A 49711-nucleotide genomic window follows, 5' to 3' on the forward strand; every position below is an offset into this window, starting at 1 on the left:
GAATCCTTTGGGTAAAAAATAATATCCCTGAAACATACAACAAAATCAAATATGTTACGATGCTGAACGACTGGATTACATATCGCTTGACCGATGTGATTTCTGTAGAGCCTTCTAATGGTTGTACGACTGGTCTTTTCAATCTAAAAAATAGAGTTTGGGATCCAAATATTTCAGAAATGGTAAATATTAAGAATGATATTTTTCCAATTGTAAATGAAAGCGGATCCATTATTGGCCATGTTACCGAGGACTTTTCGGTACTCACCGGATTAAGCACTCAAACTTTAGTTGTTGCGGGGGGCGGCGATGCCCAATTAGGATGCATCGGCATGGGGGTCATCAATGAAGGAGATGCAGCAGTTTTAGGTGGGAGTTTCTGGCAATACGAGTATACAACCAATCAGGTCGAAATCAATGATAACTGTAAAGTAAGAGTTAATTGCCACGCGATTCCAAATACATGGCAATATGAAGCCATCGCCTTCTTTCCAGGATTAATCATGCGATGGTTCAGAGATACGTTTTGTGAGCTTGAAGCCTTCCTGCAAAAGGAAAGTGGCGAAAGTATTTATGCCCAAATGGAGAAAAGAGCTCAAAGTGTACCCGCTGGATGTAATAGAATGATCTGCACTTTTTCCGATAAAATGAATTACTTTTCATGGAAACATGCGGCGCCAAGTTTCGTAGATTTTAAATTTGATAGTTCGTTTAATAAAGCAACCTTTTATAGAGCCATAATGGAAAATGCGGCTTTTGTCACAAGAGGGAATATCGAAACCGTTTCCAAATCAACAAACAAATCACCAGAAACTATTATTTTTGGTGGAGGTGCATCAAAAAGTGACTTATGGGGCCAAATTGTTGCAGATGTTCTTAATAAGAAAGTAAAAATTCCCGTTGTAAAGGAAGCGACCGCTCTTGGTGCGGCAATTTGTGCAGGCGTAGGAGCAGGTGTTTATCGAAGTTTTAATGAAGCTATCGATCAAGTGGTAAAATTTGAAAAAACCTTTGAACCTAACGAAGCGAACCGCTTCATTTATGAAGAATTATATAAAAAGTGGGAAGCTGTGTACAAGGTACAACTAGATCTAGCAGATCAAGGATACACAAACCATATGTGGATTGCCCCAGGACTATAATACATCTAAAGGAGTGAAACAAAATGACTGTTATTAACGAGAATGAGCGAGAATACCGATTTGGTAATAGTGGGCCAAAGTACCTTATGAAAGGGCCGAGAATGAATTTCGGTGTCGTTGTGCTACAACCAGGACAGGATTTTACAGCACACTATCATAACGTTATGGAGGAAAACTTCTTTATCTTAGAGGGAGAGCTAGAAATTCATATAGACGAGGAAATTTTCCAATGTAAACAAGGAGACTTTGTTCATGTTGAACCCCATAAAGTCCACTATTTAATCAACAAGGGAGATACTGTCTTTAAAGCAGCTTTTATGTTAGCGCCTTATCAAGAAAAAGATAAGGTTGAAGTTGATTACAAGCCATACGGAAATTAAAACAAGAAACCACGGATACCATGGTTGTCAAAAAGCTTATTTTATAATGAAGCAATAAAACGTACTGGCGAACAGTGATTAGAACTGTTCGTCTTATTAATTCGCTGTCCATTTACAGCGATTTGCTTTAATGCGGTTACTTTTGGCAAAAGATTGTTTAGCGCCCCTCGTGTTCATTTTCTTCATAAAACAGTACCTTCCAAGCCCCAAATTCATTTAACAACTCTTTAGGCTTCAGTTTATACTGATTGGATACACCTTGGCCCTCCTGACTTGGCGACTGATAATAAGTCTCCATAAATAAGTACCCATCTTTTTTAAGAATATCTTTTATAAGAGGAAATAGGTTTCGATCAAGGTAATAGGTCATCACAATGATGTCAAAGGATTGGTTTTGCCAGTTGAATGGATTCAATCCAGTTAGATCAGCCACCTGAGCATCAAGTGAGAGGCCCTTTTTTTCTGCTTGATCCTGAATAAACGCAATCGCAACATCTGAAAGATCCATTGCTTGTACACGATAATTCTTTTGCGCTAGAAACAAACTGTTCCCACCAAGACCGCATGCTAGGTCAAGAGCCCTACCCCCAGATAGATAATCCGATAGCTTCATTAATCTCGGATTCGGGGTGGGATCTGACATTTGTTTCATCCGTTCCCGATGTTTTGTGTTCCATTTTAATTTTATGTTCATTCCTTTACACCTCACAGTAACCAGGGGGACGGTTCTTGTGGCTTACTAATGTAGTAGATCCACTAGAACCGTCCCCCTGGCTCACCCCTGGTTCATTCCATGCTCATTTTTGGGATAAAGTCGAAGATCTCGTGTGATTCAAATGATTGGATGAGTCGGTTTAGCCAATCCAGATATTCTATGCCTGAATAGAGCTTTTTTAAGTCTTTTTCAAGTAACTCCTTTGATTCCACATCAAGATCGTCCTTATCCCTTATCTCTTGTAATTCGGAAATAAATTTTTTCAATTCATTGGTTTGCGGAACGACTGATTTTCGCCAGTGATAGCAAAAGAATTTGATAAAACTATCATAGTTATCTTCTTCCACCTGGTAAATATCCTTTCGTTCTCCTTTTTTCCAAATCTTTTTCACTAATCCCATTTCGTCCAGTTCTCTAACAGCAATACTCATACTTGCTTTACTCATGCCCAACAGTTCTGTCATATCATCTAAGGTCATCGGTTTTTCATAATAATACATCACCGACATTAAACGTTTAAGGGTATTAGGCATGGAGAATAATGTTTGATGATCAGAGTTAAAATCAATGATTTGATCTCTCACCCTCTTGAAGTTTTCATTCAATCCATTTTCACCATCTTTATCAAAATTTCAACGTGGTACTCCTATCTATTAATTTATACTAAATTTGTCAATAAATATAGGATTAGTTATTCAAAATGGCAGAAATAAACACTTTTCCGATATTCACCATCGACTTTTCATCTACATCAAATTTCGGATGATGATGGGGATAGACTGCATTTAAGTCAGGATTTCCTCCACCCACCCAGAAGAAGGTTCCAGGAACAGCGTCGACGTAATAAGCAAAATCTTCGCCTCCCATATCCGCCGGCTTTACCACGACATTTTTTTCGCCAAAAATTTCAGTGGACAGCTGTTTGATATAGTCTGTTTCTTTCGGATGATTATACAAAGCAATATACCCTTTGGTGTATTTCACCTCAATTTTTGCCCCATGCTTTTCGCCTGTATGTTCCGCCATCCAGTTAAGCGCCTTCTCCACTTGAAGTCTTACCTCTTTATCATACGTTCTCACGGTACCTTTTAAATAGGCTTTATCCGGAATGACATTATGGGCATTGCCGCTATGGAAGGCCCCAACTGTCACTACTGCCGGGTGAAGCGGATCAATTTGTCTGCTGACAATGTTTTGTAAATCGATTACGAGATGACTGCCGATCACGACTGGATCAATACAGCGATGCGGTTCTGCCCCGTGCCCGCCCTTCCCATAAATGGTAATATCATAGGCATCCGATGCCGCATGGACATAACCGTCATTTACGGCAACCGTACCGATCGGGAAATTCACTTCAACATGGGCACCATATACTTCGTCAACACCGTCTAAACATCCATCTGCAATCATGCCAACGGCCCCGCCAGGACTTAATTCTTCGGCATGCTGATGAAGGAAAACGACCGTTCCTTTGATTTCATCCTTTACTTTACTCAATGTTTTGGCGACACCGAGCAAGGCGGCAGTATGAATATCATGTCCGCATGCATGCATCACACCCGGTACTTTTGATTTATAGGGTACATCTTTTTCATCCTCAATCGGCAGGGCATCAAAATCGGCTCGTAGGGCAATCGTCTTTCCAGGCTTACCACCCCTTAAATAACCAACCACTCCATTGCCGCCCACGCCCGTGCGCACCTCTAACCCTAAATCCTTTAAGTAGTTAGCAATGAACGCAGGGGTTCTTTTTTCTTGAAACGATAATTCTGGATTCATGTGTAAGTCTCTTCGAATATCGACCAGCTCAGAATAAATACTTTCCAACTCATCAAATGCCTTCTGCTGCAACGTAACCACTTCATTTTTTAACAAAGTAAAAACTCCCTTCTATAATCAACCAACCTGCTCGTATTTATAGATTTCTATTTTTCTAGTGTTTCATTCTTGGGTCCAAGGCGTCCCGCAGTCCATCTCCCAAAAGGTTAAAACCAATTACCACCAGCATAATCGCGATACCCGGAGATACCATCGTCCAAGGGGCCTGGGTAATAAATTGCCTGGAATCAGATAACATTTTCCCCCACTCCGGATTAGGTGCTTCTGCTCCTAATCCGAGGAAGCCCAGCGCCGCTGCTTCTAAAATCGATGTTGCAATCGCCAGTGTGCCTTGAACGATGACCGGTGCCATACTATTTGGTAAGACATGATGGAATAGAATTCGAAAATCCCCCATTCCAATACTTTTTGCCGCCATAATATATTCTTCTTGCTTCACACTTAATACCTTCGAACGGATCAGTCTGCCAAAGCTTGGGATATTGATAATGGCGATGGCAATTAACGCATTGGATAAGGAGGGACCAAGAATCGTGACGATCGCAATCGCCAGCAATATGCTTGGAAAAGCAAGCAAGATATCAAATAGCCGAGAAATAATCGTATCCACCCAACGTCCATAATAACCAGCCACGATCCCTAAAATACTTCCTACTATAATGGAGCCAAGAACTGAAAACGTCCCGATCCATAAGGAAATTCTCGTCCCATATAGTATTCTCGATAATATGTCTCTTCCAAAATCATCCGTCCCTAACCAATGGTCTGCTGACGGAGATTGCAATCGATCGGCTAGCTTTTGTTCATTGATTCCTTCTGGGGCAAGGAGTGGAGCGATGATCGCGACAATCACAAAAAACGAGATAATCCCTAGACCCACCACCGCTAGCTTATTCTTTCTAAACCGACGCCATAAATCAAGCCACGGGGAATGAACCTCCTGCACCTCTTTTACTTGCTGAAATTGTTGAGTATTTAGTATCTCTTGCATGAGCATCCCTGCCATTCTAAAAGTTAATGATATTTAATTCTTGGATCAATCGCAGCATACAACAGGTCCACGACTAAATTAATCAATACAAAGAAAGCAGCGACGATTAAAATACCAGTTTGAATCACGGGGTAATCTCTAAAATTAATCGCCTCATAAATATATCGTCCGATTCCAGGCCAGCCAAATATCGTCTCTGTTAACACGGCACCGCCTAACAAAATTCCCATCTGCATCCCGATCACCGTAAGGACGGGAATTAAGGCATTTTTTAGCCCATGTTTGTAGACCACCCAGAACATGCGCATGCCTTTCGCTTGGGCTGTACGAATATAGTCTGAGCGCATTACCTCAAGCATGCTGGATCTCGTAATCCTAGCAATGATCGCCATCGAGATGGTTCCAAGTGCACACGCTGGTAATATCAAGTGTTTTACGACGACATTCAATTGACTAAAATCCCCTTGTATCAAAGTATCGATTAAATAAAAATTCGTTATCGGCGTAACCGGGTCTCGAACATTTTCTCTTCCTGTTGACGGCAGCCAGCCTAAGTCAATCGAAAAAAACCATTGATCCATTAATCCCAACCAAAAGATCGGCATCGATATCCCCACTAGCGCAATGACCATGGCAGTATAATCAAACCAGGAGTTTTGAAACCAAGCACTAATCACACCGGCATTCATGCCAATCACGATGGCGATGAGCAGGGCTACTACAGATAATTCGATGGTAGCGATGAAAAACGGCCATATCTCTTGGCTGATAGGTGCCCCCGTTCGTATCGATGTACCGATATCACCAGTAAACAGGCCCTTCATATAAGAAAAATATTGAATATACCACGGCTGATCCAACCCTAATTGGCTTGTCAAGGCTTCAAGCGATTCTTTCGTGGCTCGTTGTCCTAAAATTAATTGTGCTGGATTACCTGGTATGAGCCGTAAGATAAAAAAAACGATCAGTGTCATCCCTATCAAGACAGGAATGACCATTAACAGGCGCCGTATTGTATATGAAAGAATGGTAATCACCTCTTAACTTATTTGGAGAGTTAGGAGGGGCTGCCCCCTCCCTCCTCCATTATTTAAAATCAATTTTCGTTGTGATCACTCTTCCTGTTGGATGTGGATCAAATCCGATAAGATCCCCTCTTGCTGCTAAAACAGGTGTGGTATGAACTAACGGAATAATCGGTGCATCATCATGCATGATTTCTTGGACCTGCTGATATAGTTCGTTCCGTTTTCCTTCATCCGTAACAGATCTTGCTTCCGTTAACAGCTCGTTTACCTCGTCATTTGAATATTGCGTCGAGTTTAGACTTCCGATATTGTCCTTATGCCATAATGAATAAATGAAGTCGTCAGCATCTCCATTCGCACCTGTCCATCCTAGCAGGAATGAATCTGCTTCCCCTGCTTTCGTTTTTTCTAAATAGGTCGCCCATTCATAGGTCACAATTTTTGCCTTGACGCCAATCTTCGCAAAGCTTGACTGAAGGAAGACGGATACTTTATTAGCATCAGGCATATACGGACGTGAAACGGGCATCGCCCATAATTCCATACTGAAACCATTTGGGTAGCCTGCCTCAGCTAGCAGTTCTTTCGCCTTTTTCACATCATATGGATACGCATCGACATCATCATTGTATCCTTCAACCGCCGGTGGAATCGGGTTTTTCGCCGCAACCGCTTGACCTCCGAAAAATGCCTTAATCATTTCGTCTTTATCAATCGCATAATTTAATGCTTGGCGAACGAGCTTATTATCGAAGGGCTTTCTCGTAACGGTTAAACCTAAATAGCCGATATTAAGAGAAGGTCTCGATAAAATTTGTAAGTTTTTATCCGCTTCTATTTGTTGAATGTTTCCAGGGTCGACGCCATCCATCATGTCAATTTCTCCGCTCATTAAAGCATTTAAACGTGCCGTATTGTCACCAATCGTCCGGAAAATAACTTGATCCAACTTTGGATAACCTTCTAACCAGTATTCTTTGTTTTTATTTAAGACAATTCGATCATTTCTTTTCCACTCTTCAAACGCAAATGGTCCGGTACCAACAGGATGGCCGCTATAATCCTCACCATATTTGTCTATTGCTGCTGGACTTGAAATCGAGAATGGCGTTAAGGCGAGAGTTTTAAGGAATGTCGGCATCACATGCTTTAAAGTAAACTTCACCGTATTGGCGTCAACAGCTTCTACAGCTTGAAGATTATGTGTCTCATCCCCCTTAAATCCCCGAAAAGCGGAAGCATACACAGGGAATTTCGCAGCATCCTTTCCATTCATCCAACGCTCAAAATTATAGACGACTGCTTCTGCATTGAAATCAGTCCCATCTTGAAATTTAACACCCTCACGAAGTTTAAAGGTATAAGTCAAGCCATTATCCGCTTCTTCCCATTCTGTTGCGAGTAGTGGTGCAATCGTCGTTTTTCCTTCATCAAATGTCACTAATGTTTCTAAAATACTTTGGGAAACATTTTCAGATTCACTGTCAGTTACTTCTGATGGATCCAAAGAAACCGAATCGCCGCCCCGGGCAAAGACAAAAGATTTTTTCCCTGCCTTTGCGGTTGAATCCACTTGATCATCTTGTCCTGATTTTGAGCATCCCACTAATGCCATCGATAGTAAAAAAGCACCCAGAAGCATAAAAAGTAACCGATTCGTTTTCATTTGATCAATTCCTCTCTCCATCTTTTATAATTTATACATGCAGTTTCCCATCATGATAAAGATGACATGCAACATAATGAGCTGGTTCCACTTCCTGAAAATCAGGACTCTGTGACTGACAAATATCCATGGCTTTCGGACACCTCGTATGAAAAGGACACCCTTTAGGAGGATTAGACGGACTCGGAATATCTCCGGTTAAGATCTCTTGTTCATTTCTTGCTGCTTTTGGGTCCGCAATCGGAACGGCTGAAAGAAGCGCTTTTGTATAGGGATGGAGCGGCTGTTCATAAAGGCGTTCGCTCTCGGTCAATTCGACTAAATGCCCTAAATACATCACGCCAACCCGATCACTAATATGCCTGACAACCCCTAGGTCATGGGCAATAAACAGGTACGTCAAATCAAATTCTTTCTGCAATTCCTGTAGTAGATTTAACACCTGGGATTGGATCGAAACATCTAAGGCAGAAACGGGTTCATCTGCTACGATCAATTTGGGCCTCGTCATTAACGCTCTGGCAATGCCAATCCGCTGCCTTTGTCCACCGCTGAATTGATGAGGATACCGCTTTGCGTGATAGCTGCTGAGACCGACCACTTCAAGCATTTCTCTAACCTTCTGTTTGCGGTCTTCAGCCCTGCCCATTCCTTGAACAATTAAAGGCTCAGATAAGATTCTTTCAACCGTATGCCTAGGGTTTAACGAAGCAAACGGATCTTGAAAGATCATCTGCATTTCTCTGCGAAGACTTTTCATCTCTTTCCTTGAGAGGTTTGTAATCTCCTGATCTTCAAAATAGATTTGACCTTCTGTCGGTTCTAGCAATCTCATTAACAGCCGGCCAGTAGTGGATTTTCCACAGCCGCTTTCCCCTACTAATCCCAATGTTTCCCCTTTTTTTATAAGAAAAGAAACACCATCGACGGCTTTTACGGCTCCTACCTGTTTCCCGATGATTCCTCCCTTGATCGGAAAATGCTTCCTCAGATTCTTCACTTCTAGTAAAGTATCAGACACTGTAGCTCACATCCTCTACTGTTTCATGTAAAAAGCAGCGAACACTCTTGCCATGCCCCATATCAAGTAATGGAGGGGTTTCTGTGAAACAGCGATTCGTCGCAAATTCACAGCGTGCTGCAAAAGCACATCCTTGTTTAATCGATCCTGGCTTTGGAACATTACCCGGGATGGAATAGAGTTTGTCGATTTTCATATGGACATCGGGAACTGATTTAATTAACCCGATAGTGTAAGGATGTTTTGGGTGCTCATAAATCGATTCAACATCCCCCTCCTCGACAATTTTACCCGCATACATGACAACCACTCTTTCGCAGACTTCGGCGACGACTCCCAAATCATGGGTAATGAGCATGATGGCTGTCTGATCGTTTTCATTCAATTTCTTCATAAGCCTTAATATTTGCGCCTGTATGGTAACATCTAATGCCGTGGTTGGTTCATCCGCAATCAATAATTTCGGCTCACACACCATGGCCATCGCAATCATTACGCGTTGCCGCATGCCGCCGGACAGCTGGTGAGGATAGTCATCAATTAATTCCTCTGCTCTCGGCAGGCCAACATGCTTCATGATCTCAATTGCCCTATTTCTTGCCTGTTTCTTATCCATTTTTTGATGAAGTCGAATCGCTTCAACAAGTTGATTGCCGATCGTATAAACCGGATTCAGTGATGTCATCGGCTCTTGGAAAATCATCGCCACGTCATTACCCCGAATCTGCCGCATTCTTTTTTCAGGTAGTTTCGTCAGGTCCTCGCCATTTAATAAAATTTCCCCACTGATAATCTTTCCGGGCGGATTCGGGACCAAACCCATGATCGATAACGAGGTAACGCTTTTGCCACACCCAGATTCACCGACCACACCGAGAATTTCCCCTTTATTAATATGAAAACTGACATGATCGACAGCAGGGATGATGCCGTCATCCGTAAAAAAAGATGTTGTGAGATTTTTTACTTCCAATACAGGTTTACTCCTCAAAAGTTTCACCTCTGAATGTTCTTCTTATTTCTCAAGTAAATTTGGGGGTAAGTGCGTAAGTCGTTCACATCCATCGTCTGTTACTCTGATTGATTCACTGACGACAAAACCTGTGTCAGCCTGGAATAGGGCGGGTAAAATATGAAAGGTCATGTTTTTTTGTAAGATACTCGTATCACCGGGACGGATACTAATCGTCTGTTCACCCCAATCCGGGGGATAACCGACCCCAATTGGGTAACCTACTCGCGAATCTTTCATGATCGTAGATTTTGATAATACCTTGTTCCAGCTCCTGGCCACCTCATCACAGGTAATTCCTGCCTTTATCACATGAAGCATTTCATCCAAACCTTCTAGAACAATATTCACGGTGTCAATGTATGTTTGAGGAGGGGTACCTAAGTAAACGGTCCGCGCTAATGGTGCATGGTAACGATTCACACAACCAGATAGTTCAAGAGTCACAATATCTGCTTTCTTATATGGACGATTTGTCCAAGACAAATGTGGTGCCGAAATTTTTTCACCAGAGGACATAAGTGGGATAATGGCTGGATAATCTCCAGGCTGAGCTTCAGTACCTTTTATGAGGGACTGATACATTCGAGCAGCGACATCTGATTCTTTTACACCCTCTTGGATCGAATCAAAAGCCGTGTTCATCGCATGAACAGTAATTTCTCCTGCTTGCTTCATATAAGTGATTTCTGTTTCTGACTTAATCATTCTCACGTGATTGACTAAAAATGAAGCATCTATAAATGGACAATCAGGGAGCTTTTTTTGTAATTCCATGAATGATGTCACACTAAGCGAATCCTGGCCCCATTCAAGACCGATTCTTTGATTGGTAACCCCCTTTTCCTTTAATACATCAGCAAAAAAGTGCATCGGGTGTTTCGTGTTCGATTGAACGTAATCATCCCCATATCCGATGATATTTTCCGTCCTGAGCCACGTGGAAAAAGCAGCTCCAGGAACATCCATGTTCCGGCCAATCCAAATCGGTTCTGGTTCATCAAGCAGGACCACTACTCCCTGGATCACATAAAATGAATAGCCATCATAACCTGAAAGATAATTCATGTTTGCTGGATTCGTTGTGATCAAAATATCAATCTCTCTTTTTTGCATCGCTAATTTTGTATTATGTAACCGCTTACTAAATTCTTCCTTTTCAAAAACCATAACCATCCCTCCTCCTTGATAGGTTCTTTTAATTTGTTTAATACGTTTAAAATTTACTAAACGTTTAGACAAAAGAAAATAGCAACAACCAATGTTATCTCTTTATTTATTGTAGCAAATATTTATAAAATTTAAAACATTTAATATTTTTAAAATTTTATAAAATCAAATCACTTACCTATTTATCCATCATAATACTTACCACAAACCACTTTTGCAATTACTTTGGTAGATTATCTTACAGAGTTTCTGAGCCATGGGGACGGTTCTCATGGCTCTAAAGTTCATTTGAATAAAGAAACAACACTCTAATCTTACATTGATCGCTCTCACCCCTTTTTTGAAGAATTCCATTTAAAGACCTAAATATAGTTTTATACTAAAAAGCAGATCTTAGGAAAAGTTCAGGAATGGGAGTACTCTTCCATCACTTGTGTACTTTTATTTTCTCGGGTATCGTCTTCCAGTACATCGGGTCTTCTAAACCGAGCCGCCAAATCCCGATTCCCCGTAAGTTATATTTTTCTACAAGGTCAAGCTTAAACCTTAGGCTATAGCTATTCTCAAACCAAGCCTGATGGCTATGATGTTTTTCATCTACGTAGCTGAAATGAGGTGTTTGCGAACGTGAGTCCCATAAAACTTTAGCATTATACTTTGTTTTCCGATCCATTAACAGTGAATAAGAGCTATACAAGGCTTTGTCTGTTGTTGTATCCCAGTCCCATCCATAACCAGCGATACCGAGTAAAATTTTTGATGGTGGTACTCCATGTTTCAAAGCATAACGAATCGTTGCTTCTGTCCAATTGACTGATGCTGTTGGCCCGGGTGCTGTTCTTGGGTTGTGTTCATCGTATGTCATAATCATTAACCTATCTGAAAATTGACCAAGCTTTTCGTAATCAAACCACGGCGACCAGGGATTAGCACGAGAATCACCTGTGTTTGCCGGGACTGATACCGACACCACTTTCCCATCACGATGCAGTACAACAGACAATTCTTTTATCAGCTGACTAAAAGAATCTCGGTCAGCCAAATACAAATTTTCCATATCAATATTAATTCCATCATATTGAAACTGATTTATTTCATTTCGTACGTTCTGGATAAAAATAGTGCGGCTTTTATCGGTGTCGAGTACCTTACTCGCTACCTGTTTGCCCTTCTCCAGCTTTTCATATAAGAGATTATGTACCACCATATATACCTTCAGATGTTTTTTATGTGCACTCTGAATAACCTTTCGCTTATGATCTGCTGTAACGGAATCGATAAGACTGCCGGGACGTTTATCATCAAGCTTGTACCAAAAAGGTGCAATGATGCTTAAATTGTTGAATTGTGAGTTAACTGTTGGTTGAGACCCTGAATACGTTCCTTCCTGTTCTGTGTAGAAACCTAACACTTCTCGAGGAGTTTTAGGCTTATTGTATTCCTCTTTTGCTAGTAGCGGAATACTGGAGAACATGAGTAATAATGCCATACTAAAAAAAATAATGGTGAATGACCCATAACAATTTTTCGCCATAATACCCCTTCTTTTACTTTATATAGTACTTAAGGTGATAGAAAAGATTGCAACTTATTCACGAATTGACTTTCTAGAGGAAAAAGGTTTTTTATCATATTGCTTCATATGATTTCTTCCTATGATGGTGATAAGATGTGTTGACTACTAAATCTGTAAATGAGGGCATAAAAAAAGTATGTCGCTCTAGGGATTGTTTGGTTTGGCAATTAAACAATCCAACAAAGAGGCATACTTTTTTGTTGTTTTATAAAATAATTTTACATTGAGCTATTAGAAAAATAGATATAAGGAATAGGTTGCTACTAAATTTGCCAATCCATGGGCTAGAGCTGTTATATAAATGTTGTTCGTTCTGACAAATAGAATGCCTAACAGGATGCTGTCAATCAATACAGTTGTTAAATCCAGCCATACGACAAATGCTGATCCTGTTGAGAAATGCATGATTGCAAATAAAATGGACGTGATCAGGATCGCAGTCCAAGCAGGCATAAGTTTCGTTAAGCGAGCTTGTATCAATCCCCTAAAAACGATCTCTTCACCAAAAGCTAAGATTAGGAGCGTAAAGAGGAGCTGACTATTGACTGTGTGAATGTTAATGGGCAGACGTGTTAGTAAGTGATCCAGCACATCAGGAAAGAAGTTTGCATACATCAGCAAATAAAAACATTGCATGATAACCCCCACTATTGCAATCCATTTCCAATTCTGCTTTAGCTTGCGAGGGAATGCGGAAAAAGATAAGCCCATTTCCGCTCTTGTTCGATTCCGTATTCGTCGTTCAACTAAGAAATAAATAATCGAGACAACAACCATCATCCCTTTCAATTTTGGGAAGAACAGGACCTCGATCAGCATTAATCCCATAATGAGCAATACTTCCATATTCACTCTTTTTTGTTGAAGTAAGGTAGATTCTAATTTAGTTTGTTTGATATCTTCCATTTAGGACACCCCTTCTGATTTTTTGTGTTCTATTAAGCAAAACGAGGGCATAGATAACAAACAACACATTTAAAACGATAAAACCTATTAATATAGGATAACTAAAGTGAGTGATATGAATACCTATTTCCCCGGTCGCTAAATACTCCATACTGTCTACGAGAAAATGAAAAACGATAACTGGTAATATACTTCGATTCCGTAGTCGCATGGCTCCTAAGGCAATCCCACCTAAAAACGCCCAGCACGTTTGAAAAATGGCAAAAGAGGTGTCTGTCCCCTGAAACACATTTGGAAGATGAATCATTCCAAATAGGAGAGCGGGAATAAAAATGGCTGGAAAGACTCCTTTGTGTATAAAAGCCTTTAAAAATAGTCCTCTAAAAATTAATTCTTCATTAGCTGCTACCCCAAAAGCGGCAAGTAAAAGCATAACTAATCGCCAGATAGATGCTGGCGCTTCCACCCCTAAACTGAAGATGATAAAAGACAAGAGTAGGAATCCATATCAACCATTCTTTATTATCAGGTGGGAAATTGATTCCCGCATCCTTCTGTTGTCCAAATCCATAAATGAATAGGACTGCCATGATCATATATAACAATTGTAAAACCCAGCCTAGGTCTTCCTTCAGAGAAAGACCTGGAACTACAATCAGGATAATCTGTATGATCACTAATCCAACCAGCCTACTGCTACAAAAAACAAAAATCGTAAATAAAAGCGGATGTTGATGAAAATAAGCTTTCATCTATAGCTTCACTCCATATCAAGTAAGAATTTTTTGATGATCCTCTGTTTTTATTCTTACATGATTACTTTCCTGAAAAAATAGAAATAAAAAAGCTTTTTTTTCATCTTTTATGGATGGAACAAAAACGGTGCCACTTTTAAAAGAAAGGCCCCGATCACAGTTCCAGAAGCGAGTCCGATTGTAACCAAATATCTTTAAAGACGACCCCGCTTCTCAAGTTAAAGTGAATGCCTTTCACGGACGTATGAAAGGAGCTGCTAATAGTCTTATGCACTAGAAAAATGAGCGAGTCGTTGGCTTTGAACCCCTCTTCTATTTGTAAAAAAGCAGCCGCTCTTTCCGTTGGAGAATGCAATTGCAAAATTTGATCGATTGTCTGATCCAATCTGATTTTTTCCTCCTCATTTAGATGGGCACGGATAAAGCTAGAGGGATATTTAACTAGTTCAAGCTGCGACATTTCATTCTGACTTGCTGTTGCTTCAAATAAAATAAAGTCCGCTTGCCTTTGGTTCGATTCCAGCAGCATATCCTGCCAAGATACAATCGTCACATCTAGATAAATACCGAACTGCTCTAGCTCTTTTTTGAGCCAATAGGCATCAGGTGCATGTCTTTCATATGTAAAAAGCGCTAACCGCTCCCCGTTATAGGCACATTGAGATAAAAGAGCTTTTGCCTCTAACAAGGTATCCTGATTATTTCTTGAACCCAAATCCTTCTTCCTATACATGAATCCATCTGAAGGATAAATTCGGTACTCTCCTAATTCCTCAATTAGTTTTTGGCGATTAATAAGCAGGCTTAAAGCTTTGCGAAACAATGGATCGGATTGTGGACGGTTTTGATCCAGCAAATTGACGGTAAGCATGCTGCTCCCATGATAAAAATAGTCGATTTTATCCCAGCCCACCCCTTCTCTTGGGGTCTTCCTCTCACCCGTACTCACAAAGATTTTATCCCAGCCAGTCATTCCCTCATTCCATGCCTGCATATTGGAGGGTAGAATGATAATTTCAATTTTATCTAGGTGTGCTCGTCCTTGAAAATAAGAAGGGAACGCCTCCAAAACGCATATAGATTCTGTCTTTTTCGCGACTTTAAATGGACCTGTCCCACTAAATGGTTCGGTTTCAACATCATACGGCACAATCGAGGCAGGTGTGAAGCTAACAAATTGGGCGAATAATGTATTCGGTTTACTTAAATGGACTTCAACGATGTATTTATCTATCACAATGACCTGATCAACATTTTCCATCAACCATTGTTGTGAATGCTGCTCTTCACATTCCTTTAACCGTTTGAAAGAGTATACAACATCCTTAGCCTCCAACTCTCTTCCGTGATGAAATAAAATTCCTTTACGAAGATAGAATCTCCATTTAGTTGCTGTTTGATTGGACTCCCAGTGATGGGCTAAATGCGGCTTGATCTCACTCGTATCCAGGTCAATCGTTAGTAATGTACTGTATATTTGTTCAATCATATGCGCATCAAAATCATAAAACACATTGACTGGATCTAGTGTGTTAATGGGACGAAAAAGAGGGAATCGTAAAGAATCAATGATTCCCCTTTGGTAGCCAAAATAACGATTTAACCAATCAGAAATAATTTTTTTACCATCCAGGTCTCCTTTATACATACTAATTAAATCCAAAATGGTAGAAATACCACCGGTTGCCATGAGCTGATCTGCTTCCTTTAGTATGACCTGCTCGGGAAGCATTAAAAAAGTAATCGAAGACTTATGTCCCCTTCCTTTTCCCGAGGAAAAGATCAACCATTTTACATCAGCTAATCTAGTTAAAATGTACTTGGCATTTCGCGGTGTACAAAAAAGGATGGCCGCAATTTGCTCCATCGTTGCTTCTCTCGGCATACCCATTTCGACATCTTCAAAAGCCTGATATAACCGTATATAATCCTCCGCATTTACTTTCATCTGTCGGGCTCCTTAGGTTAAAAGTAGAATTTTTTCATCAATTTTTTACAATTTTTAAATAGAATGGTTTCCTTTATGATGATGGTAAACCATTGAAAAGGAATGATATTCATGGCGACAACCGCACGAAATGAAAAAGCAATCCCGAAAGCAGCTTTAGATAAATCCTTTTATCTCTTGCTTGGATCTGCTTTTCTTCTAACAATTGGGAATAAAGTCTACGAATTACTCCTGCCATTAATTATTTATGAATGGACTCATTCGTCTGTAGCGATGGCGTCGATGCGAACGGCAGAGCTTCTGCCTAATTTGTTCTTGGGCATCTTCATCGGGGTCATAGTCGATCGAGCTAATAAGAAAAAGTGGGTATTATCGATGATTGGCAGTCAAACCATTCTATTATTCTATATGTCCTATATTGTCCGATCAGAAAATACTAGCCTATTGTTGCTCTTCTATCTCATCGGTTTCTTGTTAATGACCTGTAATTATGGCTACTTTAACGCTCAAGTGAGTGTAACAAAATTAACGGTCCCTGCTGTTCAGTTAACTTCTGCTAATGCCAAGTTTTCCTTTATCGAAACCTTTATCGGAATCATGGGTCCCGGCTTAACAGGAATTATTTTACTTTTCTCTTATTATAATGGACTGCTGTTCACGGCGGTAGTCTACATGATTAGTTTTTTGTTAGTAACCCAGCTCCATCTTCAAAAACGGGAGAGGTCCATTCAGAACAGACATTTTCTTTCTGAACTGAAAGATGGCTGGCATGCCTTTTACAAAAATAAACCATTAGCGAAAATGTCTATCTTTATCTTACTATTAAATTCTAGTATGACAGTGGTAAGCACGACGGTGATTTTCTTTGCTAAAGACGATTTGCATCTATCTTCCTCTGTTCTGGCCTATCTATTATCGGTGGAAGGGTTTGGTGGATTAGCCGCTAGCTTACTCGTCAGCCGCTTTCGACGTCGGTTTGGCTTGGGCATCTTATTTGGACTATCCGCCATCATTAATGCCTTGTCCTATTTGGGGATGTACCTTTCTTTTCACCCGGTGCTTTTAACCTTGGCATTGTTCATTAATGGGTTCGCCACTACCATTTATAGTGTGACCGCTTATACATTTCGTCAGGAGCAAACTCCAACTGAGCTGATCGGACGAATTAGTGGAATCACCGGTAGTATCTTTCGAATCGGCATGCCGATTTCGATGGCTCTTTCCGGTTATATGATTCTATGGTGGGGAAGCAGCTCCGTCTTTCTAGCTGCATTTGTTTTTAACGTGATTATTTTTCTATTCTACCGAAAGTCTATGCTGTGGCGTGCAGAGTGATTTATCACCTATATTACTCGGGAATAAATTGTAATCTATCATCTTCGCACTTGTGTGGTGTCAGGCACCATGTTTTCTAATTAGCTGGTGCCTGACACCTTCCTTTTTTCACTTTATTTCAAAATGATCTGATGGCACTTTATTTAATAGTAATTGCGCTTGGTCTTTCGCATACATAAATAATCGATGCATCGGTCTCGTCATCGCTACGTACAACAATTTGATATCCAACTCTTCTTCCGTGTACGCTTCTTCTAAGGCTAGAATGAATACTGCATCAAACTCCAAACCTTTCGAAAGGTAGGAAGGTAAGATGACCACGCTGCCCTTTTTCATGTCTTGTTTTTCTTCTAATAGTTGAATCGGAAGCTGACTAGTTTCTAGCATGCTATATATTCTCTGGCACTCTTGGTCGGTTCTGCCAATAATCGCAATCGAGTGCAAGTCTTCCGCATGGAGTAAGTGAATTTCCTGTTCTAGTACCTGTCTAAGCCCTGGTAAATTGGCAGGGTCAATTTTTGTAAACCGCGGTTTGTCGCCATGCCGAATGACGGGTTCTACCTTTGGCAAGTCTTTATCCATAAGCGTTAGAATATCATTAGCTACATGCATGATCTCGACCGTTGTTCGATAACTCTTCTGCAGGGTTTGATAATTGGCATTCGGGAAAATTTCCGTTACCAAAGGTTCCCAGCTGTCTAATCCTCGATAGGAATGAATCCCCTGGGCTAAATCACCCACGATCGTAAACAAATCGGTTTCAAACCCTTCTTTTAGTGCGGCAAATTGAAAATAGCTGTAATCTTGTGCCTCATCAATGAAAATACTTTTCATCTTATATGGTTCTTCGATTCCTTCTAGCTTTGCCTTCATATAAAATAACGGAGCTAAATCCTCCAGCTCAAGCGCTTTTTTGGCAAAGATTTTGTGACAATACTGACTTAATCGCTTGCATTCATTTTCAGCTAGAGTTGGTGCATACTGCTGCAACAGGTCAGGTGACGTCATCAGTTCTTGATAGAGAGTAAAAATATCCCTTTTCACAAAAGAATCCATATACTTTTTTACCGCGATCTTCGACTCTTGTTGGACGGCACTCAGTCTTTTTTCTTTTGTATCCATGAGGGACACGACTATTTTTCTTCTTTTTTCCGAGTCCAAGCGGCTGCTATAAAGAGCCTTATCTAGAGCATCATCATATTTTTTATTAATTTTGGTCAGTATGATCGATTTCTTTATCCTTACATCATTGGATAATAGGTTTTTAATTTTATCTATCCTTTTATAAATCGGTAAGTATATATATTCTTTTAAAAAAAGTCTCTTGATATTTTGCCCCTTCATTAGACGTGTTTTTTCAATGATGAAGTCCTCTGAAGGTGCTAAACTTTGTTCAATTTCCCGCAAAAAGCGATCGATTACCCCCTTAAATTCCAAAGATCCTTTATAGCTTGTGACCCATTGGATCCATTTTGATTTTTCTTCCCCTTTGATTAAGGCCATTAATTTCGAATTGGGGGATAGTAATTTAATTTTCTTGCCTAAACACTTTCTCATAAAGTCGATATAGGTGGTTTGTTTGATTTTGTTTACCCCTAAATCAGGCAAAACAGCGGAAATATAGTCGATAAACAAGCGATTCGGTGCAAGAATCATTAATTTTTCTGGAGGAAAACGATACCCGGATGAGTAAAGAAAGTAAGAAATTCGGTGGAGAGCAATGGTTGTTTTTCCACTTCCAGCCGCTCCTTGAACGATAATGGGATGTTTAAGAGAGGCGCGGATCACTTCATTTTGTTCATTTTGGATTGTGGCGACAATTTCGTTTAAGCGATTGTCTGCTTTTCCTGATAGGGATTTCTGCAACAATTCATCATGTGTGGTTAAGTCGATATCTCGAATCTCTTTCAGTAAACCGTCTTCGATTTCATATTGTCGCTTAAGAGATAAATAACCACTTTGTTTTTCCCCATAGGCGTCGTACGTGACATTCCCAAGCCGACCATCGTAGTAAACATTGGCAATTGGTGAGCGCCAGTCCACGATTATCGGGATTTGATTAACTCGGTCGAACAAGGAGACTTTCCCAATATATAAAATTTCTTCATGGGCGTCACCGCTGCTGGTAAAATTGATTCTGGAAAAGTACGGTTTACCAATGACACTGGCTAACCTCTCCAATTCTGTTTCAGCCAATTCTAAATACTGCGCATTGGTGAGAAGGGTCATGTAGCTTAAACTACTCTCAGAAGTATCCAGATCCGCAAAGGCTTCCTTTAAATTCTCGACAATCTGCTCTTTATTCCCCTTCGACATTTCCAACACACTTTGAATATACTCCTTCGTAAACTCTAAATGCTCAACCTCTGTCTGGTAATCCTTATGATCACGAACTGAACTTTCCATTAGTCACCTCTCAATGAACCAGGGGGACGGTTCTTCTGGCTTTTTTTCAAATAGGACCACAAGAACCGTCCCCCTGGTCCTCCTCAACAAAAAGAAACATCTACAAATTTTTGCAGATGCCGTTTTTTATTATGAAGTTATATTTTACCATTTGATGATCGTTTATTCAATCATCATTTTCGATGAAATCTTATTTTATCAGGCAATAGTATCTCCTTTCTATCATAGGAATAGAAAAAGGACGAATATGATTAGGCAGGACAGTCTTTCAAGCACCTATTTCCTAAGATTGGGAGATCATAGCTATGAACAATCAACTGAAAATAAAAATTTTAATCGAGGATATAAATCATAATATAGAAATATATGAAAAAAGGAGAAAAAGCAATAAATATAAATCTTTATTTTTAAAAGTATCTTCTTTGATTGGTTCCGCCATTATCACTGTATTATTGGGATTAAAAAGTGCACAAAATAATAATTTTCTATCCGATATTACCCTCATTCTGTCTGCTGGAATTACCATCTTTAATGGAATTGAAGGCTTCTTTAACCACTTAGGATTATGGGTAAAAGATGTAACTACTTTAGCACATTTAAGGGAACTAAAAAGAGATTTTGAATTTTATATTGCAGGAGAACCCGAGGATGAAATATCTACGAAAATACTCACAACCTATAAAAATCGACTTCAAGATATATGTAAAAATGATTTAAAAAGTTGGGCAAAAATTAAAGAAGAGCAGCTTTTATCTGAGAAGGAGGAAGGAAGCCAAGGGGACGGTTCTTCTGGCTCTTAAACGGAGGTAGTCCACTAGAACCGTCCCTCTGGTCATTCAAGAAAAAATATTAATAATCCCCCAATTTTTATGTAATTTCCTATATAATGGGAAATTAGTCACATCTAAAAACAATAGGGGGGTTTTTATTTGGCACTATATTTTGGCTGGATGGGTTTTGTCATCATGGCATATTTTCTCGTTTCCGGAATCAACGGACTCAGAAAACGAAACCCAAGAGCAAAATTGAATTTCTTATGGATGCTAATCGGGCTAATCATTTGGTTGATTACATCTGGTAACTCATTTATCATGATCTTGTTTGCCTTTGGATTTTTGGCATTTATCTTTTTTCTTATCGCTGGAATCCTGGCACTCATTAAACGGAACGGAAAAGCGAAAAAGAGATTTCTTCTCATGTTAGGTGCATTGGTCATTTGGTTAGGAAGTGCCGCGATGCTTCCGAATGATAAAAAAGAGACCAATATTCAGGCATCTGAAGCAAAGATTAAATCAAAGGAAGATACGAAGGAAAAAGCTGCAGCTCTAGCTAAGGAGAAAAAGGAAGCAGAAGAGAAAGCTAAAGAAGAGGCCGAACAAAAAGCGAAGGCGGAAGCTGAGCTAAAAGCGAAAGAAGAAGCTGAAGCACAAGCGAAGGCGGAAGCTGAGCTAAAAGCAAAAGAAGAAGCTGAAGCACAAGCAAAGGCGGAAGCGGAGGCTAAAGCAAAGGCAGAAGCTCAGGCTAAAGCAGAAGCCGAAGCTCAGGCAATAGCTGAGGCAGAAACTAAAGCAAAAGCGGAGGCCCAGGCAAAAGCTCAACAACAGAAAGCCACCTCTTCCTCAACAACTGGACAAACTTCGTTTGCAAACTGCACAGAATTAAGAAAGGTGTATCCGAACGGAGTTTCTTCTGATCATCCTGCATACACGACCAAAATGGACCGGGATCATGATAATGTTGCTTGTGAGAGATACTAGATTAGTAAGAAGGCGTACTTATTTACGCCTTTTTTGTCTGTCGAAAAGTCGATTTTAAACGTCAAAATCGATACATATGATATAGTCCTTTTACATATTCGAACATTTTAATTACTATCATTTGAAATATGACAATGAGGTTTTAAATTCTGTCTTAATTAGTTATTTATTAATTGGAATGCCACCTCCTCAAATTTCCTTTTTTTGAGGTATCATTTAATTAATGATAACAAGATTTGCTAGTTCCATAGGTAATACAGTCTCAACATAATAATCTTCCGCTTTCCAGTATCTCTCCGAAAACTTTTTCAAATTATTTTGAGTTCCTGCACTTTCACGCTTAAATCTTTTATCTCGCGAACAATCGACATAAATCATATAATCAAAAAATGCTCTCCACTCACTGCGTTGAAGAAAAACCCCTTCAATGATAATTAGACAAGTATCAGGTAATTTGACGTTCTGAGCTCTTTGTGTATCAGAAATAGTTTCATATTTTAGCAGGCTAAGTTCCGTTGACGCTTTTAATTTTTTGAAAAAATTCTCTTTTAACCACTCTACATCCCATTGCAAAGAATAATACTCATACCATTCTTCGCAACCTGTGTTGTAGCGCCTTTTTCTCTCAACAATGTAATCGTCAATATGAAAAATACAAACATTTTTATTCATTTCCTGAAGTTGATGTTCAATATTTTTTACTAATGTCGTTTTTCCCGAACGGCTTAGTCCGTCTATTCCAAGTATCATTCTCTTCCCTTGCTCCATTTTCAGGATCATATTAAGGATAGTAATCATGTTAACTTCCAAATTCATCACCCCTAGTCCAAAAGAACCATCCCTCTGGTCCGTTATTTAGCTTTAATAGTGGAAATTGTAGTATATTTAACAGTGACAAGACAGATACTTAAAAAAACTCTAAAAGGGGATTAATTATGAAGTCTTGGACTGTGATAATAATACATATGGTTACAAGTTTCACCGCAATCTTTACTGCTATTGGATTAAACCGTCGGCAAGAAAATAAGCAAGACAAATACTTGTATTTTGCATTAATGATTGGAGGGTTTATCTGGTCCCAACTACAGACAGAGTATCTTATTTGGCGTATCAAAAAAGATACTAAAAAAACGGTTGGGAATTCCTAAAACCTCCTGCCCGATTAGTGGATTTAGAGTCCTTTAGTGCCAAATTGTTTTTGCAAAGAAAATGAAATGAGTTGAACTTTAAATCGATAATCTTATGGTTTCGAAATTTCCTCGTCGATTCTCCCAATTTTTGCTCGCGCACGTTCTCTAAGAGTTACTAGTTCCGTTTGTATACTAAGTATTTTCCCAATCTTTTGTTCAATTATCGCAAGTTGGTGATCGAGGACTTCTATGATTTCTGTCAATTTTGACTTTTGTTCTATTAGAAACAATTTCTGTATTTTTAATATACAAGGTAGCGCAAAAACTTACTCATACTTTCACATAGATAAAACGAAATTGGTAGTGGGGTGGACCAAGGGGACGGTTCTTATGGCTTTTAATGAATGGAGGTAATATTAACAAAAAACCTTGAGTACCCCAATAAAGGACTCAAGGTTTTTTGTTAATTATTATATTTACAAGAGAATAGTCACAGTTATAATTTGTCTAATATATTCTCATTCTCTGGTGCTTCGTTAAAGGTTAAAACCTCATCTACTGGTTGATAGGATTCGCCATAGAAACGGTGATCTTTATAGGTATGAATCATATCGTACGTTTTTTTCATGGCTTCAAAGATCAGTTCTTCAGATTCATTGTTAGGTGCCCAATAAAGGATTTCCATCTTATTAACCTCATTTGTTGCCAGAGATCTTCTCGCATAGCCGATAGACTCTGCATGCTCGAAGCCTTCACGTTTATAATAACGGAGCCTTTTTTCTGTATCACTGTCTTCATAATTGACGGGTTCCACTTCAAGTATAATCGGTTTTCCCTTACTTTTCATTTTTTCCATTAGTTTATGTCCCAGCCCCTGACCACGGGCATTTTTCGAAACGAATAGGTAATCAATAAAGACGAAATTCTCAAGTTCCACATACATTAACACATGATTGGGGCCCTCATCTTTATGATAGATCTCAGACCTCTCTTTTAGTAGGGTTTCCATATGCTCCTTAGATTTCATCTCTTCTACCGGAAAATATTGATTCAATTTTTCATACCAATGCATGGACATACTCCTTTATCCCATTGTAAATTTCATAAGGGAAGTATATGCTAATTTCTATATTTAATACTCATGAACCGGGGGGACGGTTCTTCTGGCTCTTTTTATGTGAAAGGACCACTAGAACCGTCCCCCTGGCACCCTTCTCCAAAAAGAAAAGGGCATCCCTGATAAAAAGAAAGCCCTGTTATATAGCACATATTCTGTTTGTTTTTAATGAGATAAGGCCACCAGAACCGTCCCCCTGGCACTCCTAGTCCCCATTATTTCCGCCAGAATTTCTTCTGAGTACTTTGTAAAGGCAGGATTCGCGCGCTGTCTTGGTCTTGGCATTTCAATCACTTGATCTACAGCCACATTCCCATCCTTCAACACAATAACCCGATCGGAAAGCATAACGGCTTCTTCTACATCATGGGTAACAAGGATCGTCGTCAATCGGTTCTTTTGCCAAATGGCTTCAATCAATCGTTGCATTTCCAGTCTCGTTAAGGCATCAAGCGCACCGAGTGGTTCATCCAAGAGTAACAGCTGCGGCTCATGGACTAAGGCCCGAGCTAAAGCAACCCGTTGCTTTTGACCGCCAGAAAGTGATGAAGGATATTGATGCGCACGATCCTCTAAGCCGACACTACGCAACGCTTCCAGCGCCTTTTCCCTCCAATCGCCAGAAAGACCCAGTCCAATATTTTGCAAGATTTTCTTCCAGGGTAAGAGCCGGCCATCTTGAAACATAATGCGGGCCGCTTCATTTAAAGATTGTAATTCGCTTCCATTCATCATGATCCGACCCCCGCCTGCTGCTTCCAAGCCAGCAATAATGCGGAGCAGCGTACTTTTCCCACAGCCGCTTTTCCCGACAATCGAGATAAACTCCCCTTGTTGAAAAGTAAGGTTTATTCCTTTTAACACAGAAAGGCTGCTGTATGATTTTTTGACATCCTTTAAGACTAATAATTCCTTCTGATCCATTTCCTCAGCCTACCTCTCTTCATCATTTTTCGTTCGCCCTTACGATAACTGCCTCCAGGAGAGCCATTTGTTTTCACATAATTTCGCCAGCCAATCAGACAGCTTTCCGAGTAAGGCATAAATTAAGATACTAAGGACAATAATATCCATTTGCATAAATTCGCGGGCATTCATCGCCATATAGCCTACTCCCGAATTGGCAGCAATTGTTTCCGCCACAATCAAAGTTGTCCACATAACCCCCAACGAATAGCGAATCCCAACCAGTATCGAAGATAACGCTCCTGGAAAGATGACGTGTGTAAACAGCGAAAAACCCTTTAACCCATAGGCCTGTCCCATTTCGATCAACCCTCGATCCACTGACTTAATACCATGATAGGTATTAATATAAACTGGAAATAGGACTCCTAATGCCACGAGAAATATTTTCGAGGTTTCATCAATCCCAAACCATAAAATGACCAACGGTAGTAATGCCAAATGTGGAATGTTCCGTAGCATTTGAATGGACGTATCAAACAGTAAATCAATGTATTTGAACAGTCCGTTAAATAATCCAAGGATAAAGCCTAGTGTTCCCCCGATTAAGAACCCAATTAATGCCCTCCATAAACTGATCGAGATATGTGTCGTTAATTCACCTGAAGCAGAAAGCTTCACGCCTGCTTTCAATACCTCCGTCGGTGAAGGCAAAATCCTTGCGGGAATGATTCCTATTCCACTAAAACCTTGCCATACGATCAAAATAAGCGCCGGGATGACCCAGGGAAGCCATTTTTCTCCCCTTTTTTTATCTATTTTCACTTTCTTCATTGCTCCATCACTGCCTTCGAAATCGAAATCTTCTTAGGAATAATCTCTAGCTTGTAAAATAAATCAGCTAGTTCTTGCTGCTCTTCGATGATTTCCTCTGTTATTGCCTCAACGCCATATTCCCGTCGCTCCACTGCCTTGGTGACCGATTCCTCATCCATTTTCAATGCATCTGCAAGAAGCTTGATTAATTCCGGATGATGATTGTTCGCCCAATCCATCGACACTGTTACTTCTTCGATGATGGCGTCCATCACCTCTTTATGGTTACTGGCAAACTTTTCTGTTGCCACAAAGAAATCACGGTCCGTTGTCAGACCTTCACCATTCACAAGTAATCTAGCATCAGAATTTACTTCAGTCGATGAGGTATACGGATCCCAGACAACCCACGCATCCACTTGGCCCTGTTCAAAGGCAATGCGGGCGTTACCCGGTGTTAAATAGGCAGGTTCGATATCGTCAAGGGAAAGACCTGCTTGTTCGAGCGCCTTTACAATTAAATAATGAGAACTGGATCCTTTTGAAAAAGCTACTTTTTTCCCTTTTAAATCATTAACCGATTCGATCGTTGAATCCTTTTGTACTAAAATTCCGCTTCCTTCAAATTTTGACTTTCCTGCTGCCACATATTTCAAATCGGAACCCGATGCCTGTGAAAAAACAGGTGGTGTATTCCCCGTTCTTCCGAAGTCAATGCTGCCTGTATTCAACGCCTCAAGAAGGGAAGGACCATCTTGGAATTCCTTCCATTCTACCTTATATCCTAATTTCTCTAACCGTTCCTCCAGCGAACCTAAAGATTTCAGGATAAAAAGTGGTCCATTCTTTTGGTAGCCAATCCGAACCACTTTGTCTTCATCAGCTGCAGCATCACTGTCATTATTACTGCAGCCTGTTACCAACAGGAGCACCATCATGACCAAGCTCAGAATTATTTTCCCTTTTCGATTGAATTTCACTATTTTTCACAACCTTTATTTTCGTTAAAGTAAACTAGCGCATGTTTTTCGTTTTAAGATTTTGATCCCTGTGATCATTTAGCTCCTTTAAGCGATTCCGTTGAATTTTCCCTGTTGGCCCAACCGGAATCTCGTCCACTATATAGACTTCAGCAGGCCATTTATAGTTTGATAGTGACTTTTGGCAGTGCGCCATCACCATCTTGACGATTTTGTCAGGATTTTCCTGCCCGTTTTGACATGTAATATAAGAAACGACAATTTCTCCATACAGCGGATGAGATAATCCAATGACGGCAGCATCTTTGACTTCCGGAATCTGCCGGATCACATCTTCTACCTCATAAGGGCTGATCTTCTCTCCGCCTCGATTGATCATTTCTTTCATTCTGCCTACGATAAACACATAACCCTCTTTGTCGACATAACCAAGGTCACCTGTATGGAACCAGCCATCAAGAAAATCATTCTGATTGGCCGCTTCAATATAGTGATGAATGACATTATCTCCTTTAATTACGATTTCTCCCACTTTAGTAGGCAAGCATGGCTGGCCATTTGAATCAACAATTTTCAACTGTACCCCCACTGGCAAGCCAACAGAGCCTAAAACCCTTTTTCTTGGGGGCAATGGATTGACACAAATTTGACTAGCTGCCTCTGTCATTCCATACGATTGGATGACAGGTACATGAAACCTTTGTTCAAAGCGGCGGGCATTTACCATCGGCAGCTGCGAGGAGGCAGAACGGATAAATCGTAAATGACTTGAAATTTGTTGGGGGGGAGATGAATTCAACAAAATGGAAATGACGGCAGGAACAGCAGAAACCCAAGTCACGCTGTGTTCATTTATCACATTCCAAAACTTCGAAGCACTAAACTTTGGTGCGATCACAATCTTTCCATTAGACAAAAATGTCGACAACACCGCAACCACCTGAGCATTGATATGGAACAAAGGCAAGAAACAATAGGTAATGTCCTCGGCACTAAGTTCATGTGAATGAATAATATTCTCAATCGCAGCTAGTATTTGTCCATGTGTTAAGCCAACAGCTTTTGGATTCCCGGTAGTACCTGAAGTATAGAGCAATACAGCCAAAGAATCTTCTTCCGTCTGATAGGATATTAAATTTCTTATTTTTCCCCGTGCATTGCTTTCCAGCCATGTTACACCAGTTTGATCAAAGCGTTTTGTCAAAAATGATTTCGTATCAATCACGAAAATGGATCCCATTGAACAATCGGAAAAATCACTTTTTAATAGGATGTCAGCATGATAGCTGCCCATAAAACCACTCACTGGACGAGAGCGTTGAATGAAAGAAATCAGTTCGTATTCCGGCATATTTGGGTTAATCGGAACGACGATGGCTCCGTAATCAATGATCGCAAGGTATAGGCAGACAAAATGATAGGAATTCGCGTAGCTTAGTAAGATACGCTCTCCTTTCAGTACACCTGCACTAGCCAGACAATCTTGAACTCTAGCAATATCGGTTTGTATGTCGGTGGTAACATACCATTTTTCTTGATCGTGAATCATCGGTTTGGGTGATGCTAGCACATGTTGAAGTCGATCTGTTAAGACAGACATTGAATCATCTCCTTGTAATTACTTACATTTGACCAGGTACGGACACTGTTGTTGCTCGCTTCATTATTTTTGATTTTTTCCCGACAACATAGGAAAGGATGGGAATTTTATTGAGCCAGTAGGAAAGAAACATCGATGTTCCATACACAAACAGGATCGATAGTGGTAAAAGCACGATATACATCCATTTCACCTCTGCAAAAACGGGAACAATCTGTTTAATAATAAACAGCGGGAATGGCTGGACAAGAAACATGCCAAAGGATGTTTTGGAAGCCAGCATGATATAGCGGCTAAAGGACTGCCATTTTCGTTCCGTCCGATGATTTACCCACTTTCTTCCAAACATGAATAATGCCGCTATCACCAGCAGACTATAAGGGAGCAATAATGGCTGATGTGGCTCCTGTGCTTTATTTTCCGTTAACATTAGTACAAACCGGTTGTAATAATAGTAAGCCCACATGGCGAAAACACAGAAAACTAATGAAATGATAATAGTTTTGGCATGCTTGTCAATGAAATGACAAATCTTTTCGTAATGGCATGCCACCATCCCTCCTGAAATAAACCAGCATTGATAGGTCAAAACAAATACTCCATAGTGAGAAAATAAATACGGCCATCCAGATTGATCGATATGTGGGATGGCAAATTTATAGAATGACATTAAGGCAAGTTGGAATAGGACACTCCCTATAAAAATGTGAAGATGCCATTTTTCAAATTTCCTCAGCCCAAAAAGCAAGAAGGGAAAGACAAGATAAAATTGAAAACTGATTAAGACGAAATAAATATAAAACTCATCCCCCTGTAAAAGAGAGATTCCCCATTCTTTCATAAAAGTTAGAAATGAGCCATGTAAATCCAGCGAATAGGTACTGCGAAATAGGATATAGACTACATTCCAAAACAAATAAGGAATAGCGATTAAGAGAAGTCTTTTCTTCCAAAATGAAAATATATGAAACTCTTTCCGGTAGTAGGTGATAAACAATACCAATCCAGTAATAAACATAAACGCCATTCTCGTCACATGCATCGATGAGTGTACTGCTGACATGGCCAAAAAAGGGAAAGTCCCCTCTTCCATTTGGTGATTAAAAATGGTCATGGTATGTACAGAAAGAACACCTAGCATGATAAAAGTACGCATAAAATCTATTTCGTATAAATGTGTCTTTTTCAAAAAGAAAACTACCTCCTTGTCCAAAATACGGTCTAAACTTCCTTTCTTCTCCATTTAATCGAAAAAGTATGAATTTTTTGTTACCAAACTTTTAATAAAGTAGGACCTTTCTTTCAATCAACCGTTAAGTAGAAATAGAAAGGTCCCTTTATCACTTTGTTTTCCTTAAATGGAGATCAAAGAATTCTTGAACTTTGTTCAAAATGACAGGTTGTGAAAATCCCCCATGTCCTGCCCCTTCAATTTTGTACATCGATACTTCCACTTTTGCTTTTTGTAAGGCATGGAATAACAAGACACTTTGGTTAAATGGAACTCGTCGATCCCTATCTCCATGCATAATTAAAAATGGCGGGTCATCAGGCGTGATATAGGTGATTGGATTTGCAAGTTTTACTTTATCTAGGTTTTCCTGAACTGGGCCACCAATTAACGTTGATTCTGGTGAATCCGATGCGTCCACATCGATCTTCAAGGGAAATTTACTCATTTGCGAAAAGTCAGTTGGACCATACCAATCAACAACTGCTCGCACTCGACTATCTGTTCTAGTTGCTGTCCCGTCTTTTCCTTCGAGCGCTTCTACCCCTCCACTGGTTCCCACTAACGCGGCAAGATGTCCACCTGAAGAGCTGCCCCAAACGCCTATTTTTTCGGGATCAATATTAAACTGCTCTGCATTTTCCTTTAGATATCGAACAGCTGCTTTAATATCTTGGAGTTGCGCCGGAAATTTCGCTTCTTGACTTGTCCGATGTTCTACACTCGCGACAACATAGCCATTTTTTGCAAGCGGCACTAATTGTGGAATGAAACTAAAAGTCTTCTGGGGCTGATCCTTTCCCCAGCCTCCTCCTTTAATAAAAATAATCAAAGGAAGTGGTTTGTCCGCCTTTTTCGGGACTAATAGATGCAAGTGTAATGCTTTTCCACCAATCTCTGAATAAACGATATTGGGTCTCAAATCGACATGATTATCTTCCGCTTTTTTGGAATGAATCGTTTTAATCTCTAGTTCTCTATCTCCTAAATCAGCATCGGGACTGTTCCAAATCGTTCCGCTCAATAATATAATTCCTGTCACGAATGGTATTATTCTTATCATTCAATCACAACCGCCTCAGCTACAAGTTTAGACTGCTTTTCTTAAGAAAAACTTAATTTCTCGTCTTATTATTACCCGTTACTGAAAAAAAAACCAGAAACCAGGGGAACGGTTCTCATGTCTTTTTAAGGCGATGTACCACTAGAACCGTCCCCCTGGTCACATGAAAAAAGTTGCCTATGAAATAGGCAACTCAAAAAATTCTCTTCACCCTTTTAGTCTACAAAAACCCCCCAACCATCTGAAAAACCACCATGTGGTTTACTTAAGGAATTTAATTGATTCTGTATCTTTATTATTTCATTATAATTTAATAGCATTCTTTTTGAACAACTACATGCCCACTCATCCGTTTCATCATCTTGCTCTAAGAAACAATTGAAGCCTGCTCCTTTTAAGACTTCCGTTAATTTTTTACCTGTACTTTGATCAGGCACAGCCACAAAAAATTCAACTGATTGTGGTTTTTTGAAATTTATTCCTTCCTTATATAGACCTAGTAAAGCATTTCCATCCGCATCATTAGGGAATTTCATTCGTTTATCCTCCATATTCTAGTCCTTCATCGTTGTCATTATAAAACACTTCGTTCTTAAAGACTAATCATAAATTAAATTCATGACTCCCATGATGAAAAGTAATCATGTTCTTCCATCAACTATTCTTATCATTACTGATTTAACATAATTTTAACATCTACTTCATCGTCTCTTAAAATACTAATTATATAATGAGAATAGTTAAAACCAATACAATGATAGGAGGATTTCTTATGTACTTAAAAAAACTAACTCAAAATGGACTGATTACGATTGATTTTTACACAAATGGTGCTTTGCATACATTTAAAGGCCACGTTTATCGCCTGAATCTAAAAGATCAAATACTTTCATTAAAGGATGAACAACAAAAGTCTTTCTCCATCCGTTTATCAGCTATTAGACATATTTATTAACTTTGTTTCAACGTTATTGGATCATTGAAATTAAATATTCTTCGTTTTCTTCTTCATTTCTTCTTATATCTCTAGTCTAATTCCTGCAAAGGAAAATTAACTTTGAAGTTACATCTTTTGCTAGCGTTAATTTTCCACTTCCTACGAAAACAATCCTATGTATGTTTTAGTGTATCACTAGGGTTTTTAAATTTTAATTTAAGAATTCTTTTCTTACTAACCCCATCTATAAAAGTTTAATACCTTCATGATATACTAACAATATTCATACCAATAACCGTTCGTGTTACTCTTGTTGGAAGTTGTAGTATATTTATATAGGTTTTAATTTACTTTTTAGAACTATTTAGAGAAGGTGTTAAATTGCGTTTAGTTTCTATTGGGAATTGTTTCCCTGGTATGGTCGTTGGGAAACCGATTTATACGGAACTTGGAAGTGTTCTTATAGCTTCAGGAGTAACGCTGACAGTTGCAATGATCAATCGTTTACAACAAAGAAATGTATCGGTTTTATATATTCATGATGACTTAACCGATGATTTAGAAATTGAAGATAGTGTACCAATTGAACTTCGGGCAGAAGCGAATATTCGAATTAAAGAAACCTTTGATGAACTACTTAAAGGAAATAGACGTGATGGGAGGAGGATCAAGCATTTCAACATTGAAAGAATACAGAGTGTTCTTGATAGTCTGCTAAAAGAAGTACAAAGAACGAAAAATGTTTCCAGATTATTGAGTGATGTGTACATTCACGATGATTACACCTACACTCATTGTACAAATGTTACGATCTATACATTGGCGATGGCGATGGAATTAAAAATGACTAGAAAAGAAATAACGATGGTCGGCATGGGTGCTATGCTGCATGACATTGGTAAAATACATATTCCAAAAGAAATTCTAAATAAAAATGGACAGTTGACATCAGAAGAATTTGATCAAATTAAGAAACATCCGGAATTTGGTTGGGAAATTCTCCGGAATGAGCCATCTGTTCATACCATATCTGCTAATTGTGCCTATCAACATCATGAAAAGTTAGACGGAACAGGATATCCAAGAGGATTAAAAGGAAATGAAATTTCCCCTTTCGCTCGTCATTTAGCAGTAGCTGATGTATTCGATGCACTAACTTCCAATCGAAGTTACCGAAATGCTATGCTCCCTCATGATGCAATGGAAATACTGTATGCAGGAACTCACTCCCAATTCGATCCTTATTATCTCAAAGCTTTCCAAAAAGCCGTTGCTACTTATCCTGTTGGTGTAACTGTCACCTTGAGCACTGGAGAAACAGCTGTTGTAACGGAATATAAATTTAACGTTCCTGACCGTCCAACTGTTCGTGTGATTAAAGATCCGTACGGAAACAAATTGAATAAGCCATACGAAATCGCTTTATCAAATCAATTAAATATTACGATTACAGGGTGTGAAGCTATTCTATAATTATATTAATGAGGTTCCTTTTACGAGGAATCTCTTTTTTATACTAGTGTTTGCGAAAATAAAAAAACCTTTGATTCAAAGATAAATCAAAGGTTCTGAGTTTTATTTATAAGGTCTAACTAAGGACCAGTTCTTTTTCGCTTAAACCAAGTGTCTTTGCTGTTGATGTATGAATTTCATGAATCAGCTCAGGATTGTCCATTAGAGATATACCATACGAAGGAATCATTTTTTTGATCTTCGATTCCCACTCATTCATATATGTTGGGAAGCATTTTTTGATGACCTCAAGCATAACGTGAACGGCAGTAGAAGCACCTGGAGATGCGCCTAATAATGCAGCAATCGATCCATCAGCGGCAGTAATCACTTCTGTCCCAAATTGCAGTGTTCCTTTCCCCGCCTCTGTATCCTTGATCACTTGTACACGTTGGCCCGCTACCACTGTATCCCAATCCTCACTTTTGGCGTTGGGAATAAACTCACGTAATTCTTCCATGCGCTTTTCATTTGATAACATCACTTGCTGAATCAGATACTTCGTCAGAGATAACTCTTTTATCCCAGCCGCCAACATCGTGATGACATTATTCGGTTTTACAGAACCTATTAAATCAAAATTTGAACCTGTTTTTAAAAACTTAGGTGAGAAGCCGGCAAACGGTCCAAACAACAATGTTTTCTTGTTATTAATATATCTTGTATCTAGATGCGGGACAGACATTGGCGGGGCACCAACCTTAGCTTTACCGTAGACCTTTGCATGATGCTGCGCGACAACTGCCGGATTGTTACAGACCATAAATAGTCCGCTTACTGGGAAGCCACCAATGTGTTTTGATTCAGGAATACCAGTTTTTTGTAGTAAAGGCAGACTTCCTCCACCACCACCGATAAAGACGAATTTTGCCGTATGGCGCTCTATGTTACCGGTACCAATATTCCACACTTTCAATTCCCATGAGCCATCACTAGTACGTTTAATATCTTCAACACTATGGTTATAGTTGATCTCGACATGATGACTCTCTAAGTGATCAAACAACATGCGTGTTAAGGCACCAAAGTTGACATCCGTACCTGAGTCGATTTTTGTTGCCGCTATCGGTTCATCCATTGTACGACCTTCCATGATAAGCGGAATCCATTCTAATAGTTTTTCATGATCATCCGAAATTTCCATCCCTTGAAACAAAGGATTGTTTGACAGCGCTTCAAAACGTTTTTTCAAAAAGGTAACATTTTGTTCTCCTTCTACCAAACTCATATGTGGTAATGACTTAATAAAGTCCTGTGGATTACGAATCAGGTTGCTGTTTACCAGATATGACCAAAACTGTCGTGAAAGCTGAAACTGTTCATTAATATTAATAGCTTTACTAATATCTATCGATCCATCCGGTTTCTCGGATGTATAGTTAAGCTCACATAAGGCAGAATGGCCCGTTCCGGCATTATTCCATTCGTTTGAGCTCTCCTCACCTGCGTTTGCAAGTTTCTCAAATACTTTTATCTCCCATTCTGGTACTAATTCTTTTAAGAGTGTTCCTAAAGTTGCACTCATGATTCCGGCCCCGATTAAAATAACGTCTGTTTTAATTTCTTTGTTGTTCATTTTTATCAACCTTTTCTCCTAAAATTTCAGAAAAGATGTAAGCGTCACACACCTTCTCTGCCCCAATTAAAACCAAACAAATTATTTATTACTATTAATATCTTTATTATATGACAATTTTAAATTATTTTAAAGTTGGAAGTAGTAAGAAGTCTGTCAACTAAGTCCACGGGGACGGTTCTCATGGTTCATTTCTTGAACAAAAAAAAACATCCCCTTACTAGTGAAGGAGATGTTTTTACAGAAAGCAACACACCCCTCATTTGCATCACGGGGTCTTTTTACTTATATCGATATCGTCATTGTATTAATCTTGTATTCTCCAATCATGTGTGTAAATGTTAAAGCTTTGATTACGAATAAATCCAACCGTTGTAATACCAAGTTTGCTAGCCAGCTCAAGTGCTAATTCAGTGGGAGCAGATTTCGATAGTACCACAGCGCATCCCATCTTCGAGGCTTTGATTAAAATTTCACTTGAGATTCTGCCACTAAAGACAAGCACCTTATTGTCCGTTGGAATCGAATTCTTTAAACAATACCCATACAATTTATCAAGGGCATTATGCCTGCCGATATCCATTCGCATAACCACCAGCCCATTTTGGTCGCATAAGGCGGCATTATGAACGCCGCCAGTCCGCTTAAATGTGGAAGCTTCCAACTGCAAGCTATTCATCAATGAAATACAGTTCCGAGGTGTTAGTGATAAATGAATATGATGAAGCCTCTTAACTGTTAGCGCATCATTAACAAAATAGAAGCCCTGCCTCGACATTCCACAGCACGAGGTCACATAGCGTTTAGATCTAAATTTTCCAATTAAATCTGGCTGCTGTCTTACCTTAACATGGGCAAAACCGCGTCCTTCCTCGATCCAAAGTTCATCAATATCGTCATATTGTTTAATCACATGTTCTGATGCCAAAAAACCAATAACCATCTCTTCCAAATATTCCGGCGTACAGACCAGTGTAGCAAATTCTTCTTGATTGAGTTTAATCGTGATTGGAAATTCGGTCACAATCGTATCATCAGTTCGCGATAATTCCCCATCCTTAAATCGAACAATTGAAAAATTCGTTTCATTTTGCAGTAACAAATTTCTCACCCCTCGATTGGCTTTTCAAATACAAAGACCGATATCGCTATATCTTGCTCGATATTGATGTCTGAAAATAAATTTACTAATTTGGATTGAATGACTTCTTCCATTTCAATGGGCTTTTGTTGTTTATAATGTTCTTGAATCATTTTTGTCCGAGCCCGGTGGACTTGTTCAAATCCTTCGGGACTTTGCATAATAAACTTCTCAACCGGAGTAAGATTTCCCTTAAGGGTTGTGATCGCCATATTGTCACAGAATACTGTTTTAATGGATTCTGGGCCTTTGCCAAATAAATCTTTTCTTACTTTTCTAACAATCTCATTGAATTGGTGTTCTTTTTTGCTCAATGTACTGCCACCTCTTATGTTTTACATAACTTCGCCATTCATTTTTAGAAGGAGTTAATAGAATATAGCCAATAATCAGTAATAGGATAACAAGTGTTAATAATAGATTTTGCATCGCATCTGAACGATTTACAATAATGTATCGGACAGTTGCCGTGATTCCAATGTAAATTAAGTGACGAAGCGAGAACTGTTCACGCTTTTCCAAGTAAATAACAATCATAGTAAAGAAGGAAAGATACAGAAAAAAGTTTAATATTTGAGTTAATATTAAATGATTACTTTTTGATTCATAGATCGCATTGATGCCAATTTCGTAAGTTTGCATAATCATTAAATAGCTCAAAAGAAATAGTAACGCAACTAAAGTAAAGTTTTTGACTATCTGTGCGAACTTGATAATCAATTGGGTAAAAAGCTTAGGTTCCACTTATGTTTCCCGCTTTCTCGTAAAAAATCAATTGTAATAAGTATAGGGAGGGATTTCAATCCTTTAACCCTTCTCCCATCCCTTTAAGAAGATGAATCCCAAATAAAATGGTCCGATTGATATCAGGATCTTTCATCGCTTTAAAAAGATCCATCACCCCTGCCTTTTCTCCACTTTTTACACTTTCTTCCGCATTTTTCATTCCAGTAGATAGACCATTTACTAGTTTTTTTGTAAAAGTTGGATCCAACTCCGTGAGTGCACCTGCTGCAGCCATAGCGTTATTAATCAGATTCGTTACAGGCGGCCGTACCATTTGATCAACCGCTATCTTCGCGACCTTCTCTTTTGCTTTGACAAGGGAAACTACTGCTTCAAGGATGCCACTTTCATGTAGTTCATGGAGCAGAGCGATAGTTTGTTTTAATCCATCTGCATTTTCAATAATGTATTCCATTAAATGGTCTATTTTTTCTGAATGTAGTTCTTCTTCCGTCTTTTGTTTGTTCGCAAACATAGTTATTGGCTTTGCCACATTGTTTCTCCCCTTTTATACCCCTGGTTTTATATACTTATTTACTACGGCAATCGGCTGATAATCGTCCCGTTCCCATTTGCGGAACACTTCGACACCATTCTGTGGTGTTCTTTTCGCATTTCGAGGATTGAAGGCTGGGATTGGTGATTCTCCTCTCGCTTGGATCACTTCCATCCGTACCTGCGTTTGCTTATATGCAGGGGTATGTGTACGGACATCACCCGCACTTCCTGTTAAGAGATTAATTGCATTTTCATGACTGACAGAGTGCATTGGCACATATAATTCCTTTCCCTGTACACGACTTGTAATGGTAGCCCTTAGTTTTATCGCTCCATAAGGCGAAATTAGCCGAACCAACGCCCCTTCAAAAATGTCCCGTTCTGCTGCAAGTTCCGGAGAGACTTCAACAAATACTTCTGGCAGTTTATAAAGCAGCCCAGTCGATTTGTTGGTTAAATTACCTTCATGGAAATGCTCCAATAAACGGCCATTATTTAATATCAAATCAAATTCCTTGCCAAATTGGACCGGTGGAACATATTCCATTAATGAAAATACCGCTTTTTTATCAGGGAAATTAAAACCCTCTGTGAATAAAAGAGGTGTACTTTCTCCTGTATGACTACCCCAGAAAAAGCTATTCCAGCCTTCCAGACTTTCATAATTAGCTCCAGCAAAAATCGGTGCAAGACTTGCCATCTCAGCAAAAATTTCACTTGGATGCTCATAGTTCCAATCAGCGCCTAACTTGTTTGCCACTTGTTGAATGATCCACCAATCTGGTTTCGAATCTTCAAGTGGTACGAATACTTGATAGAGCCGTTGAACACGGCGTTCCGTATTAGTGAAGGTGCCATCCTTTTCCAATGACGGTGCAGCTGGAAGAATCACATCAGCAAATTGAGCTGTTTTTGTAAAAAAGATATCCTGCACGACGAAAAAGTCTAATTTCGATAATGTTTCATGGACATGGTTGGCATTAGAATCAATCCACGCCATCTCTTCACCGACAAGGTAAAGGGCTTTTAAATCGCCTGTTTCGACTGACTCGAGCATTTGAATATTATCCTTACCTGGTTTGTTGGAGATTTTCACTCCATACACTTGTTCAAATTTTTGTCTTGCTTCATCATTTGAGATATGTTGATTACCAGGCAGCCACCCAGGGAGAGTCCCCATATCACAAGCACCTTGAACATTATTATGACCACGTAGTGGATAAGCGCCGGCACCTGGTCGCATATAGTTACCTGTTAGTAACAATAGATTCGAGATCGCCGCAGAGGTATAGCTGCCAGCAATGTTCTGGGTAACCCCCATTCCCCAAAGAATACAGGTTCCGTCTGCCTCAACAATCATTTTCGCCACTTCGATTAACGACTCTTTCGCAATCCCTGTTTCTTCTTCGGCATAGTCTAGAGTATATGTTTCTAAGTGTTTGACAAAGGCTTCATACTGATTGACATGTTGACGGATAAACTGCTTTTTCTCCCAGCCCTGGTCAATGATGTACTTCGCGACCGCACAAAGCCAGACAAAGTCTGTCCCCTGGTTCGGATGTATGAACAGATCGGAACGTTCCGCCATTTCATGCTTCCGTAAATCGGAAACAATTAATTTTTGACCTTTCAGCTTATGAGCTCGTTTTACTCGGGTCGCTAATACAGGGTGCCCTTCCGTTGGGTTCGCACCAATGATGATCACCAGCCCAGCTTTAGCGATATCTTGAATCGTCCCAGAATCGCCGCCAAATCCCACTGTTGACAAGAGACCATCTGTTGCTGGGGATTGACAATACCGTGAGCAATTATCTACATTATTTGTGGTAAACACCTGGCGAGCTAACTTTTGCATTAAGTAGTTTTCTTCATTTGTTATTTTAGAAGAAGAAACAAAACCAATTGAATCCTTGCCATACATTTGCTGGATACCACCTAATTTCTCAGAAATAAGCGTGAGAGCTTCGTCCCAGCTCGCCGGAACAAATTGATCTCCTTTTCGGATAAGTGGTGTGGTCAATCGTTCTTCTGAGTTAACAAAGTCCCAGCCGAATTTCCCTTTTACACAAGAAGAAATACTGTTTACTGGTGATTTTTCAACTGGTTCCACTTTTAAAATTTCCCGGCCTTTCGTCCACACTTCAAATGTGCAGCCAACACCACAAAATGTACATACAGTTTTCGTTTTCTTTGTTCTTGTTTCCCTCATGGCAGCCTCTACTTCGGAAACGGCAAAGATCCCACTGTAGCCTGGTTCGACCGCTTTTATCAGGTCAATCATCGGTGATAATAAATCGTCTTTGATCCCCGACATGTATCCAGCTTCACCCAACATCGATTTTTCCATTAAAGCATTACATGGGCATACAGTCACACACTGACCGCATGACACACAGGAAGATTCATTTATTAACTTGCCGCCATCCCAATTCACGCGCGGCATCTTGCTTTCCCAATCAATTAACAGCGTTTCATTTACTTGAACATCCTGGCAAACCTCCACACATCTTCCGCAAAGAATACATTGGTCCGGATCATAACGGTAAAAAGGATGGGACATGTCCACCTCATACCCTTTCGACCGAAATGGGCGTTCTTGATGCTCGATTTCCAAAAGTTCTGCCGTGTTATGGACATGACAATTGCCATTGTTATTATCACAAACGGTACAATAAAGCATGTGGTTCTCCAAAATACGGTCCATCGCTTCTGTTTGTGCCAACTTAGCTAATTCTGAATTAGTGTTAATCTCCATCCCACTAGTAAACGTGGTCGAACAGGCACGCATTAATTCTCCATTGATCTCACACATACATGTGTCACAGGTCTGAATAGGTCCTGTTATTTCTGAATAACAGATGTGTGGATGTTCTATTCCTTGATCATTTAAATAATCTAATATTCTTTCATTCTCTTTTACTACTTGCTTTTCACCATTAATTGAGACTGTAACCATGCTGATCGCCATTGATATTACCTCCAGAAAATAAAAAAAATCCATCACAAAACAGCTATGTACTCGTACATAGATCTTTTGTGATGGATGTATATCAAGCATTATAAAATACTTTTTACCAATCCAATAACTTGTCAAGGGGTAGCACTCAAACCTTGTGAACAAAATTTGAACACCACTTTGACTAGTTTATTCTTTTTCAATAAATATGTCAATATGGTGAATTTTTTTATGCGTTACCAATTTCTATACCTTCTTTTGTTTTCAATGAAGTATTGTACCCCATATAATATATAAGCTTTATAATGTATATACAGAAAAAATTGGAATTGATTTAATTTGTTAAGTCGCAAAATTTTTATTTTTTTAAGAAGATTCATGAAAACAAAAGCAAAAAGTCCGTCTGCCATCACATTCAATAACACAAATTTTTTAAAGTTTCCATACGAAACTTTAAGTAACCACATGGAAAGAGGCATATATGGACCGATACTAAATGGGAGTTCATTTGTTAAAAATGATTTTCGCTTGTCATAAAACATCCACCAGTTCCGCTTTTGGCCAATCTTATGATTGATAATCTCAAATACGACAATGACTACCCCCGCAAAAGAATACCGTTTTATATTGCGCTTACCTATAAATATCAATGATAACCATGGAATCAATATTAGACCTATGTTAAACAATCTGTGCCTTTTAGATATCATGATTGAGTTCACCTTTACCTTTTTTTTCATCTCTTACCTAAAATAACCAAAATTTCAATTAATAATACGCTATTATATCAGCATAAGTAGTTCTTTAATAATTCAAACATCGAATGGGAATATTACAGGGGGATATTCTCATATTGAGGAGGACATAATGGCAAATAAACCACTTTACATAAAAAGCTCTTGTTTTAGTGAATATGACATTTTAAAGAAAGTAGTTTTATGCCCCCCTACTTTTATGATCATAGGTAATAACATTCAAAAAACACATCAACAATCCCCACAAATAAACATCAATATTGAACTAGCAAACCATCAGCACGAACAATTCGTTAAAACGTTACAAAAATACGGTGTGGAGGTGTCACTGCTTTCACCTGCAAAGAAATTTCCCGAACAAGTATTCACTCGTGATATTGGATTCACACTGGGAAATCAAGTATTTGTGGCACAAATGGCACATGATGTCCGAAAAGGCGAAGAACAGCCGTTCATTGCTTTGCTCGAAAAAGCCAAAATAACCTATACCAAACTTTTGGAAGATAAAATCGAAGGCGGCGATGTGTTCATCGATCGGAACACGCTCTATATCGGTGTGAGTAATCGGACAAATGAAACAGCGATCGCCCATTTACAAAGTTTATTACCATCGTTTGAAATCTTCCCTGTCCCGTTTACCGATAAATATTTACATCTAGACTGTGTTTTTAATATTATCTCGGCAAATGAAGCATTAATTTTTCCAGGAGAAATAGATGAAGATAAAGTAAAGATGTTGGGTTCCAGATATGATTTAATTGAGGTATCAAAAGAAGAACAAGCAAGCTTAGCGACCAATGTGCTTTCCATTGGTAAAAAGCGGGTGTTAAGTTTACCCATTAACAAACAAGTAAATACGAAGCTCAGAGATCGTGGCTATCAGGTGATTGAGGTTGATCTAACAGAAATAATTAAATCCGGTGGTGCCTTTCGCTGCTGTACATTACCAATTATGAGAGAACTCGAACAGTAAACTTACCTAGCTATGACAAAACCTTCCTTACACAGCATAAAGGAAGGTTTATGCTGGTTTAACGTTATCTTCCACTTGGACTTCCCCATAATTTAAGTTGACTTTCTACCATTTATCTCTTTTCTGAACATACTTTCTCATTTCAATTATAGCCAATAGAAAGATCTTTGCGATGTCTTGAAATATAACAAAATTATTTACTTTATTCACAACAAACATGATATAATCGTGATATCACTTTTATATCATCATTATTAGCTGGAGGGGATCAAATGAGAGAGAAATCAATTTTTAAAATGAACGGGTTTGCTGCACTGATCATTGCACTTTTGTGTATCGGTTTTGGAATCTATTTAATCGTTACGGGAACAGTCACTGAAAAAATAACCGGTGCAATCATCATCCTATTAGGATTGATTATTACGACGAGTTTAACGATTGTTCAGCCCAACGAGGCAAAGGTATTAACGTTTTTTGGTACGTATCTCGGAGTGATCCGCGACCAAGGCTTATGGGCCACCATTCCCTTTACATTCAAACGAAGTGTTTCTTTACGAGTGACCAATTTTAACAGTGAAAAGCTAAAGGTCAATGATCTTGAAGGAAACCCGATTGAGATTGCTGCTGTTGTTGTGTATAAAGTAAGGGATGCGGCAAAAGCTTTGTATGACGTTGAAAACTATGAAAAATTTATTCAAATTCAAAGCGAAACTGGAATTCGTCATATTGCAAGCAGACATGCCTATGATTCGTTCGATCACGCTGAAAACACCTTAACCCTCCGTCAGAATAGCGATGAAGTCGCCGATGTACTAATGTTTGATTTACAAAAAAGACTGGATGTCGCGGGGGTTGATGTCATCGAAGCTCGGATTATGCATCTTGCCTATGCTTCTGAAATTGCTTCTGCCATGCTGCAAAGACAACAAGCACAGGCTGTTTTATCTGCTCGAAAAGTGATTGTCGACGGTGCAGTAGGGCTTGTCAAAGCAGCAATTGACCAGCTAGCCGAGCAAAAAATAGTCGAGCTGGATGAGGAGAAAAAAGCGCAGATGGTCAATAACCTGATGGTCGCGATTGTTTCCGAAAAAGGAACGCAGCCGATTATCAACACAGGAAGCATTTATTAAGGTTGTGTAAGCAATGACAAAAAGAAAAGCATTTCCGCTTCGCATTGACCCGAAATTATATGAAGTGTTGGAGAAATGGGCAGAAGATGAAATTAGAAGCGTAAACGCCCAAATTGAAGTTATCTTAAAAGAGGCCGCCAAAAAGGCCGGAAGATTAAAAAAAGAATAGTTAAAAAAGCCTTATGTAAGATTCTCTAGAAATCTTACATACAGGCTTTTTTTCAATTTAACATTTCTTGTAGATGTAAAATTTGAACTAATGAATCAACGAAGCCCTTAAAGTAGTAATTCCTTGTTCCAAATAGGCCTTTAGACAGGATAACATATATACCCAGCCTCCTTTTTGTCCAAGCATGATGTTCACGATTTCAGGGTCATCTTCCTTAAAACCTGATTCGATGACTTCAATTTTGGTACTAGTATGATCTAAGTCTTCTAGTGTGATTGTCACTACCGTTCCTTCACCACTCTCTGCTCCCCAGGAAAACACAATTTTCTTATTTTCCTGTATTTCTAGAACGGTTATAACCCCTTTTGCTTCGTATTCATCATATCTCAACGTCACCATCTTGCCTTGTTCCCATCTTTCAGAACTAGAAGAGAACCAAAAATTTCCGATTTTATTGGGGTTCACGATCGCATCAAACACTTCTTTCGTTGGTTGGTCGATTTTAAATTTCGTTGTAATTTCCATCATTCAATCAACTCCTCGTTCAGATATTTGATCATTTTACCATTTTTTCATCATCCTATACTTTCTTTACATTCAAGGAAAATCCCTTTATTCAAAATCCAACTATCCGATAATGAATGGTAAAATCGCTGCCCTCATCACTGGCAGCGGTTTTTATTATCCTAAACAGCGATGATAGACTGCCTTTGCTTCGGCAATATCCTTCGTTCCGTGGATTAACACCCGTCCATCTTTAAAAATAACTAATCGATGCGAGTCCATCGTATACGATAACAAATAGGGATTTCGCTGGACCGTCCCCCCTTGATTTATCAACAAATGTTCGAGCATTTCCAAATTACGCACAATGGGAACACCAGGACGAATCTGAACAGTATCCCTTCCACACAGTACAGCGGTCTTGGTTTGTTTTTCAAATGATAAATTCGGGTAGGAGCGTTCTTTCCCGCAGGAAGGACAATCCTCTTTTTTCAATTTATCAACTTGGATAGCACTATATTTATTTTTCCATAGATCAAAAGACACCAGTTTGTTTCGCAATGAATCCACGTCGCCAACCAAAATTTTCAAGGCTTCTCCTGTTTGATGTGCAACGACCATGTTCACAGCTGGACTAATAATTCCAGCTGTGTCACAGGTCAATCCCCCTAATGGAACGGTTTCTAGCAAACATGCAAGGCAAGGCGTTTTTTCAGGAATAATTGTATAAGATATTCCATAGCTTCCGACGCAAGCTCCGTAAATCCATGGGACACCGACCTTTTGGGAAACGTCATTCATCGTCATTCTTGTTTCGAAATTATCAGTGGCATCTATGATGAGATCGACATTCTGAGCCCAGTCTAGTAAATCTGAGACGGACGCATCCGCAATTATTGCCTCCATTACCACGGAAGAATTAAGCTCTGTTAAGCGTTTCTTAGCTGCAATGACTTTGGGAATTCTTTTATCAGCATCCTCTTCCGTATATAGCTGCTGCCGCTGCAAGTTCGACCATTCCACATAATCCCGGTCAACAATCGTAAGTTTGCCAATCCCAGCTCGGACAAGAGCTTCGGCACTTCCTGAACCGAGTGCCCCCATACCAATAATAAGAACATGCTTCCTAGAAATTTGCAGCTGCCCGTCTCTTCCAATTGGTGAAAATAGTTCCTGACGAGAGTAGCGATTATTCACCCGATACTCATTCCTTCCCTTGGACTGCTAGCTGTCGCATATTGTTTTTTCTCGATTCTGCCAGCTTCATAGCCTAGCCGGCCTGCTTTGATCGCTAAATTCATCGCTTTAGCCATTTTGACCGGATCCTTTGCCGCTGAAACAGCTGTATTTAATAATACACCATCCGCTCCTAATTCCATTGCCAATGCAGCATCCGCTGGTGAGCCAATCCCAGCATCCACAATCACAGGTATGCTCGACTGTTCGATAATAAAGCCAAGGTTTACCGGATTGATAATTCCCTGACCGGACCCTATCGGCGACGCCCCTGGCATGATCGCATGACAGCCCACTTCTTGAAGCTTCCTCGCTAAGACCACATCATCAGAAGTATAGGGAAGGACAATAAATCCTTCTTTTACTAATTCTTCACTGGCCTTTAAAGTTTCAATCGGATCAGGAAGTAAAGTTTGATCACAGCCAATCACTTCTACCTTAATCATATCGCATAGGCCGGAAGCTTTTGCTAACTTGGCAATGCGGACAGCGTCTGCTGCTGTTTTAGCACCTGCTGTATTTGGTAGAAGCGTATATTTAGTTGTATCAAGCTGTTCTAAAAAGTTCGGCTGGCTTGGTTCAAAAATATTCATTCTTCTTACCGCAAATGTGAGAATTTCTGCCTGCGACACTTCCACCACTTCCTTTTGGATTTCAAAGCTTGGATACTTTCCCGTTCCCAGTAACAAACGAGATTGAAAGGATAATGTACCTATTTTTAACATCTCAACCGCCTCCTACAAAATGAACTATTTCGATTCGATCTTTATCTGCCAATCTAGTACGTTGGTGTTCTACTCTCGATAAAATTTCACCGTTTACTTCCACCACCACGACCTTATCGTGGATGTGATAAAATTTGAGAACATCTGCTACATTTACTGCATGCTCTGGTAATTGAATCCACTCGCCGTTTACGATTACTCTCATGGTTTCCCCCCTAGCTCACCGTTTCTTTATGTCGATCTAAACGAAAGGCTGAAAGCTCGTTCTGATCTAGTATTTTACCTGTTAATAGATCTGCAACTACTACCCCTGTAATCGGACTTAATAGAATCCCATTACGGAAATGGCCTGCTGCGACGAACAACCCCTTCCAGTTTGGATGTTCGCCAATATAGGGAGTTCCATCAGCTGTCTGTGGTCTAATCCCTGACCATACTCGCTCCCATGCGGCCTCTTTAATTTGCGGGACTAATTGAGTTGCCCTTTCGATTAATGTGGCAATCCCTTCAGGTGTTACCTTGTTATCCAATGAATGTTCAATCATGGTTGCACCAATATAAATTTCTCCATTGCGTTTTGGCACCAAATAACAACGTTTATCGGAAAAAATCGTCGTGTTGATGAGCTGTTTTTCCGCTCGAACGGAAAAGCATTCTCCTTTAACAGGATAGACATGAATATCTAAGCCTGATTCACGCAATAATTTCGCCGACCAAGCACCGCTGGCCACCACCACTTGTTCACTATGGATGACGCCATTGGTAGTATTCACCCCTTTTACCTGACCGTTTTCAAAAATAAATGATAGAACCTCAGTTTGTTCACGGATGACTGCACCGAAATACTCAGCGGCTTTTGCAAATGCCTGTGTTAGCTTGGCTGGCTGCACATGTCCATCGTTGGGAAGATACATCCCTCCAGCTACACTTTGTGACAGCGACGGTTCCAGTACGCGAATTTCCTTTGCATCGAGCCAAGTGATCATTGGATCCCATTTTCTTTGAAAGATAACCTGTTTTTTTATATCAAGCGCTATTTCTTCTGTTTCCGCAATTTTTGTCATCCCTTTGTTCACAAGCTCAATATCGATTCCAGAGTATTCAACTAATTCTGTTGAGAGGGATGCAAACATCGCCTGACTTTTTAAAGCAAGCTGAAATAAATGACCATCTTCCTCCAGCTCTGCCTGGGCAGCCAGCATGCCAGCAGCGGCACTTGATGCTTGACACGCTACTCGGTCCTTCTCAAGGATGACGACTTTTCTCCCTCTTTTTGCGAGTTGAAAGGCGATCGAGGATCCGATAATTCCGCCTCCGATTATGGCAACATCAAATGAGTTTTCCACTTTGTTCATCTCCATATAATACTTTTAAGTAATCCTTAACGGCTGCTAATGGATCATGCGCATCTAAAACGCCTGACATTACGGCAATTCCTTTTGCACCTGCTTGAATGACCTGCTCCGTATTTTCGGGTGTGATCCCGCCAATGGCGATAACGGGAATGTCTAGTTGTTTAAGCCTTTTCAATTCCTTGAGCCCTTTTGGGGTTATACCTGGTTTTGATTGTGAAGAGTAGATATGGCCGTAAATCACGTAATCTGCCCCTTTTTCTAAAGCTCTTCGGCCTTCCCCGTAGGAGTGGATCGAGCTCCCGATCAAAAGCTGCGGGAATCGTGCTTTCACAATCGCTGTATCTAAACTATGAAAGGCTAATTGAACCCCTCTTGTTCCTGTCGCAAGGGCAACATCGACTCGATCATTTATGATGATCTTTGACCGTGGGACGTGTTCTTTTGTTAATAGCTGAACCGCTTGAAAAAGCTCTCTTGCCGTTTTTTGTTTTTCCCGTAAATGAATGGCGGTTACATAGGGATAAATTTCACTTGCGATTTCACAAAATTGTTTGATCGGCATTTTCCCATTGGAAATAATATGTAATTCTTTTTCGTTTACTCTTGTTAAAATGTTCGTCCCTCCAATAGGCAGCTTCCGCTGATAAAGTGAAAAACAAAAAACCACTTTCTATGGCTAAGAAAGTGGTCGAAAATTTGAAATAGACAGATTCGTCTCCAAATATCCAGTTTTTCCACTTCCCTACGCTGGTATTACCCAGATCAGGTTCATAGAGTCCCGAAGTATCACTTCAATCTCAGCCCTTTAAAAAGGCACCTCTAGCGGAATTGCTTCATTTATTCATTTGCAATAATTTCCCTACATGGATAATGTTAACACTGCATTTAGAAATGTCAATTAATTTTTATTTTAAATGCATCTCAACCCAAACCGATTTTCCTTCTGTGCAAACATCCTTATGCTTTTTCAATTTTCGTCTGTTTTTTTAGTAACAGCCTGATGATCAAGATGGTAAGCACGACTGCCGCTAGCAAATATAATACTAACACCATCACGTCGCCTCGAAGTAATTGCACATCACCCGTCGAGATGATGGCTCGGAATCCTTCGACTGAATAAGACATTGGCAGCAATGAATGAAGCGTTTGTAAAAACGTGGGGGTTAGTTCAATTGGAAACGTTCCAGCACTTGATGTGAGCTGCAATACCAATAAAATGATGGCAACGAACCTCCCAGCGTTATCGGCCGTAATGACTAAAAATAAAATAATCGCCATAAACAACAAACTGGTCAAAAAGGTGAAGAGGTAAAGTTCACCCTTATGGATTGGATCTAGTCCGATGATATGAATTAAGATGAGACTGGTTATAATCGTTTGTCCTAATGAAATGAGCCCTAATAAGATAAACTTGGAAAGAAACCAAGCGATTGCAGAAGGCGGATTGGCTGCTGTTTCTCTTAATGGGAGGATCGTGGATAGCAGCAATGCTCCGACAAATAGACTCAACGATAGGAAATACGGAGCTAACCCTGTTCCATAATTGGGCACATTATGAACCAATTGCTCCTTTAATCTTACAGGATTGGCCATCATTTCATAAATAGGCTTACCTGAATGGATGTCTTGTAATTCCTTTGCACCATTTGCGAGTTGACTGGTTAGATCCTTGCTACCTGTTGAGAGTTGATCCTCTCCCGACCGTAATTCCTTTAAATGACCAATCACACTTTCCCAGCCATTTACCACATTCTTTGTTCCAGTGGTCGCATCTGATTGTGAGGCGGCCATCTGCTTTGCACCCTGTGAAAGGTCTCCCAATTTGGTTTCAATCGTTTGTGCTCCGCTGCTTAGTGGTGCGATACTTTGGTTCGCTTGATTGATTCCCTGTTGAAAGGAAGAAAAATTTGACTGGAATTTCTCCACTCCTCCGTTTAGCCCTTGACTCAATTGAACAATCTGTTGGAAGGTTGGATCATCCGCCCAATCTGGATGTGTGCTTTGATAGCCCTGAACGGCCTGATTTAACTGCTTTGAACCATTTGTGAGCGGCTCCATTCCAGCTGCGAGCTGATCTGCACTACTATTTAAGGACGAAAGACCTTTTCCAAGCTCCGTCATTCCACCGGTTACTTGAGACATCCCCGACTGCAATTGCTCCGCACCGGTCGATAATTGAGAAGCAGCCTCGCTTAACTTAGTCGTACCAGAGGATAATTGCCCAAGAGGACCGACTTCCTTTTCCATCCCAGTTACAATCTCATTGGTGCCTGACACCAGTTCTTCCAACCCAGTTGAAATCTTGCCGGAGCCATTACTAGCTTCATTCAGGTGGTCACCAACCGTTTTTAATTGCGTAAAAACTACCTCAGCATAATTTTTGCTTAATTGCTCTGAAAGGTTTGTTCTAATTTTATCTACGCCAGTCCTGCCAATTTGTGAAGCGATGAAATTACTGCCGGCGTTGACCTTGTAGTATAGATTCAGTGGCATTGGCTTTTGGTTTGTCAAAGTAGTGGCCCGTTTTGAGAAATCCTTAGGAATATATACCTCAAAGTAATAGTGATTATTCTTTAACCCTTGGTCCGCTTGTTTATTACTGACAAATTCCCACTTAAAACTCTGATCCTTTTTCAGTTCTTTGATGAGATCATCGCCAATCTCATATGTGCTGCCTTGGTACTCGACCTTCTCATCATCATTCACAACCGCAACCGGCAGTCTTTCTAAATGAGCATATGGGTCCCAATTTGCCCATAAGTACGTTCCACTGTACAGACTTGGTACGAATAAAATAACAATAATAGCGACCACCAATTTAAAATTCGTCAGCACCTGTTTCCATTCATTGATTAAAAAAGAAATCATGCTCATAAACCTCCCCCTTCTTCACTGTCCACCCTGAATCATTTATTGTTCATTATGCCAATGAAAAGGAAGATTTATGTAACAGAAAAGGGGCCTG

Annotated in this window: 48 protein-coding genes and 1 riboswitch (1 of these 49 running past the window's edge); of the genes, 10 read left to right on the plus strand and 38 right to left on the minus strand. The window is 39.7% G+C overall.

Features of this window, described 5'->3' with window-relative positions:
- Together lsrK and TY15_RS07480 are read left to right on the plus strand one after the other, a co-directional pair.
- Positions 1-1142, plus strand: the 3' portion of a protein-coding gene (gene lsrK, locus TY15_RS07475; protein ID WP_040209215.1) for an autoinducer-2 kinase. Its footprint begins 418 nt before the window's first position; 1142 of the gene's 1560 nt are visible here — the last part of the coding sequence; the start codon falls outside the window, past its left edge; the stop codon is at positions 1140-1142.
- Positions 1143-1165: 23 nt separating this feature from the next.
- Complete coding sequence (locus TY15_RS07480; protein ID WP_040209217.1) at positions 1166-1522, plus strand: cupin domain-containing protein; 357 nt, start codon at positions 1166-1168, stop codon at positions 1520-1522.
- A gap of 157 nt (positions 1523-1679) precedes the next feature.
- Here the strand turns inward: TY15_RS07480 and TY15_RS07485 are convergent, their stop codons facing one another.
- The 14 genes from TY15_RS07485 to TY15_RS07550 all read right to left on the minus strand — a co-directional run bounded on the left by TY15_RS07485 (position 1680) and on the right by TY15_RS07550 (position 16152).
- Positions 1680-2216 (minus strand): class I SAM-dependent methyltransferase, encoded by a 537-nt coding sequence (locus TY15_RS07485; protein WP_040209220.1) that lies wholly within the window; start codon positions 2214-2216, stop codon positions 1680-1682.
- A gap of 92 nt (positions 2217-2308) precedes the next feature.
- Entirely contained in the window at positions 2309-2842 is a 534-nt protein-coding gene (locus tag TY15_RS07490) for a GbsR/MarR family transcriptional regulator (RefSeq protein WP_040209221.1), read from the minus strand.
- A gap of 82 nt (positions 2843-2924) precedes the next feature.
- Complete coding sequence (locus tag TY15_RS07495; RefSeq protein WP_040209482.1) at positions 2925-4091, minus strand: amidohydrolase; 1167 nt, start codon at positions 4089-4091, stop codon at positions 2925-2927.
- An 82-nt stretch (positions 4092-4173) separates the two neighbouring features.
- Positions 4174-5070: an ABC transporter permease gene (locus TY15_RS07500; RefSeq protein ID WP_040209222.1), complete on the minus strand. Its 897-nt coding sequence runs from the start codon at positions 5068-5070 to the stop codon at positions 4174-4176.
- A 23-nt stretch (positions 5071-5093) separates the two neighbouring features.
- The gene (locus tag TY15_RS07505) at positions 5094-6098 is read right to left on the minus strand and encodes an ABC transporter permease (RefSeq protein ID WP_040209484.1); all 1005 of its coding nucleotides are present in this window, start codon (positions 6096-6098) and stop codon (positions 5094-5096) included.
- A gap of 58 nt (positions 6099-6156) precedes the next feature.
- Positions 6157-7764: an ABC transporter substrate-binding protein gene (locus tag TY15_RS07510; protein WP_042374262.1), complete on the minus strand. Its 1608-nt coding sequence runs from the start codon at positions 7762-7764 to the stop codon at positions 6157-6159.
- A 31-nt stretch (positions 7765-7795) separates the two neighbouring features.
- Positions 7796-8785 carry an ABC transporter ATP-binding protein gene (locus tag TY15_RS07515; RefSeq protein WP_040209223.1) on the minus strand — a complete coding sequence of 330 codons (990 nt, stop codon included), beginning with the start codon at positions 8783-8785 and terminating at the stop codon, positions 7796-7798.
- A complete protein-coding gene (locus tag TY15_RS07520; protein ID WP_040209225.1) occupies positions 8778-9776 on the minus strand; it encodes an ABC transporter ATP-binding protein in 999 nt (332 codons plus the stop codon). Before TY15_RS07520 ends, TY15_RS07515 begins: the two co-directional genes overlap by 8 nt.
- A 24-nt stretch (positions 9777-9800) precedes the next feature.
- On the minus strand, positions 9801-10967 hold the full coding sequence (locus TY15_RS07525; protein ID WP_040209226.1) for a M24 family metallopeptidase: 1167 nt from the start codon (positions 10965-10967) through the stop codon (positions 9801-9803).
- A gap of 427 nt (positions 10968-11394) precedes the next feature.
- The gene (locus TY15_RS07530; RefSeq protein ID WP_040209227.1) at positions 11395-12501 is read right to left on the minus strand and encodes a glycosyl hydrolase family 18 protein; all 1107 of its coding nucleotides are present in this window, start codon (positions 12499-12501) and stop codon (positions 11395-11397) included.
- A gap of 273 nt (positions 12502-12774) precedes the next feature.
- Entirely contained in the window at positions 12775-13449 is a 675-nt protein-coding gene (locus TY15_RS07535) for a CPBP family intramembrane glutamic endopeptidase (RefSeq protein WP_042374264.1), read from the minus strand.
- On the minus strand, positions 13427-13882 hold the full coding sequence (locus tag TY15_RS07540; protein ID WP_040209229.1) for a CPBP family intramembrane glutamic endopeptidase: 456 nt from the start codon (positions 13880-13882) through the stop codon (positions 13427-13429). The genes TY15_RS07535 and TY15_RS07540 overlap by 23 nt, the downstream gene beginning before the upstream one ends.
- Positions 13848-14201, minus strand: coding sequence for a hypothetical protein (locus TY15_RS07545; protein ID WP_040209230.1), 354 nt, complete (start codon positions 14199-14201; stop codon positions 13848-13850). The genes TY15_RS07540 and TY15_RS07545 overlap by 35 nt, the downstream gene beginning before the upstream one ends.
- A gap of 157 nt (positions 14202-14358) precedes the next feature.
- A complete protein-coding gene (locus TY15_RS07550; RefSeq protein ID WP_040209231.1) occupies positions 14359-16152 on the minus strand; it encodes an ABC transporter substrate-binding protein in 1794 nt (597 codons plus the stop codon).
- A 111-nt stretch (positions 16153-16263) separates the two neighbouring features.
- On the opposite strand from TY15_RS07550, the gene TY15_RS07555 reads away from it, so the two are divergent.
- Positions 16264-17487: an MFS transporter gene (locus TY15_RS07555; protein WP_040209232.1), complete on the plus strand. Its 1224-nt coding sequence runs from the start codon at positions 16264-16266 to the stop codon at positions 17485-17487.
- A 108-nt stretch (positions 17488-17595) separates the two neighbouring features.
- Here the strand turns inward: TY15_RS07555 and helD are convergent, their stop codons facing one another.
- Positions 17596-19893 (minus strand): RNA polymerase recycling motor HelD, encoded by a 2298-nt coding sequence (gene helD, locus TY15_RS07560; RefSeq protein ID WP_040209234.1) that lies wholly within the window; start codon positions 19891-19893, stop codon positions 17596-17598.
- Between the two features lie 305 nt (positions 19894-20198).
- Between helD and TY15_RS07565 the strand changes: the two genes are divergently transcribed.
- Positions 20199-20693, plus strand: coding sequence for a DUF4231 domain-containing protein (locus TY15_RS07565; protein WP_042374268.1), 495 nt, complete (start codon positions 20199-20201; stop codon positions 20691-20693).
- Positions 20694-20822: 129 nt separating this feature from the next.
- On the plus strand, positions 20823-21650 hold the full coding sequence (locus TY15_RS25105) for an excalibur calcium-binding domain-containing protein (RefSeq protein ID WP_052353723.1): 828 nt from the start codon (positions 20823-20825) through the stop codon (positions 21648-21650).
- 216 nt (positions 21651-21866) lie between these two features.
- Here TY15_RS25105 and TY15_RS07575 read toward each other — a convergent pair whose 3' ends face one another.
- The 10 genes from TY15_RS07575 to TY15_RS07620 form a co-directional block, all read right to left on the minus strand.
- Positions 21867-22466: a kinase gene (locus tag TY15_RS07575; protein WP_392391385.1), complete on the minus strand. Its 600-nt coding sequence runs from the start codon at positions 22464-22466 to the stop codon at positions 21867-21869.
- Positions 22467-22890: 424 nt separating this feature from the next.
- Positions 22891-23043 (minus strand): hypothetical protein, encoded by a 153-nt coding sequence (locus TY15_RS23520; protein ID WP_187373549.1) that lies wholly within the window; start codon positions 23041-23043, stop codon positions 22891-22893.
- Between the two features lie 233 nt (positions 23044-23276).
- Complete coding sequence (locus TY15_RS07585) at positions 23277-23852, minus strand: GNAT family N-acetyltransferase (RefSeq protein WP_040209236.1); 576 nt, start codon at positions 23850-23852, stop codon at positions 23277-23279.
- Positions 23853-24062: 210 nt separating this feature from the next.
- Positions 24063-24821 carry an ATP-binding cassette domain-containing protein gene (locus tag TY15_RS07590; protein ID WP_040209238.1) on the minus strand — a complete coding sequence of 253 codons (759 nt, stop codon included), beginning with the start codon at positions 24819-24821 and terminating at the stop codon, positions 24063-24065.
- 39 nt (positions 24822-24860) lie between these two features.
- Positions 24861-25637: an aliphatic sulfonate ABC transporter permease SsuC gene (gene ssuC, locus TY15_RS07595; protein WP_040209239.1), complete on the minus strand. Its 777-nt coding sequence runs from the start codon at positions 25635-25637 to the stop codon at positions 24861-24863.
- Entirely contained in the window at positions 25634-26599 is a 966-nt protein-coding gene (locus TY15_RS07600; RefSeq protein WP_244440897.1) for a sulfonate ABC transporter substrate-binding protein, read from the minus strand. Before TY15_RS07600 ends, ssuC begins: the two co-directional genes overlap by 4 nt.
- A 34-nt stretch (positions 26600-26633) precedes the next feature.
- On the minus strand, positions 26634-28199 hold the full coding sequence (locus tag TY15_RS07605) for an AMP-binding protein (RefSeq protein ID WP_040209244.1): 1566 nt from the start codon (positions 28197-28199) through the stop codon (positions 26634-26636).
- Positions 28200-28221: 22 nt separating this feature from the next.
- The gene (locus TY15_RS07610) at positions 28222-29388 is read right to left on the minus strand and encodes an acyltransferase (RefSeq protein WP_040209245.1); all 1167 of its coding nucleotides are present in this window, start codon (positions 29386-29388) and stop codon (positions 28222-28224) included.
- Between the two features lie 151 nt (positions 29389-29539).
- Positions 29540-30493, minus strand: a complete 954-nt coding sequence (locus TY15_RS07615) for an alpha/beta hydrolase (protein WP_081799355.1) — start codon at positions 30491-30493, stop codon at positions 29540-29542.
- 215 nt (positions 30494-30708) lie between these two features.
- Positions 30709-31029, minus strand: a complete 321-nt coding sequence (locus tag TY15_RS07620) for a ribonuclease E inhibitor RraB (RefSeq protein ID WP_244440898.1) — start codon at positions 31027-31029, stop codon at positions 30709-30711.
- Between the two features lie 236 nt (positions 31030-31265).
- On the opposite strand from TY15_RS07620, the gene TY15_RS07625 reads away from it, so the two are divergent.
- Both TY15_RS07625 and TY15_RS07630 read left to right on the plus strand, forming a co-directional pair.
- Positions 31266-31448 (plus strand): YolD-like family protein, encoded by a 183-nt coding sequence (locus TY15_RS07625; RefSeq protein WP_040209247.1) that lies wholly within the window; start codon positions 31266-31268, stop codon positions 31446-31448.
- Between the two features lie 363 nt (positions 31449-31811).
- Positions 31812-32903, plus strand: coding sequence for an HD-GYP domain-containing protein (locus TY15_RS07630; RefSeq protein ID WP_040209248.1), 1092 nt, complete (start codon positions 31812-31814; stop codon positions 32901-32903).
- Positions 32904-33018: 115 nt separating this feature from the next.
- On the opposite strand, the gene TY15_RS07635 is transcribed toward TY15_RS07630, so the two are convergent.
- From TY15_RS07635 to fdhF, 6 genes are all read right to left on the minus strand, one after another.
- Positions 33019-34518 (minus strand): malate:quinone oxidoreductase, encoded by a 1500-nt coding sequence (locus tag TY15_RS07635; RefSeq protein ID WP_040209497.1) that lies wholly within the window; start codon positions 34516-34518, stop codon positions 33019-33021.
- Between the two features lie 307 nt (positions 34519-34825).
- Entirely contained in the window at positions 34826-35614 is a 789-nt protein-coding gene (fdhD, locus tag TY15_RS07640; RefSeq protein ID WP_244440899.1) for a formate dehydrogenase accessory sulfurtransferase FdhD, read from the minus strand.
- Between the two features lie 11 nt (positions 35615-35625).
- Positions 35626-35973, minus strand: coding sequence for a Na-translocating system protein MpsC family protein (locus tag TY15_RS07645; protein ID WP_040209250.1), 348 nt, complete (start codon positions 35971-35973; stop codon positions 35626-35628).
- Positions 35945-36403: a phosphate-starvation-inducible protein PsiE gene (locus TY15_RS07650; RefSeq protein WP_042374273.1), complete on the minus strand. Its 459-nt coding sequence runs from the start codon at positions 36401-36403 to the stop codon at positions 35945-35947. Before TY15_RS07650 ends, TY15_RS07645 begins: the two co-directional genes overlap by 29 nt.
- Positions 36404-36458: 55 nt before the next feature.
- A complete protein-coding gene (locus TY15_RS07655) occupies positions 36459-36938 on the minus strand; it encodes a helical membrane plugin domain-containing protein (protein WP_040209251.1) in 480 nt (159 codons plus the stop codon).
- 15 nt (positions 36939-36953) lie between these two features.
- The gene (gene fdhF / locus TY15_RS07660) at positions 36954-39911 is read right to left on the minus strand and encodes a formate dehydrogenase subunit alpha (RefSeq protein ID WP_081799356.1); all 2958 of its coding nucleotides are present in this window, start codon (positions 39909-39911) and stop codon (positions 36954-36956) included.
- A gap of 855 nt (positions 39912-40766) precedes the next feature.
- On the opposite strand from fdhF, the gene TY15_RS07670 reads away from it, so the two are divergent.
- From TY15_RS07670 to TY15_RS23945, 3 genes are all read left to right on the plus strand, one after another.
- Positions 40767-41627, plus strand: coding sequence for a dimethylarginine dimethylaminohydrolase family protein (locus TY15_RS07670; RefSeq protein WP_040209254.1), 861 nt, complete (start codon positions 40767-40769; stop codon positions 41625-41627).
- A 272-nt stretch (positions 41628-41899) separates the two neighbouring features.
- Positions 41900-42757: an SPFH domain-containing protein gene (locus TY15_RS07675; RefSeq protein ID WP_040209256.1), complete on the plus strand. Its 858-nt coding sequence runs from the start codon at positions 41900-41902 to the stop codon at positions 42755-42757.
- A gap of 13 nt (positions 42758-42770) precedes the next feature.
- Positions 42771-42926 carry a type II toxin-antitoxin system antitoxin gene (locus tag TY15_RS23945; protein WP_081799357.1) on the plus strand — a complete coding sequence of 52 codons (156 nt, stop codon included), beginning with the start codon at positions 42771-42773 and terminating at the stop codon, positions 42924-42926.
- 87 nt (positions 42927-43013) lie between these two features.
- On the opposite strand, the gene TY15_RS07680 is transcribed toward TY15_RS23945, so the two are convergent.
- From TY15_RS07680 to TY15_RS07710, 7 genes are all read right to left on the minus strand, one after another.
- Complete coding sequence (locus tag TY15_RS07680) at positions 43014-43451, minus strand: SRPBCC family protein (protein ID WP_392391386.1); 438 nt, start codon at positions 43449-43451, stop codon at positions 43014-43016.
- 156 nt (positions 43452-43607) lie between these two features.
- Positions 43608-44627 (minus strand): thiazole biosynthesis adenylyltransferase ThiF, encoded by a 1020-nt coding sequence (locus tag TY15_RS07685; RefSeq protein WP_040209260.1) that lies wholly within the window; start codon positions 44625-44627, stop codon positions 43608-43610.
- On the minus strand, positions 44624-45391 hold the full coding sequence (locus TY15_RS07690; RefSeq protein WP_040209263.1) for a thiazole synthase: 768 nt from the start codon (positions 45389-45391) through the stop codon (positions 44624-44626). The genes TY15_RS07685 and TY15_RS07690 overlap by 4 nt, the downstream gene beginning before the upstream one ends.
- Before the next feature lies 1 nt (position 45392).
- Positions 45393-45596 (minus strand): sulfur carrier protein ThiS, encoded by a 204-nt coding sequence (gene thiS / locus TY15_RS07695; protein WP_040209265.1) that lies wholly within the window; start codon positions 45594-45596, stop codon positions 45393-45395.
- 10 nt (positions 45597-45606) lie between these two features.
- Complete coding sequence (gene thiO, locus TY15_RS07700) at positions 45607-46746, minus strand: glycine oxidase ThiO (protein WP_052353724.1); 1140 nt, start codon at positions 46744-46746, stop codon at positions 45607-45609.
- Positions 46721-47380 carry a thiamine phosphate synthase gene (locus TY15_RS07705; protein WP_338036588.1) on the minus strand — a complete coding sequence of 220 codons (660 nt, stop codon included), beginning with the start codon at positions 47378-47380 and terminating at the stop codon, positions 46721-46723. Before TY15_RS07705 ends, thiO begins: the two co-directional genes overlap by 26 nt.
- A gap of 88 nt (positions 47381-47468) precedes the next feature.
- A riboswitch (TPP riboswitch) is annotated at positions 47469-47577 on the minus strand.
- A 126-nt stretch (positions 47578-47703) separates the two neighbouring features.
- Positions 47704-49620 (minus strand): YhgE/Pip domain-containing protein, encoded by a 1917-nt coding sequence (locus TY15_RS07710; RefSeq protein ID WP_040209268.1) that lies wholly within the window; start codon positions 49618-49620, stop codon positions 47704-47706.
- Positions 49621-49711 lie beyond the last annotated feature (91 nt).

It is taken from the genome of Neobacillus jeddahensis (genome assembly GCF_000612625.1).
GTDB classification, from domain to species: Bacteria; Bacillota; Bacilli; order Bacillales; family Cytobacillaceae; genus Neobacillus; species Neobacillus jeddahensis.

Excerpts from the sequence above, each read along its gene's own strand:
- TY15_RS07550 (WP_040209231.1), bottom strand. The coding sequence starts at position 16,152 with ATGAAAGTAAATGCGGAGGATTATATACGGTTATATCAGGCTTTTGAA.
- helD (WP_040209234.1), bottom strand. The coding sequence starts at position 19,893 with ATGGAAAGTTCAGTTCGTGATCATAAGGATTACCAGACAGAGGTTGAG.
- TY15_RS07530 (WP_040209227.1), bottom strand. The coding sequence starts at position 12,501 with ATGGCGAAAAATTGTTATGGGTCATTCACCATTATTTTTTTTAGTATG.
- TY15_RS07585 (WP_040209236.1), bottom strand. The coding sequence starts at position 23,852 with ATGCATTGGTATGAAAAATTGAATCAATATTTTCCGGTAGAAGAGATG.
- thiO (WP_052353724.1), bottom strand. The coding sequence starts at position 46,746 with ATGAACAAAGTGGAAAACTCATTTGATGTTGCCATAATCGGAGGCGGA.
- TY15_RS07690 (WP_040209263.1), bottom strand. The coding sequence starts at position 45,391 with ATGTTAAAAATAGGTACATTATCCTTTCAATCTCGTTTGTTACTGGGA.
- TY15_RS07500 (WP_040209222.1), bottom strand. The coding sequence starts at position 5,070 with ATGCAAGAGATACTAAATACTCAACAATTTCAGCAAGTAAAAGAGGTG.
- TY15_RS07535 (WP_042374264.1), bottom strand. The coding sequence starts at position 13,449 with ATGGAAGATATCAAACAAACTAAATTAGAATCTACCTTACTTCAACAA.
- TY15_RS07555 (WP_040209232.1), top strand. The coding sequence starts at position 16,264 with ATGGCGACAACCGCACGAAATGAAAAAGCAATCCCGAAAGCAGCTTTA.
- ssuC (WP_040209239.1), bottom strand. The coding sequence starts at position 25,637 with ATGAAGAAAGTGAAAATAGATAAAAAAAGGGGAGAAAAATGGCTTCCC.
- TY15_RS07480 (WP_040209217.1), top strand. The coding sequence starts at position 1,166 with ATGACTGTTATTAACGAGAATGAGCGAGAATACCGATTTGGTAATAGT.
- TY15_RS07620 (WP_244440898.1), bottom strand. The coding sequence starts at position 31,029 with ATGAAATTCCCTAATGATGCGGATGGAAATGCTTTACTAGGTCTATAT.
- TY15_RS07710 (WP_040209268.1), bottom strand. The coding sequence starts at position 49,620 with ATGAGCATGATTTCTTTTTTAATCAATGAATGGAAACAGGTGCTGACG.
- TY15_RS07590 (WP_040209238.1), bottom strand. The coding sequence starts at position 24,821 with ATGGATCAGAAGGAATTATTAGTCTTAAAGGATGTCAAAAAATCATAC.
- TY15_RS07545 (WP_040209230.1), bottom strand. The coding sequence starts at position 14,201 with ATGAAAGCTTATTTTCATCAACATCCGCTTTTATTTACGATTTTTGTT.
- fdhF (WP_081799356.1), bottom strand. The coding sequence starts at position 39,911 with ATGGCGATCAGCATGGTTACAGTCTCAATTAATGGTGAAAAGCAAGTA.
- TY15_RS07510 (WP_042374262.1), bottom strand. The coding sequence starts at position 7,764 with ATGAAAACGAATCGGTTACTTTTTATGCTTCTGGGTGCTTTTTTACTA.
- TY15_RS07525 (WP_040209226.1), bottom strand. The coding sequence starts at position 10,967 with ATGGTTTTTGAAAAGGAAGAATTTAGTAAGCGGTTACATAATACAAAA.
- TY15_RS07605 (WP_040209244.1), bottom strand. The coding sequence starts at position 28,199 with ATGTCTGTCTTAACAGATCGACTTCAACATGTGCTAGCATCACCCAAA.
- TY15_RS23945 (WP_081799357.1), top strand. The coding sequence starts at position 42,771 with ATGACAAAAAGAAAAGCATTTCCGCTTCGCATTGACCCGAAATTATAT.
- TY15_RS07635 (WP_040209497.1), bottom strand. The coding sequence starts at position 34,518 with ATGAACAACAAAGAAATTAAAACAGACGTTATTTTAATCGGGGCCGGA.
- TY15_RS07485 (WP_040209220.1), bottom strand. The coding sequence starts at position 2,216 with ATGAACATAAAATTAAAATGGAACACAAAACATCGGGAACGGATGAAA.
- TY15_RS07680 (WP_392391386.1), bottom strand. The coding sequence starts at position 43,451 with ATGGAAATTACAACGAAATTTAAAATCGACCAACCAACGAAAGAAGTG.
- TY15_RS07670 (WP_040209254.1), top strand. The coding sequence starts at position 40,767 with ATGGCAAATAAACCACTTTACATAAAAAGCTCTTGTTTTAGTGAATAT.
- TY15_RS07675 (WP_040209256.1), top strand. The coding sequence starts at position 41,900 with ATGAGAGAGAAATCAATTTTTAAAATGAACGGGTTTGCTGCACTGATC.
- TY15_RS07565 (WP_042374268.1), top strand. The coding sequence starts at position 20,199 with ATGAACAATCAACTGAAAATAAAAATTTTAATCGAGGATATAAATCAT.
- TY15_RS07625 (WP_040209247.1), top strand. The coding sequence starts at position 31,266 with ATGTACTTAAAAAAACTAACTCAAAATGGACTGATTACGATTGATTTT.
- TY15_RS07575 (WP_392391385.1), bottom strand. The coding sequence starts at position 22,466 with ATGAATTTGGAAGTTAACATGATTACTATCCTTAATATGATCCTGAAA.
- TY15_RS07540 (WP_040209229.1), bottom strand. The coding sequence starts at position 13,882 with ATGCTTTTACTTGCCGCTTTTGGGGTAGCAGCTAATGAAGAATTAATT.
- thiS (WP_040209265.1), bottom strand. The coding sequence starts at position 45,596 with ATGAGAGTAATCGTAAACGGCGAGTGGATTCAATTACCAGAGCATGCA.
- TY15_RS07615 (WP_081799355.1), bottom strand. The coding sequence starts at position 30,493 with ATGATAAGAATAATACCATTCGTGACAGGAATTATATTATTGAGCGGA.